The organism is Methylocystis sp. (genome assembly GCF_021731785.1).
In the GTDB taxonomy this organism is placed as follows: domain Bacteria; phylum Pseudomonadota; class Alphaproteobacteria; order Rhizobiales; family Beijerinckiaceae; genus Methylocystis.
Map to the genome: position 1 here is coordinate 1 of NZ_JAKFWS010000034.1, position 54572 is coordinate 54572.

Genomic DNA, 54572 nt, shown 5'->3' on the forward strand with positions numbered 1-54572 from the left:
CCTGATCGAGGCGCGGCGCTATCGCACGCAGTAGCGCAACCGTGCCGACGCGCTCGAACGCCTCATCGATCTCATCCGCGCGGCCGCCGCCCCGCCGCCCCCGCCCCGCAAGAAAACCCGGCCGACGCTCGGCTCCAAGCTGAGGCGGCTCGCCGGCAAGAAGCAGCGCGGCGACGTGAAGGCGCTGCGCGGCAAGCCGACGCACGATTTATGATACGCATTCGGCTGATCTGTTCGGCTGGGCCGTGTCATCTCCAGCAGGCCGAAGGCCTTAGCGGAGGAATCCAGAGCCAATCCAAGAGCTGGTTTTGCTCTGGATTCCCGATCGCGCGCTTTGCGCGCGTCGGGAATGACTGCCTGAGCCGTTCGAGGAGAATTGTATGAGATACGTAATTCAGATTTACGAGATACGTAATGGCTCAAGATACGATATACGTAAAAGCTAGCAGGCTGCTCGACGAGGCCCGCGCCAAGGGCCTGCGCCTAGCGACGGCCGAATCCTGCACCGGCGGACTGGTCGCCGCGGCGCTCACCGAAATCGCCGGCGCTTCCGACGTTTTCGATCGCGGCTTCGTCACCTATTCCAACGTCGCCAAGTCCGAGATGCTTGGCGTCCCCGACGAACTGATCGCAGCTTATGGCGCGGTCAGCGCCGAGGTCGCCCGCGCCATGGCGCTGGGCGCGGTCGATCGATCTCTCGCCGATGTCGCCGTGGCGGTCACAGGAGTCGCCGGACCTGGCGGCGGCTCGGCGGACAAGCCGGTGGGCGTCGTTCATTTCGCCTGCGCGCGCCGCGGCGGCGCGGTCGACCATATCGAGCGGCGCTTTGGACCGCTTACCCGCGACGAAATCCGCGCCGCCTCCGTCGCACAGGCGCTTGACATGATGATGCGTGCCGTCGCGTTCGCTCAGCGGCGGCCGTAAACCTCATCCGCGCGCTTGACGAAAGCGTCGGCGTATTTGTGAAACGCCCTGTCGAACATCGCGCCCATCAGCATCCCAAGCGCCGCGCTCCTGAATTCATAAGCGATGAAGAATTCGACCGTCGACCGGGGCGCGACCGCGCTCGCGCCCGGCTCGTCGCGAAAAGTCCAGCGATTATCGAGCGTTCGAAACGGTCCTTCGGCGCATTCGACCCTGATGTCGAGCTTATTGGAATCGCAGCTGACCCGGCTCACATAGCGTTCGCAGATCGCTTTGAAGCCGACCTGCATCTCTACGAATGACACGTCGATCCCCGGCGCAATTTCCGTACGGCGCCGGACGCGGACGGCTTCGCAAAGCGGCACGAACTGCGGATAGGACTCGACCTCGCGCACCAGCGCGAACATCTCCCGGGCGCTGTGCGGCACGTGGCGACGGTTGCGGAAACTCTTCATGAGGCCAAGCTTCTAATTCATCGACGCGGCAGCGGCAAAAGCCGGCGTTGGCCCGCCGGGAACAATCCCGGCGGAGCGCAGTTTTATAGACGCGTTCTCGCTGGCTCCAGATATGCGCAACATTACATGGGAGGAAACAATGGCGGACAAATCCAATTTTACGGCCGACGAGTGGAAGAAAATCCTGGAATCGCCGCTGCTTGCGGGCTTCGCGGTCAGCGCCGGCGATCCCAGCGGCTTTATCGGCACCTTGCAGGAGGGGTTTGCGAGCGCCAAGGCTTTGGCCACGGCGAAATCCGATCCGAATGCGGATGCGCTGATCAAGGCGGTCGTCAATGATCTGTTAACGCCAGACGGACGCGCCGCCGCGCGGGACGGCGTGAAGAATGTGGTGGACGGCGCGAAGCTGAACGAGTTCAAGGACCGAGCGCTCGGCGAATTGCGCCGCACCGCGTCGATCCTCGATTCAAAGGCGCCCAGTGAGTCGAAAGCCTTCAAGGACTGGCTCAACCAGATCGCCAATCTCGTGGCGGAGGCCGGCGTCGAAGGCGGATTTCTGGGCTTTGGCGGCGTGAAGGTCACTGACTCCGAACGCGCGACGCTCGCGGAAATCTCGACGGCGCTTGGCGCTCAATCGACCTAATAGGCGGCGCCGCGTCACGCGGTCTGCGTCCGAGGACGTCATACCCCACCCGACTCGCTTCGCGAACCACCCTCCCCGTCAAGGGGAGGGATTCGCTCCGCACGTTGCGAGACGCTGTTCACGGGCCGCGCGCATTTTGGCGAAATCGTCGCCCGCATGATGCGACGAGCGGGTGAGCGGCGACGACGCGACATAGAGAAAGCCCTTGGCGTAGGCGATCGCCTTATAGGAGTCGAACTCCTCCGGCGTCACGAAGCGCTCGATCGCATGGTGCTTGCGCGTCGGCTGCAGATATTGGCCGATAGTGATGAAGTCGACGTCGGCCGAACGCATGTCGTCCATCACCTGCATCACTTCGATGCGGCTTTCGCCGAGCCCCGCCATGATCCCGGATTTGGTGAAAAGCGACGGGTTCAGCTCCTTGGCGCGCTGCAGCAAACGCAGCGAGTGAAAATAACGCGCGCCCGGCCGCACCGTCACATAGAGCGACGGAACGGTTTCGAGATTGTGGTTGAACACGTCGGGACCGGCTGCGACCACAAGCTCCAGCGCGCCAGGTTTTCTCAGAAAATCAGGGGTCAGTACTTCGATCGTCGTCTCGGGACATGCCGACCTGATGGCGGCGATGGTTTCGGCGAAATGGGCCGCCCCGCCGTCGTCGAGATCGTCGCGATCGACCGACGTCACGACAACATGCGACAAGCTCAGAGCGCGGGTGGCTTTGGCCAACCTGCCCGGCTCGGTCGGATCGAGCGCCGCCGGCATTCCCGTCGCGACATTGCAGAACGCGCAGGCGCGCGTGCAAATGTCGCCCATGATCATGAAGGTCGCGTGCTTTTTCTCCCAGCATTCGCCGATGTTGGGACAGGCCGCCTCCTGGCATACGGTCGCGAGGCCGGCGTCTTTCAACAGGCCGCTGGTCTCCGCCCAGGCCTTGGAGCCGGGCGCCTTGACGCGGATCCACGGCGGCTTGCGCAGAATTGGTCCGTCCGGCCGGCCAGCCTTCTCCGGATGACGCAGGGGCGATGCGCCCCGCATTTTCCGGGGATCGTCGTTCAATAGGTCGATGACGGTCAAAAGCGGAGAGTCTCCTTCACCCTCCAAGCTAGGCGCGTCAATGGCGAACCGCAATGTCCTCCGGCGAGCCGTGCGGCGATCCGTGTGCGTGGTGCAGCGCGCGACATCCGGCGCAAAATAGCGCCGCGCCAATCGCGCCAGCGATCAGCACCGCATCGGCGCCGCGGGGGCCAACGCCGGCGCGTACGGCGAGTTCAGCCGCCAACCATCCTCCCGTCACCGCGGAAAGCAGCAACGCCCCGGCAGCAACGTTAGAATTCATCAGATGCGGAAGCTTCGTCGCGCACCAACCGATAGCGCCGCCGATGAGCAGCAGAGCGAGGAATTGCGCGTTGGGCGCGCCAACGAGGGCGGCGGCGGCGGAGAGCATCGCATCCATGGATATCTCCTGCGAGTCAGGAATGTCGCTACGCGGGGTGACGCTCAATCAACCATTGCGGCGGCTTTTTGTTCCCAAGCTCGCCACAGGAAAACCTAGAGTCTGTATCCGATATTCCAAGACGTATAGGCTTTTATGATCAATTTATTATAACTTAAACTTATAGTTTATGGTGAGGTTCGTCGTCTCATACATATTCGACCTCCAGCACGCCCGGTATGGCGCGCAGCGCGCCGGCGACGTCAGGATTGACCGGATAGGTTCCCGGCAGCCGAATCTCGATCTCCTCCTGTCCCTGCTCGCGCTTGAGCAGGACGGACACTTCGCCGTCACCGCGTCCGGTCAGTCGCGTCTTGATCCTGTCCAGCGGGCTCTCGTCGCCGACCACGACGCGCAGACCTTTCTGCGCCCTGGCCGCCGCGGCGGCCAAAGGTTCGACCGTGACAATGCGGGCGCGCACGTCCTCGCCCTCGACAGCCGCGGAGAGGGTGACGAGCACCGCCGCGCCCTTCTCCAGGAGATCGCGATATTGCGTCAGCCCTTCCTGAAAGAGGATCGCTTCATATTGGCCGCTCACGTCGGAAAGCTGCACGATTCCCATTTTCGAGCCGGACTTGGTGCGCCGCTCGGCGCGGTCCAGGACCACGGCGGCCAGTCGGCCGGCGGTCGCGCCGCGCTTGACCGAGGCGGCGAACTCGCTCCAGCGCGAGACGCGCAGCTTGGGCATCAGACTGGCGTAAGCGTCGAGCGGATGGCCCGAGAGGAAGAAGCCGGCCGCTTCATATTCGCGCCGCAGGGTTTCCGCGGCTGGCCAGGGCGGCGTTTTGGGAACGGCAAGGTCAGCCGGCTCCGCTTCGCCGAACAGCGCGTTTTGGCCGGCCTTGCGGTCTTCGACATGCCGGTTGGCGGCGGCGAGCATCGGCTCGATCGCGGCGAAGACCCGCGCGCGATTGGGCTCGATTTCGTCAAAGGCGCCGCAGGCCGCGAGACTTTCGAGCGTCTTCTTATTGACTTCGCGCGGGTTCAGCCGTTTCGCGACATCGGCGAGACTCGCGAATCCGCGCTCTCCCCGCGCGCGCACGAGGGACTCGGCCTGCCCCTCGCCGACGCCCTTGATCGCCGAAAAGGCGTAGCGGATGGCGAGCGTTCCGTCGGGGCCGACCGCCACGTCGAAATCCACTCCCGAATAATTGATCGAGGGCGGCCCAACGGCGACGCCCATCCGCCGCGCCTCGTCGCGAAACTCGGCGAGCTTGTCGGTCTGGCTCTTGTCGAAGGTCATCGAGGCGGCAAGAAATTCCGCAGGATAATGGGCCTTCAGATAGGCCGTTTGATAGGTGATGAAGGCGTAGGGCGCCGAGTGCGACTTGTTGAACCCATATTCGGCGAATTTGGCGCAGGCGTCGAAAATCGCGTCGGCGGTTGATTTCGCAATCCCGTGCGCGGTCGCGCCGGAGACGAAGCGTTCGCGCTGCGCGTCCATCTCCGCCTTGATCTTCTTGCCCATGGCTCGGCGCAGAATGTCGGCCTGTCCGAGACTGTAGCCGGCGAGGTCCTTGGCGATCTGCTGCACCTGCTCCTGATAGGTGATGACGCCGAAGGTCTCCTTCAGAATCGGCTCCAATTCGGGATGGTCGTATTCGATTGGTTCGTCGCCGAGCTTTCGCGCGCAATAGGTCGGGATATTGGCCATGGGGCCCGGCCGATAAAGCGCGACAAGCGCGATGAGGTCCTCGAAACGGTCGGGGCGCATGTCGACCAGCGCCTTTTTCATGCCGGCGCTTTCCACCTGAAACAGGCCGACCGTCTCGCCGCGCCGCAGAAGCTCGAACGTCGGTTCGTCGTCGAGCGGTATGGCGGTTGGATTGAGCGTAATCCGGCGCTTGGCGAGCAGCGCGACGCAGGTCGAGATGACCGTCAGCGTCTTCAGCCCGAGAAAGTCGAATTTGACGAGTCCCGCGGGCTCTACCCATTTCATATTGAACTGGGTCGCCGGCATGTCGGATTTCGGATCGCGGTAGAGCGGCGTCACCTCATGCAGCGGCCGGTCGCCGATCACGACGCCGGCGGCATGGGTGGAGGCGTTGGAATAGAGCCCCTCGAGCGACCCGGCGATCTTGAACAGGCGGCGCACGCGCTCGTCTTCTTCCACGGCCTCGCGCAATTTCTGCTCGCTTGCCAGCGCCTCGGCGAGGGTGACGGGTTTCGCGGGGTTTTGGGGAACCAGCTTGGCGAGCTTGTCGACCTGTCCGAGCGGCATTTCCAGCACGCGTCCGACGCTGCGCAGAACGCCGCGCGCGAGAAAGGAGCCGAAAGTGATGATCTGGGCGACGCGGTCGGCGCCATAACGCTCGCGCACATAGTCGATCACTTCGCCGCGCCGTGACTGGCAGAAGTCTATGTCGAAATCCGGCATCGACGTTCGTTCGGGATTGAGAAAACGCTCGAAGAAAAGCCCGAAGCGAATCGGATCGAGATCAGTGATGGTCAGCGCATAAGCGACCAGCGACCCGGCTCCTGAGCCGCGGCCGGGGCCAACCGGAATGCCTTGAGACTTCGCGAATTTGATGAAATCCGAGACGATCAGGAAATAACCCGGGAAGCGCATTTTCTCGATGACCGAGAGTTCGAAATCGAGCCGCGCGGCGTAATCCTCGCGCGTTCGCCCTGCCGCCGGACCGTGCGCCGCAAGACGCTGCTCAAGCCCTTCAGCCGCCTGTCGGCGCAACTCCCGCGCTTCGATCTCGTCGAGGGACGCGGCGTCGCGCGTTTCCTGCACGAAGCGCGGCATGATCGGCTTGCGGGTCTGCGGCCGGAAGCTGACGCGGCGGGCGACCTCCAGCGTATTGGCGGTCGCCTCTTCAAGGTCGGCGAAAAGCGCGCGCATCTGCACGCGGGTCTTGAAATAATGCTCCGGCGAAACGCGCCGTCGGTCGTCGGCGCTCGCCACCGCGCCTTCGGCGATGCACAGCAGCGCGTCGTGAGCTTCGAAATCGCCGGGCTGAGCAAAAAAGGGTTCGTTGGTCGCAATGAGCGGCAGCCCGCGACGATAGGCGAGGTCGAGCAGCTGCGGCTCGACCTCCCGTTCGGTCGGCGCATTGTGCCGCTGTATTTCGACATAGAGCCGGTCGCCATATAGTCGTTCGAGCGCGGCAAGGCGCAAGCGCGCCTGCTCCAGACTGCCGTTCGCGAGCGCGCGGTCCAATGCGCCATCCGGTCCGCCGGTCAGCGCGATCAGCTCCTGCGCGTCGGCGGCAAGGGCGTCGAGCGTCACATGCGGGTCCTCGCCCTGCGCCGTGTCGAGGAAGGCGCGCGAGGCGAGACGCATCAGATTGCGATACCCCGCCTCGGTCTTGGCGAGCAGCACGATATTGGCGAAGCGATCGTCTCGGGCTGAGCCGGTCCCGCCCTTCCCGTCGCCGAAATCGACGCGAAGCTGCGCCCCGGCAATCGGCTGAATTCCAGCCTTCGCCGCCTTTTCCGAAAATTCGAGGGCCGAGAAAAGATTATTGGTGTCGGTTACGGCGAGCGCCGGCTGCTCATCGCGCACCGCAAGGTCGATGAGCTTGCCGATCGCAAGCGCGCCTTCGCGCAGCGAATATGCGGTGTGGAGGTGCAGATGAACAAAGCCGGCTTCGGCGGCTGGCATATTCTGGAGCCTTGAGGGCGCGGGGCGGATTCGGAACGAATTCTACAGTGTCGCGCCCCGTATCGAAACTCCGCGCCCGCCGCTGTCCCCAGATCCACAAATCGCTGCGCCCTGCCGTCGACGCCAGCTCGGGCGAAGACGACGTCACGCCGCGTTTGGGCGCAAGAGCCCAAACGCAGACGAATTGGTCGGTTCCAGAAGCTTTGAGCGCGCTCTACGGGAAAAACGGCGTCCGCTTTTTCGCGAGCCGCGCCAGGCTATCGCTGAGAAACCGCGAAGTGGTGGACGTTCACGCCATATTCGGCGAGAAGCCGGTGCATCGCGGGAGACAGGCGAACCACGCGAGACGCGTTCTGATTCGAATTGCAGTCGTTCTTGAGGCCAATATATTTGGCGTGAAGGGCGTTCGCCTCGCTCTCGCCGACGCTCGAGCGAACCTGCTCGATCACGACGCTCACTTCCGCGCCGCCATATTGGTGGACGAGCGAACAGCCGATGCGCAAGTCCTGCGCAAACGCCGCAGAGATCGGAGCGGTCGACAGGACAGCGCCAAACAGCGCGCCGGCGACCATCGCCGGCTTTCGATGATTCATTACGCTTCTCCTTCGCTTAAGCCGGCCGTTCGCGCGCTGCTGGATTGACTCAGCTAAAGGGCGCGAACCGGCGGCCGGCGACGCCGGGCAGAAGCGTAAGCCCCATTCCCGGCCGAACGTCCTATCTGCGTTTCTGACGGACGTGTTTAGCCCCTATTACTCGGCAGGGCTATAGGCTTTTGTCGCAGACTCGATCGGCTTGAACGCTTCCTTGGCCATCGATGTGTAGAGCTCTCCGAGCTTGGTCGCCTCGGCGAGGAAATCCTCATAGGCGCTCTTAGCGAACTCGGACTGAAGCTGGAGAGCTTCGTCCAACTTCTTGACCGCAATCAGCTTTTCAGCCAGGACGCGGCTCTTCTCGAAGGACTTCTTGGAATAGTCGGTGGTTTCGGCGGCGATGCTCTGCCAGCCCTTTGTCACCGCAGCCGCGGCGGCGGAAACGGCTTCAAACTGCTCTTTGCCCAGTTTCTGAACGCTGTCTAAGGAAGCTACCATTGTTCGCCCTCATGATTTTGGCGCAAAGGCGCCCTATGCGGCCTAATGCGCCCGATTTATTTTATATGCATTGCACAAAATAAAGTCAATTAAAAATGTTGCGACGCAATAATCTGGGGCGCCTTTGTATGAGGCTTAACCCGCGGGTAACCGCTAGCCGTTAGTCTGACTAACCGTCACTTTGGCGCGGCTGGGCGATTGCGCGAACAACGGTGAAGTGAAGGGGCGCGTTTATGGTGAGATCGAGTTTGCCGGACAACCTGTCGCGGTCCCGCTCCCTTGCGGCAGGCGTCGCCACGATTCTCTTCCTTGGGGCGATGTCGGCGGTCCCGGCCGAGGCGCGCCGAAGCTGGCGTCACCACCATATCGACTTTAACGAGCGCGTCTCTGCCGCACGAACGCGCGCCAACGCCGCCGGCGACCCTGTCATCGGCGAGCATCGCGGCTTTTCAGCCATCGTCGTCGACGCCAACAGCGGTCGCACGCTTTATTCGCGCTCAGAGCACGAACTGCGCCATCCTGCGTCGGTCACAAAGGTGATGACGCTCTATCTCCTATTCGAGCAACTGGAGAAGGGCCGGTTACGCCTGGATTCGCCTCTCATGATTTCCCAACACGCGGCGGCGCAGGCGCCCACCAAGTTGGGCTTGCGCCCCGGCCAGACGATCAGCGTGGAAAACGCGATCAAGGCGGTCGTCACCAAATCCGCCAATGACATCGCCTGCGCGATCGCAGAGAACGTGTCAGGCGATGAGCATAGCTTCGCGCAAATGATGACGCACAAGGCTCACGCCCTCGGCATGCGCAACACCAATTATGAGAACGCGTCAGGTCTTCCCGATCCGAACCAGGTGACGACGGCGTATGATCTTGCAGTGCTCGGACGCGCGATCCAGGACCGCTTTCCCCGCTACTACCGATATTTCTCGACGCCGAGCTTCGCCTACAACGGCGCGGTGCATCGAAACCACAATCATCTGCTCGGCCAGGTCGAAGGCATGGACGGCATCAAGACCGGCTACACGCGCGCGTCCGGCTTCAATCTTCTGACTTCCGTGCGCCGACATGGACATCACATCGTCGCGGTGGTGATGGGCGGCAAGACCGCCTACACGCGGGACAGAATCATGGCGGGGCTGATCGAGGAAAATATCGGCGGCGGCGCCGCCATTAGAACAGCGGCGGCGCTAGCAGAAGACCAGCGGGCCGGCGAAGCGCAGGAGCGGCTGGTTGATGACCGGACGCCGCGCGCCAAGATCGCCTTGGAGCGCGTCCAACAGAACGCGGCTTCCCAGCAATTGGCCTACGCCGAACCTCAGGAAAACCTCGTCGAGGAGCCGGAGCCGTTCGGCCGACGGGTCGCCGCGCCGGTCCCGAGGGAGGACATTCCCTCGCAGGAAAACGCCGCGCGACCTGCCGTTCGTCCCGCCTTCGTTTCCGGCGGGCAAAAGCGCACGGCCGGCGCCTACGACCCAGAGCGCAAGGGAGCGTCTCCGGACTCCAAGCCGCGTGTCGGCGTCCCGCCGGTCGCTGCACGCGATGGTTCGACGACGAGCGGCGCGCACAATATTGACGTTACGCCCGTCTCCACGACGCCTTCCGCCATCCGCGGCGCGGCCGCCAAAATGCTCGTCGCCAAGGCCGACGCCAATCGTCCGGCGCGGCCAGGCTGGATGATCCAGGTCGGGGCGACCGAGGACCAGGAAAAGGCCAACCAATTGCTTGCGCGCGCGCGCAGCCAGCTTCAGGGCTTCCCCGCCACTGCAATGGCCTTCACCGAGAAGGTGCAGAAGGGAACCGGGACGCTCTATCGCGCGCGTTTTGCCGGTCTTGAGGAAGAGACGGCGCAATCCGCTTGCAAAGCGCTCAAGCGCTCCGGCTTCGCTTGCTTTACGACCAGGAACTGATTTGCGACATGTCCACGACCTGGGATCACAATTACGGCGAACGGCGGGCGTCAGTGCTGGTGACGCCGCATCAAGACATCCTTGGCTTCGTTTACCCGGGCCGCAAGATCCGTCGTCCCGCCAAGATCTGGATGAAGTTTCTTCATCAGATCGCGATGGGCGCGAGCAATGTCCGCGGCGGCGGCGCCGCGCTTGAGGCCAAGAATCTCGTAAGCCTCGTCTTCCGAAATCGCGCCCGCGCGACGCGCGCCGCCCTCGCCCGCGCGGAAGCCCCCCGAGTCCACGTGCGCATCGCTTGTCGAACGCCAGCCGGAAAATCGGCGGTCAAGATAAGCTTCTAGGAGCCTGGCGCCATCCGGGTCGTCGCGGCGGCAAACGCCGTAAAGTTCGAGGAGCGCCGGTCGCGCCAGGGAATCGAGATGCGCGCCCTCGTGTTGTCCGGCAAGGACGACGCCGCGAATCGCGCCCGTTGAATGGTCGAGCTCCATTTCGATCATCGCAGATCGCACCCGCGATACGCCGCCCGCGCCGCCGCCGGCGTTCCGAAAGCCGCGCAGCCCTCCGCTCAGCCCCGAGAGCCACACGCCAAAGCCAAGGAGAGCCATGCCGAGGTCTAGGCGACCGCGCGCGAGAAGCAGGCCGCCCAGCGCTAGCGCAAGAATGCCTCCGCCGCGCTTCAGAATGACAGCCAACAGAGCCGGCGACGTCTTCGTATAGGCATTGAGCGCCATAATCGTCAGGACCAGGGCGACAAGTCCGATCAGAATGGGCATGCGCTTATCCTCAACCGATCTGCGACAGGAGCAGACGGGCGGCGCGCTCGCCTTCGCCGGCGCGCCGCTCCAACTCCAATCTGCCGCCGACGGCGTAGGCGGCCACGGCGGCGAGCAATTCCGCCAATCGCCGCGGCGCGGCGACATCGAACGCCGCATAGGCGCCGCCGGTCAAACGCGCGATCTCGCGATAGGCGTGTTGTACGTTGGCGTCCTGGCCCTCCTGGAACATGAACGCCTTGACTCCAAGCAATCCCAATTCTCCCGCCGTCGGCGCCAAGGCGTCGATCCGCTCCTCTATGGCGTCGCCAATATAGACGAGCGCCCCAACGCGAGCGCCGCGCGACTCGTCGAGCGCGTGGCGCAAGACCTTGGCGATCTGCGTGCGTCCGCCTCGGCAGGCGATCCGCGACATCAACGCGCCGAGACCCTCCCCTCCGGAAACAAAGCGCGAGGCGCGGCATTCGCCCAAGCCGCGGAAGTAGACCAGTTGAACGTCAAGCCCGCCCTGAGCGGCGGTCGTGCGGAACATCTCGCCTTGAATCGACTGCGCCATGTCCCAGGTCGGCTGCCTGCTCATCGTCGCATCCAATGCGAATATCAGCCGGCCGCGCGAGGGGTTGACAGCGACGCTCCTCGCTTTGTCGAGGAAGGCGTCGACGGGCCCCGATTGAGCGGAACCTTGAGCGGTTGGCGGCTTAGGTGAATGATCGCCCACTGCGGTTCACGTCGTTTTCTTTTGACGCTCCATTTAAAATCGGTCCCGCGCTCTGATAAACAAGAGGCTTAGCGCGCGAGCTGAACATAAGCTCTTTCGACGCGCCGGGCGAGGATTCGATGTCGGTCCACAGCAAAGAATCTCATGATCTGAGCGGCGCCCTGCTGACGGCTACGGCCGGATGGACGCGCATTGCGGCCTTGCCTGCTGAGGACAGCGCCCGCGTCCAGTCATTGATGCAGGCGTTCGCCGAAGAGTTAATGCAGAGCGGCGTGCGGGTGGGCGGCGTGACGCAAACGCGGGTCGCCGGCCGATCAGGGATCATGCTGCGCGACGTCGCCACCGGCGACTCTTATTCGATCTCGCAGGATCTCGGCCCTGGTTCGGTCGCCTGCAATCTGGATACGAGCGAATTGGCGCTTGCCTGCGCCGCGATCGAGCGCGCCGCCCGCGGCGGCGCGCAACTCATCGTGATCAGCAAATTCTCCAAACAGGAGGCGGGGCGCGGCGGGCTCTGCGACGCCTTCCGGGCGGCGATGACGGCGCGCGTTCCGGTGATCGCAGCGGTGTCGCCCCACTACCGCGAGGAATGGCGCGCCTTCGCCGGGCCGCTGGCGGAAGACTTAGCGCCCGAGCGCCAGGCGCTCGCCGACTGGTGGGCGAAAAATCACGCGGCCGCCGCGGACCAGCCGTCTATCTGACCGGCGGCGCATACATCAGCCCGCCTTTGCTCCACAATGCGTTCAGTCTCCGCTCCATCGCGAAAGGCGCGCCCTGTCCGAGGTTGCGCTCAAAAACGTCAGCGTAATTGCCGACATGTTTGATGATGCGATAGGCCCAATCCTGCGAGAGACCGAGATCGTCGCCATGGGCGCCGTCGACGCCGAGCAACCGCCGGATCTGCGGCTTTTCTGACGATAACGCAGCGTCGGCGTTCGCTTTGGATACGTCCAGCTCCTCAGCGTCGATCATCGCAAACAGCGTCCAGCGGACGATGTTGAGCCACTGGTCGTCGCCCTGCCGCACCAGCGGCCCGCGCGGAGACTTTGACAGGACGTCGGCCAGAACGGCGTGGTCCGCCGGCGCCGTCAAGCCGATCCGGACGCCATGCAGCGTGGAGACGTCGGCCGTCAGCGCGTCGCACTTCCCGTCGTCATATGCCTTGGCCGCATCCTCAAGGCTCGCGAACAGCCTCGGCTCGTATTTCGCCTTGCGGGCCCGAAAATAGTCGGCGACGTCAAGCTCGTATGGCGTGCCCTGCTCGATGCAGACCGAAGCGCCGTCCAGTTCTTGAATGGAATCGAACCCGCGCTGTCGGCGGACGATAAACCCCTGTCCGTCATACAGAAACACGCCGGCGTAGATGAGCTTTTGTCCCGCATCGCGCGACTGGGTCCACGGCGATGCGCTGGCGCCCAGATCGACCGCGCCGGCCAGCAGCGCGCCAACCCGCGCTTTCGGCGAAAGTTCAACGAATCGCGCTTTGGCCGGATCATCGAGAACCGCGCTGGCAACGGCGCGGCAGAAATCTACGTCAAAGCCGCGCCACTCGCCCGCCCCGTCGCGCTGGGCGAACCCCGGGGCAGCCGTTACGCCACAGATGATGTAACCGCGCTTTACGACTTGGGCGAGCGTCGGACCGACATCAGTTTGCGCCCCTGCGCCGGGCGCGATAATCGCGCCGACGAAAGCCGCTGCGAAAACGAAAATGAGGCGGCGCATCATGGCGGGCTCGGCATCGGTCAGCGGATATATTACGGTCGCGCGGCGACGGCGTAATGTAGGTCCCCAGAGGCGGCATGTCCGAAGAAGAGAGAGCGACAAAGAATAAATTAAGGCCCGCCACGCTTGTGACGCAAGCCGGTCGCGCGCCCTTCGAACATTTCGGCTTCGTCAATCCGCCTGTTTATCGCGGCTCGACCGTGCTGTTTCCGACGATCGCCGCGCTTGAGGGGCTACGCCAGCCATATACATACGGCACCAAGGGCACGCCGACGACGCGCGCGCTTGAGCAGGCCTGGAGCGAAATCGCTGGCGGCGCCGACACCGTGCTGACGCCCTCGGGCCTCGCGGCGATCGGGTTGGCGCTTCTGACCGCGACGCACGCCGGCGCGCATGCGCTCATCGCCGACTCCGCCTATCAGCCGACGCGAAACTTCTGCGAGGGCCTGCTCACTCGTTTCGGGGTGACGGTCGAATATTACGACCCGCTGATCGGCGGCGCCATCGCCGCGATGATCAGGCCGGAGACCACCGCGGTCCTCGTCGAGTCGCCAGGCTCGCAGAGCATGGAGGTTCAGGACATTCCTGCAATCGCCGCCGCCGCCCACGCCCATGGCGCCTGCGTGATCGCCGACAACACCTGGGCGACCCCCCTCCTCTTCCCACCACACGAACGCGGCTGCGACCTCGCGGTCGAAGCCGGCACCAAATATCTCGCTGGTCACGCCGATCTTCTCATCGGCCTCGTTTCCGCCAACGCCAAATGGGCCAAGCGCCTGCGGGCGACGTTCAACGCCTTCGGCATGGGCTCCAGTCCCGACGACGCATCGCTCGCCTTGCGCGGGCTCCGCACGATGGCGCTGCGCCTGCGCGAACAGGAGCGCGCAGCGCTCGACATCGCGCAATGGCTGGCGGTCCGGCCGGAAGTTTCGCGCGTCCTGCACCCCGCCCTTCCGACGCATCCTGGCCATGAGCTTTGGAAAAGAGACTTCAGCGGCGCTTCCGGCGTATTTTCGGTCATCCTCAAAGATGCGCCGCAAAAAGCGGTCGCCGCTTTCGTCGACGGGCTGGAACTCTTCGGCATCGGCTTTTCCTGGGGCGGCTATGAGAGCCTTGTGCTGCCGTTCAACTGCGCCGCCTACAGGACCGCCACGCGCTGGACGTCGGAGGGACCTGCGCTGCGCTTCTCGATCGGACTAGAGGATGTCGCTGATCTAAAAGCGGATCTGGCGGCGGGGCTTGCCCGGCTCAACGTCTCCTAAAGGCGTCCCGCTTAGAATATGTTCCAAACTTCCTATTTCCTGTGCGACGAAGGTCTTTCGAAGGGAGAACTGATATGATGGCCGTTTCCCGGTTAGCCGCTTATGCGGGCGTCTGCGGCTGGTTGATTGCGGGCGTTGCGCCGGCGCTTGCGGCCAGCGGACAGGACTTCCCAAACCTCACATGCGCCTGCAAGGGCTGCGGTCAGAACAAGTCCGACGTCATCGGCAAATGCCCCGACGTTTGTAAGGATAAGACGATCTACAACAAAGGCGACAAGGTCGTCCCCGCCATCGCCGCCAGGCCTCGCCCGGCAAGAAGGGACAAGACCGCCAAAGCCGCCGAGCCGACGGAATTTTGCAAGGCGGCGCGCATGAAGTTGCCGAAGGGCTGGATGCGCGCCGATCCGCCGTCGCCCCAAATGCGGTAGAGCGGTTTCGTATTCTCAGGAGCGCGCCCCGCGCCTTCGTAAGCGCTCGGACGGTCGCGCTACGCCTTTTGCTGCGCTGGCGCGCTGCAGAACCCGAGAATCAGGTCGCGCAATTCAGGCTCTTCGACAAGGTCGGCGGCGACGGCGCAGTCGAACCAGCGCGTGGCGCGCTGCTTTTTCTCCGCCCATTTCTTGCGTTGCTTCTGCACGCGCAGAGAAAACACCTCGACGCGGCAGTCGACCGTCGCGCCGCTATTGAGGCGTTTTTCATAGCCGAAGTCGCCGAGCTTCGCTTTTTCCGTCCTGCCGATGAGTCCCGCTTCCTGCACCGCCTCGATCGCCGCGACGATGTGCGGTTTTCGGCCTTTCATCGGCCAGCCTTTCGGAATGACCCAGCGCTTGGTGTCGCGCGACGTGACCAGCATGACCTCGACGCGCCCATTTCTGATTCGCCAAGGCAAGGCTGCATATTGCGTGCGCGGGACAGGGCCGGCGCCCTCGCGTTTCTTCTTGGGTTTCGGCGTCTTCATGCCACAAACCTCGCGAGCATGTAGAACGCCGCAGCAACAAAAGCGGCCATGGGCATCGTGATGACCCAAGCGACGACGATGTCCTTGGCGACATTCCAGCGCACCGCCGCAACCCGCCGCGACGCGCCAACGCCAACGATCGCGCCGGTGATCGTATGCGTCGTCGACACCGGGATTCCCAAGCCCGTCGCCAGGAACAGGGTGATGGCGCCTCCGGTCTCGGCGCAGAACCCCTGCATCGGGGTCAACCGCGTGATCCGCGACCCCATCGTGTGCACGATTCGCCACCCGCCAAACAAGGTTCCAAGGCCCATGGCCGCCTGACAGGCGATGACGACCCAAAAGGGCACGTGGAACTCGCCGTCGAGCGCTCCGTGCGCATACAGCAGCACGGCGATCACGCCCATGGTTTTCTGCGCGTCATTGCCGCCGTGGCCCAGCGAGTAAAGGGAGGCGGAGGCGAATTGCAGCATGCGAAACAGCGCGTCGACGCCGCCGGGCGTCCGCCGTACGAAAAGCCAGGAAACCAGCAGGATCAGCGCGAGCGCCAGCACGAATCCCAGCGCCGGCGACAAAACGATCGCGACTGTGGTCTTGAGCAATCCGTTCCAGACGATCGCCGAGGCGCCGACCTTGGCGACGCCCGCGCCAACCAGCCCGCCGATGAGCGCGTGCGAGCTCGACGACGGAATGCCCAATCCCCAGGTGATCAGATTCCAGACGATCGCGCCCATCAGCGCGCCGAAAATGACGAAGTCGTCGACAATTTCCGGCGAGACGATGCCCGCGCCGACCGTTTGCGCCACATGAAGCCCAAAAAACAGGAAGGCGATGAAGTTGAAGAAGGCGGCCCAGAACACGGCAAATTGCGGACGCAGAACGCGCGTCGAGACAATCGTCGCGATGGAATTGGCGGCGTCGTGCAGACCGTTCAAGAAATCAAAAATCAGTGCGACTACGATGAGCCCCAGGAGAAAAGGCGAGAGGTTCTGCAAGCGGGCGCCCTAAGTATGCTCAATGACAATGCCGGCGACACGATCGGCGACGTCCTCAAAGCCGTCGACGACTCTTTCGAGATGGCCATAGATCTCCCCGCCGACAATGAACGCCATCGTGTCTTTATGACGGTGCGCCTGAAACAGCTCCTTCAATCCCTGATCGTGGATGGCGTCGGCCTCGTCCTCGATGCGCGTAATCTCCTCGCTGAAGGCGTTGAGCCTGCCGGCGTTCTGACGCATCGACCGCAGCAAGGGTATGGCGCCACGCGTTAATTCCGCCGACTGGACGATGATGTCGCCCATGCGGCGCATACCGGGTTCGAACTCGCGGGTCTCGTAGAGCAGCGTGGCCTTGGCCGTCTGATGCATTTGGTCGATGGCGTCGTCCATCGCCGTGATCAGGTCGCGGATGTCGCTGCGATCGAAAGGCGTGATGAATGTGCGGCGAACCGCCAGATGCGCCTCGCGGGTGATGGCGTCGGCCTCATGCTCCTGACGACGGATTTCCTGAGAGCACACAAGCACGCGATCGCCGCCGTTCAGCAATTCGCGCAAGGCGTGCGCTCCGGCGACAAGTGTCTCCGCATGCCGCTCGAAAAGATCGAAGAAGCGCTCCTCTCTCGGCAGGAGCGCATGGAACCAAGACAGCATGGCGCTCTCGCCTCCGAATCTTCGTCACCAAACTGTCACACGCCGCTTCGGGGCACATAACCGGGCAAACCCTAGCTGTAAAGCGCCGAAACGCGGCGGACGCGATTATCTGGGATGCCGTTGCGTTTTGTTCCAGGCGACGGCGTCTTCCTCGGAAAGAGACGCGCTTGCGTCCCTTGGCGCGAATTTGCGCGGCAGCAGCTCCCTGAGCCGCACCCGGATCTGGCGGGGCGCGCGGCTGACGCTCACCAGATCGGAGCCGCTAAAAACAAACGCGCCATTCTGTACAACGACGACGTCGCCGGTCCGCAACGTCGGGTCCTTCCGAGACAGCCGCAGGTAATAGTCATGAGACGCGGCCGGGTCGGTGCAAGAGCAACCCGCCGTCTGTTTGTCACGAAAGCTGAATGCGACCGGCAGCGCCGAATAGCGATCCCCTTTGGCGTTGCGCGCCTGCTCGATGCTTTCGCCCTCATAGAGCTGGACGCGCGCCGACGGACAGGCGAGTTCGCACGACTGCTGGCCGGAGATCAGCGAAGACTTGATCAATGGAAAATAATAGCCGTCGCAGGCCCGCACACAGTAGCCGCCGCCCGACATCGAATCCGCTTCTGCGAGGACCGCAGCCGGCTTGTCATAGCCAATCGAGGCTTTCGACGGCCGAGGCCTCGGACGCTGGCGCGGATGGATCACGCGCCAGGAGCGGCGCGACGGGTACGCCGAAGGCGTATCCGGTCCGAACAGAAAATCTAAAAAATCGCCCTGCGCCAAAGTGTCGAGCGGCGAAATGAAGGCGACTCCCAAAGCCAGCGCGCCGGCAAGTCGTTTCGCACCCTGGCGGTTGAGCCGCATCGGCCTGTCCTCGTCGACTTAACTTCGACTGGCGACCCCGGCAGGATTCGAACCTGCGACCTACTGCTTCGAAGGCAGTTGCTCTATCCGGCTGAGCTACGGAGCCGTCGACGGCGCAGCTTACGCCGCCCACCGTATCACCACGGTGAATGCGGCGCCAGACGACGCTCGACAGGAGAGTCATATATGGCGACCCCGGCAGGATTCGAACCTGCGACCTACTGCTTAGAAGGCAGTTGCTCTATCCGGCTGAGCTACGGGGCCGAAGGAACTCAATGCGTCCAGAGTCCGATGCGGCTGGTTTTGAAATTATCTGAATAGGATACGCCGCGCCGCGCGGCGAGATTGGGCCTCGGCTCTTCGACGCGATAGGCGAGGCCGTTGCGCTCCGCGTAGGCGATCGCTTCCTCCTTGGTCGCGAAATTGAGCCGCACCTGCTGGCGCATATCGCCCGAACTCGTCCAGCCCATCAGCGGCTCGATGCTGCGCGGGAGCTCCGGCTCAAAGTCGAGGCGCCACATGTCGGACCCGGGGCCGGACTGAGTGGCGCTCGGCGCGGGGAGATAGATTCGTGCGGTCATATGGCCTCGTTGTTGGAGCTGCGCGCGAAGGCGCTTTGTGACAGAGCGCGGCGGCGTTCGCGCTGGTCGGGGCAGCAGGACGGCAAACTAGTGCCGCATCTGCCTGAAAACACATTGAAACCGCCACCGCTAATTGCCGCCTGTCCGCCATTCCGTCCGCCATTCCGTAAAGAACGGTAACGGCCGGCTGCGAACACAGATAACACAAAAAATCCTCGCGCGAGGCATGTCGAGGATGCCGGACGGCCCGTTGCACAGTGAAACGAAAACGCCCCGCGCTTACATCCAGCGTCGGGGCGTCTCTTGGCGGCGGCAGGGTCCGGCGACTAATATGGAGGATCAAGCCGTCCCGAATCGCGCTCGCTTAGGCGCGCGCCACGCAATCCCTTGGGGTAACGATATGAAAAATAATTTTAAAATTCTGCGCCACGACGTCCCGGCTGGGGGATTTGGGCGCGCACTGACCTCTACTGAAGTTAAGGCGTTGCGCGCTTGCGGCGTGACAGTCCCGCGCGACGCGCGAGTGATCCAAAATCGCGCACCTCATTTGGGCGTCATGTATCGGCCGCTAGATGCGGGCTATTCCAACACAGGAATTTTACTTGAAACACGGGAATGATCCTTTCGGCAGGGGACTCGTCGACTAGGGGAACTCACGTCGGATCGGCGCCGAGGATGCCCATCCGTGGTCGGGGCGATCACTGGCGACGGCATGGATCGGCCTGTGCGCGCGCTTCAATTCATCGCCGCGCGGCGTTCTTCCTCGGCTTCTCTTTCGAGGATAGCAGTCAGCTTTTTCATAAAATCGAGCGCGAAGTCGTAACCCGCCGTCGAGACAAGCGCCGCGGCGCCGCCATGCACAAATTTCATCGCGAGGCCGCGCGTTTGATCGGCAGTCGCACATGCCGCGCACTGCGAGAGCACTAAGTCTACTATTCGCTTGGTTTCATCTTTTTCGGCGAGCGTCATTTGCCTTCGGCCTCCCCGCCGTCAGCCCCGAGAGCGTCGGCGGCTTCGTGGAGCGCGTCGCGGATCGCGGAATCGATCGCCAGGATGTCATGTTTCGACAGATGCGGGAGTAGCTGCGCAATGTCGGAGGCGAGCGCCAACATACGCGCCCTAATCGATGACAAAACGTCGCTCCATTCGGCCTCGACTTCTGTCGCAAGCAAATATTCGCCGCGCGTTATGGCGTTCTTTAGTTCAACGGCATCCTTTTGCGCATTCGCCAAATCGGTGCGAGCCTGCGTTAATGACGAACCGGCGCGGCCGGCGGCCTGCTCGCGATAATGCCCGAATAGGGACTGAATTGCCTGCGGATGGGGATAAAATCCACGGCGAGATTTTTTTATTATTTTTCGCTGCTCATGTTGCCCTAGAGCTTGCACGGTAATTCCGACCATTTTTGCCAGTTCGGCCGTCTTTATTTCGCCCGCTGCCAAGGATTTCACTCCTTATTGATGGGAATTAAACCCCATTACATAAATTCTGTGTAGGTCTCTCCCCCGGGCCCCGTGCCCCCTCGATGGCAAAAAAACCCCCAGAAGGACCCGGTCGCCCAAGGGCGGCTGGCGAGCGGCAGCGGTGACGCGGCTTACGAAGCGGCGCGCCGCAAGATGCGCAGCTTGCCCGAGCGCTCCGCCAGCGCGAAGGCGACGAAGTCCGTCTCCGATAGAAACTCTTGCTGCAGATCGCTGCGGTTCCGAAACTCTGCGGCGAGTTGCTCTCGCGTCGTCGCATAGCTTGGGATGCTTGGCGCGGCTGCCGTTGCGTGTTCTTTGCCTTCGGCGACGCGGCGGCAATGGCGTCCGCGTCCGTAGCTTTCGGTGAACGCCAATTGCGACTCAGTCGGCCATCGGTCGAAGCCTTGCGGCGCTCCCTCGCCTAGCAGTCCGGCACGCGCGCCGGCTCTACTCGCTTGTTCAACATTCATTTTGTCGTCTCCTTAGTTAGTGTGGGCGCGTCGCTCTGGATTGAAACGACGCGCCCGGCCGGCTGCGGTGTTGCGGAACCGCCGCCGGAACTTCACGACGCCTCGGCGTCGCCAGCGCGTAACTCCTGCGCGCGGCGTTTCAGCGGCTCGACGATGAGCGTTCGGGCTGTGTCGGCCCCCGAAAGAATGACGGCCTCTTCGCCGACGAGGCCAGCGCAGCGCGGCAGCAATAATTCGCCGATTTTCGTGTGGATGCTCAGCGCGCGCTCGACGCCAGCGCCATGAGCCATGAGCGCCGGGTTTTGCTTCCGCATTTCGAATGCGGCCGGAAGCGCATCGTGAATGGCGGCGGCTAGAATTATTCGCGCGAGAGATTCAGGGGTTGCCGGCTGCGGCAGCGTGCTCGCGTCGCAAAATACCTTCAAGCCGCTTTCCGGCGGGATCGATCTGGCGAGAGCGGCGAAGGCTTCCGCGACAGGCGCGAGCGCCGTTTCCAAGTTTTTCGTGGCCGGCCCGATCGCCGTGGCTGCGGCCTCAAGCTCGGCGGCCTTACGTGACCTATCGGCGGAGTCGCGCGCTGCCTCGATTCGCTCGATTAATTCGAGTTCGGCGAGCTCCAGCCTTTCCAGTCGAATTTGCGCGAGGTTTGCGGCGGCGTCGAGTTGCGCAATGTCGGCGTCGGCGGCGTCCGAGAGCAGCATTTCGGCGCGACGCTGGCCGTGATTTTCAACGATGCCGGCGACGGTTTTGTGCTCGGCGCGCAGACGGGCGAGGTTTGCTTCCATTTCCGCGATTGCCGCTGCGGGCGACGACTTCTTTGGCGGCTGGATAAAACTGAAAACGCCCATTTGTTCCCCGCTCGTTTCTGCCAGTGATTTTGAGAATCACATGCCGCGCGTTGAAATTGGAAGCGCGAAAAATTTCAATTTGGCGAGGTCGGAAATCCGGCGCGCGCCGATCGGCGCACCGCCGCGACTGCTGCGCAAAATTCGATGCCACGCGCGACGCTTCGAAGGCGCGCTATCCGCAAGGGAGGCGAGTGCATGTTCGCGCCGCCAGCCATTGCCCGCGTAAGAACGCAAGTCGACGGCGAGCGCCGACGCGCGCGTCCACAGCTCACCCTCATAAAGCGCCAATCCGGATTCGATCGCGTCCGTCCGCTCAGCAGCCTCAGCCGTGGCGAGCGCAGCGCGAAGCTCTTCGATCGCTAGCTCTTGCGCAGCTAGCTCGCGGCGAATTTCGTCGACGGGCGTCACGCGCGGCCTCGCGGCGGGGCGAGCGTGAGAAATGCCGGATTTCCGGCGGTTTCCGTGAAAACATGACGCAAATGACGCTGGATCGCATATCCACCGTCACGCGCGCGCGCGCGATACGCCCTAATCCCAGAGAGCGTCATTTGCGTCATGTTTCGACATCCCGATAGGTCGGGGTATTCAGGCGCAAGCCGAAAAAGCCTTGGCCAGTCATGCGTTTATGGCGAACAAAGCCCCTCGTTTCGAGATTATCGGCGAAGCGCTTTTGCGGCCCAACAAACTCCCCGGCGCGTTCCGCCCAGCCGCTCCAAGAGGCGAATAGATCGGCGAGCGACTCCCAAGCTCGCCCGTCCCGTTCGGCCTTGTCGTCAATCCATGCGGCGATGGCGTCTTCGGCTTCGAGATAGGCGGCCGTCGCATCGCGCACGGCCTGCGGTGGCTTCAGTCCTTCGCGCTGCCATTCGCGGCAACCTTCGATCATCCATTGCAGGATGGCCGGCCACTCGGCTTTGAGCTTTTCCTGTAGCTCTTCGTCGCGCCGTTCCGGCGGTATTGTTACGGTGAAGGGGATAAGGTGGAAGCGACGGCGGATTGCTTCGTCCACTGAACGCAAGCCCGGCTTGTGATTGCCGGCAATGAAAAGTTTGAACTGCGGGACAAACTCGAAAAAGTCTTGTCTCATGAAGCGCGCCGAAACCTTGTCGCCACCCGTCAGTGTTTTGATTTTCGACTCGGCCCAGCGTCTTCCCTCTTCGGTCTCGATAGCTGTGACGAGGCGCGCGCCGAGCAATCCGGCGAGGTCGGTCGGATGGCGGTCCGTGTTAGTCGCGGTGAAGGTCTCTATAGGCGCGGTTTTGTGATAGTGACCGCCAAGTATATCGGCGACGGTTTTAAGCAAAACTGACTTGCCATTGCCCCCAGTCCCATATCCGAAGAACAGCGCGTGCTCGCGGGTGACGCCGGTGAGCGCGTAGCCGCAGACGCGCCACAGATAGGCTTGAAGGTCGAGGTCGCCGGCGGTGATTTCGTCGAGGAACTGAAGCCAGCGCGGGCACTCGCCGCCTGGCGAGACGGCGGTGATTTTCGTGCAATAGTCTTCGGGCCGCGCCAGTCGCTGCTCGCCGTTGCGTAGGTCTATGACGCCGCGCGGCGCGTTCAAGAGCCAAGGGTTGGCGTCCCATTGATCTATGGTCGCCGCGATGCGCCTATCGGACTTTGCAAGCCGTTCGACTGCGGCAACGGTTTTCGCGCTTGCAATGACGCTGGCGATTTTTGGTTTGTTGCACTCGGTCGCGGCTCCGCGACATACGGCGCGCGCCATATCGAATGCGCGGAGTGTATCGTCGAATCGCCAATGCGTCCCGCGCCACGAAAGCCACTGTCCCCATTTGGCGACGTAACGAAGGTCGCCGGCGTGCTTGTCGACGAAGCGCAGCGCGAGCGCATCGTCGCTATATGCTGGCGGGCGCGGCTCAATGACTTCGACTGTCTCGATTTTGGCGTGCTGATTCACCAAGCGCACTCCTGAGTGAGCGCGCCGAGCGCGTCGTTAAAGTCTTGGCCGGGCGACAAAGGCCGATGGACGATGACGCGGCGTCGGCGGTGCGCCTCGATCGTTTTATTGACTGCGGTCGCGCCAGCTTCGTCAGCATCGGCGAAAATGTGCAGCTCGCGCACGTCGTCAGGAATGGTGACGCTGTGCATTCGCGCCGCGCCAAGGACGCACCACACGGGCACGCCGAAGAGTTCCATAGCGCTAAGGCCGGTTTCGATTCCTTCCGAAAGCCCGAGCGCCTCGCCGGCGGATCCGAGCCTCACGGCGCCGTCGTGCATGCGGCCAAAGGTCTTGCGCGGAAAGCGCACCTGCGCTTTGCGGTCGCCGCGCGGATCGATCATCGTGACTTGCACGGCGGTGATGCGTCTGTCGCCGGCCTGTAGCGCCGCGCAAATGGCGGGCAGATAGATGCGCCCCGCTATGTGCTCATAAGCCGGGAGGTAGCGCAGCGAAGGCGGCGGCTCTGTCGTGATACCGCGCGCCTGCAGATAGTGCTCGGCGACGGTCCCTATGATTGGCTCGGCGCTGCGCCAGAGCGCCAGCGCGTCGGGGTCTGGCTCGATTGGTGGCGGTTGCGGCGGGCGAAGCGGGCGAAGCGATCCACCTGTCGAGAACAGCGCCGTCATCGCCGGCCTCGCCGATATTCGCGAGCCGCTTGCGCGATCAATTCCGGCCCCGGCCCGGGCTGCGGCGCTAGGCTGCGATATGCGGCGACGCCTTCAATGACGGTCGCACGCGCCTGTCGCAGAGAAAGTTCGACAACGTGAAGGTTTTCGGCAGACGCGCCCGCAACAAGCGCCGCGCCGGCTATGACAAGGCCGTCGCCCAGCTCCGCGAGATAATCGAGGCGCAGCAAGCGCGCGTCGCGCTCGGGGCTTGGCAGTGAAGCTTGTGGGCTGCCTTGGCGCGCGGTAGTCTCGGGAACATTCGCCGCCACAGCGATGCATTCCCGAGCCCGGCCCGCGTCAGCCCGCGTGGCCGGGTTCGATGTTTGGGACATGGCGCGTCACGCGAACTCGGCTTCGCGGGCCGGCAGTGGCAGGCCGGCGATATACCTTTTCGCGATAGGTCCGCGGATGACTGTCTTTGCGCCTCTCTTTTCGACGAGCACGCGCCCGGCGGCCACGTCGGCATAGAACTTTGTGCGGCTGGTATTCGCCAACACAAGAAGCTCGGGAACCGAAAGGTTTCCGAATTCAAGACGGTCTTTCAGGCTAAGCTCGGTCACGTTTTTCGCTCCGGTTTCATTGAACCAGTGCGAACATGTGAGGAAAGCTTTCAGTAAACAATATAGATCAGGCGAATTAGCGTCAGCTCTTATAATAGCTGACAAAATAGCGTCAGCTCTTGTAATAGCTGACGCCTCCGTTCTTCCTAATACGCCCCGCAATCGCGCTATCCTTAAGCGGTTTACACTCGGCGGCCTCCATGTCCGCAGCGACGTTAGGTTCGATCTTTCGTGCGAGGGCGCGCGGGCTATATTTTTGGTCCGAACGGCGCAATTCCGCGTTCGCGTGCCTCTCGATCGATTCTTCGGCGACGGCGCTCGCTTTATCCCTCGCTGGAGCCCTCGCCTTCCGCATGATCGCGCCCTGCCGCTTGCCCTTTTCTTTTTTGTAGGCGTCGATTATCGAACTGCGCGCAGTTATCGAACTAATCGAACTAGAAATGCGCTCGGCCTGCTCTTCTTTGAGAGGTTCGCCATACTGTCCTACTAAACAGGCAGCCAAAAGCGCCCGCGCAATAATAAATCTGTCCCTAATGTGAAGATCGTCGAGCACGATCAAACATGACTTAATCGCATGCTTGGAGCGACGAAGCTCCTTTATCTCGTCGTCAGTCAAATCTCCCAGACGTAAAGCGTCATCAACTGTGGCGCTCAGCGAATTTGCAAGATGCCGTCCGTCTAAAAGTTCATAATAGGCGTCAATGTCTTGTCGGCGTTGCTTGTTTGCGGGCGATGATTTAGGCGTCACAAACTTTCCGCCAAAAATATCTCGCATCACGAAGAAGTCTCTTCGATTATTCATCGCTTTTCGCCCCGCAGGCTTGCCCGCAATAAATTGCCCACTGGTTCATGATGACACGGCGCTTGGCGATGGCCGTGCGCCGCCTATAGGCGAGCTCAACGTCATTTCCCGTTTTATGCGCCAGCGCCGCCTCCGTCAGATCACGAGCGTGTTCGGTTTCGTCTCCGCAAAAATCACGAAACGTCGAACGAAAGCCGTGAACGGTCGCGTCGCGTGCGCCGAGACGAGCGAGAACCTTGGCCATGGCGATATGGGAGAGCGGCTTTCCGCGGATTCGGCCTGGAAAGACAAATCCGCACTTGTCTCGACGCCGAGACATTTCGTCGAGAATTTCGACGCAGCGCGCGGGCAGCGGGACATAGTGAACGCGCCCACCCTTCATCCGCGACGCCGGAATCGTCCACAGCGCTTCTGACAGATCGAACTCGCTCCAGCGCGCGCCGATGACTTCGCCCGAGCGGGCGGCCGTTAAAATGCAAAATTCGAGCGCTCGGGCGGCGACACCGGGCGCAACCGCAAGGCGGCTGTAAAATTGCGGCGCGAGCTCATAGGCGAGCGCGGCGTGGTGGCCTGCCTTGGACTTGTCAGGCTTTGGGAGCAGGTGTTCGAGGTGCCCCTTCCAGCGCGCCGGATTTTCGCCATGGCGCAGCCCATGGGCTGAGGCGTAGTCGAGAACGGCCTCGATTTTCCCCCTGATTCTGTCCGCGGTTTTCCATTTGCTCAGCCAGAGCGGCTTAATGATCCCCAGCACGGCGGCCGTGTCGATGTCAGCTACCGCCCTACCGCGAATCGGCGCCATATCGCGCGTGAGCGCCAGCCGCGTCATTTCCCTGTATTTGGGATTGCCGTATTCGCCTTTTTTGGCCTCGAAGAAGGCGTCGGCGGCGTCACCGAACGACACGGCGTCGGCTCGGGCAGTCTTGCGCCGCTCGATCGGATTGAATCCCGACTTGACGAGTTGGCGCGCCTCTAGCGCCTTCTGGCGGGCTTCCGCGAGCGGAACGTCGACAAGGTTGCCAAGCCCCATCTCATGCCGCTTGCCGCGTGTCTGGAAACGAAAGAACCAATAGCGCGACAGCGCCGTCGAAACGCGAAGGTAGAGCCCGAGCCCGTCGCCATATTCGCCGGGGCCGGCGCGCGCCGCTTTCTGAGCGCTGAGCTTTTGCATCTGTCCGCCATTTTATCCGCCACTATGTTACGAACATACGTGAACAAAGGCGAACAAGCAAGAGCAGCGGCGGAAATGAAAAAGCCCCGGAAATACGGGGCTTTCTGTGCGTTTCTGTGGGATAAATCAGGGGCTTGCTAGAGGGCTTTGGTCGGGGCAGCAGGATTCGAACCTGCGACCTGAAGTACCCAAAACTTCCGCGCTACCAGGCTGCGCCATACCCCGCCGGACAGGCCGCCCTACGGCGGCCCTGCCCTCGCTCGAAATTCGCTACCACGCAAGCCCGCCCCTCACAAGGGAATGCGACTGGAGCGCACCTCGCGAATAAGCCGAACCTGGCTTCTCACGTAGAGCGCGCGCCAAATTTTTGGGATCGATCACGTTGTACGTCTCTCGGCGACCAACGCAGCGTGATCTATTGGTTAAACATGCGGTGCCGCACCTGGTCACCCGGCGCAAGCGAGATTTGCCGCGCCGCGCCGGCATTGAGCTCCAGCACCGCATAAGCTGGCGCGGGCGAGCTTATGATCCGCTCGGACAGCGGCTCCGCATCGGCCGCGACGCCCACCACCCGCCCGTCGCGCCCGATAAAAACCATGTCGAGCGCAAGGTAAGTGTTCTTCATCCACATCGAGACTGGCCGCTCGACCTTGAAGTCGAACAGCATCCCACGATCGGCCGCCATCGACTTGCGAAACATCAGCCCGCGTGCGCGCGTCTTGGGCGTGTCGGCGATTTCGACCTTGAACTCATGTTCGCCGGTCGCCGTCACGATGCGCGCGACGTCGCCCGGCGGCTCGGCCCACGCGACTGTCGCTGCAAACAGCGCCAGAAAAGCGATCAGTAAGGAGAAGGTATGCGCTTTCATTCGGAAGCGCTCCAAAGGGCGTTGCGCAGCATCGACGTCTTCAGTGCGACGGGGCGCTTTTTGCCTCAAGCGGACGCACCTCGGTCGCCATCAGTCCCTTCGGCCCGCCGCCATAACGCACAAGGACGCTCTCGCCGGGCTTAAGTTCGGTCATGCCGAAGCGGCGCACCGTTTCCATGTGCAGAAAAATGTCTTCAGTGCCTTCGCCTCGCGTAAGGAAGCCGAACCCCTTCACGCGGTTGAACCATTTAACGATAGCGATCTCATAGCCGCTCGTCGGCGTGACCTGAACATGCGTGCGCCCGGCGCACGACTGCGACGGATGGACGGCTGTCGTTTCGTCCATCGCAATGACGCGAAACACCTGCATGCCCTTGGCGCGCTTCTGCGCCTCGCAAACGACGCGCGCGCCTTCGAAAGCAGTTTGGAGGCCGCTGCGGCGGAGAATGGTGACATGGAGGAGAATGTCGGCCGAACCGTCGTCAGGCACCACGAAACCATAGCCCTTGGCGACATCGAACCATTTAATCTGTCCAGCGATTTCAACCAATTCAAGACCGGACTCATCCGATTCAGTCGCGCTCGTCGTCAAATCATCTTGAAAAGTCATTTTAGCGCCCACCGACCAACTCCCCAATGCTGATCCAGAGCATTGTCCTGACGCGCGCGTGGCGATCTTCCTAAGGCGCGCGAATCACCCCGCATCGCTCATGAATCACTTTTAACAAGATATCACCCGTGGCGCGCCATCCAACCGACAATTTTCATCCATGCCCCAATGTCTGTGGATATGCGCAGCGCTCTGACGCGAGTTTGCGAAGCCATTGGCGCACATGCTGAAACCTGCATGCGTGCGCTGCAAAGCGTGCAGCGATATTGCGCAATATAGGAAGCTCGGTCGCGGATACGGCCGGCGGCGGCGCGCAAAATCTTTGCGCCTGTGGCCCGAGCGCCACATCGACGCGATTTGACAAACGCCCCCGCGGCGCGCAATCGGAATGGGCGAGCGTCCGCGCCCTGTCGCCTGCCCCCATTTTTTCGGTTGGAGCGCCGCCAATGACCACTTCAACGACCGCCCCAGCGAGCGCGCCGAGGACTGTTCACGCTCCGGACGCCGCTTCTGGCCAGATCGATCCTCGCTACGACCTCGCCGCTCTCGTCGCCGCCCGCGAAGGCGAGCGCTTTTCGCTGCATGCGAAGCGCCTCAATGAAATGTGGGTCCGCGTTCTCAAGACGATTGGCTATGACGTAGGCTTCACGCGAGGGGTCGGCCCCTATCTGTGGGATCGCAAAGGCGACCGCTACCTCGATCTCCTGAGCGGCTGGGGAGTTTTCGCGCTTGGACGCAACCATCCGGCCGTGCGCGACGCGCTCGTGAGCGTGCTCGATGGCGAGTTCGCCAATCTCGTGCAACTTGACGTTTCGGTTCTGGCCGGCGTTCTCGCCGAAAAGCTGCTCGCCTATGCGCCTTGGCTGGACAAGGTCTTTTTCGCCAATTCCGGCGCCGAGTCGGTAGAAGCGGCGATCAAATTCGCGCGCGGCGCGACGGGTCGCTCCGGCATCTTGCATTGCGCGCATTCCTTTCACGGCCTGACTTACGGTTCGTTGTCGATGAACGGCGACGATATTTTCAAGAAAGGTTTTGGACCGCTGCTGCCGAACGCGCATGAAGTGCCGTTCGACGATCTCGACGCCCTCGAACGCGCATTGAGCAGACGCGACATCGCCGCCTTTTTCGTCGAGCCGATCCAGGGCAAGGGCGTCAACATTCCGCAAGAGGGTTATCTTCTCGGCGCGCAGGCGCTGTGCCGGAAATATGGAACGCTGTTCGTCGCAGACGAAATCCAGACCGGTTTGGGCCGCACGGGGCGCTTCTTCGCCATCGATCACTACCCGGGCGTCGAACCCGATATGATCGTCGTCGCAAAGGCGCTTTCCGGCGGTCATGTGCCGGTCGGAGCGGTGCTCACGCGCAAATGGATTTTCGACAAGGTCTTCGACCGCATGGATCGCGCCGTCGTGCACGGCTCGACTTTCAGCAAGAATGATCTCGCCATGGCGGCGGGGATCGCGACGCTGGACGCACTCGAGAACGAGCGGGTGATCGAGAATGCGGCGAAGACGGGCGACCGCCTTCTCGCGTCCTTTCAAAGAATGGCCGAAGGCTACGAGCTTGTCGCCGACGTGCGCGGCAAGGGTCTCATGATCGGCGTCGAATTCGGTCCGCCAAAGTCGCTCAAACTGAAGGCCGCCTGGAACCTGCTGGAAACTGTCAATTCGGGTCTGTTCTGCCAGCTCATCTCGATCCCGCTGTTTCGCGATCACAAAGTGCTGACGCAAGTTGCCGGACACGGCAATCACACGATCAAGCTGCTGCCGCCGCTGACGATTTCTAACGAAGATTGCGATTGGATCGAGCAGTCATTCGACGCCGTGATCGCAGACGCGCATAAGGCGCCTTCCGCAGTCTGGTCGCTCGGCAAAACTCTGGCGGAACACGCAATCAAGGCGCGAATGAGCGGCTGACCCGATTGTCGACGCGCGCCGATCCGGGGGCGCGCTTACGCGGCCGGCGACAGGGGCCTCTCCACCTCGCGCGAATAGTCTTCGATCAGCCCGCGCGAAAGCTCGCCGGGCGTAAAGCGATAGACGCCGATCTCGGACACCGGCGTCACTTCGGCCCCGGTGCCGCAGATGAAGCACTCCGAGAACGACGCCATCTCCTCCGGCATGATCCGGCGCTCGATGACGTCGATCCCGCGTCTTCTTGCCAGATCGATCACCGTCCGCCTGGTGATTCCGTCGAGGAAGCAGTCGGCGATCGGCGTATGCAGCGCGCCGTCACGGACGAAGAAGACGTTCGCGCCGGTGCATTCGGCGATGCGGCCGAGCCAATCATACATCAACGCGTCGGCGAAGCCGCGTCGTTCGGCGCGGTGCTTCGAAATTGTGCAGATCATATAAAGGCCGGCCGCCTTCGCCATTGACGGCGCCGTCAGCGGATCGGGCCGCCGGTATTCGGCGATATCCAGCTTGATGCCCTTCATCTTGGTCTCGACGTCGAACATGCTCGGCCAGTCCCAAACGGCGATCGCGACGTTGATCGTCGAATTCTGGGCTGCGACCGCCATCATTTCGCTGCCGCGCCACGCGACCGGGCGAACGTAGCAATTCGACAGGCCGTTGGCTTTGACCGTCTCGTGCTTTGCCGCGTCGAGCTGTTCCACGCTGTAGGGAATCTCGAAATCGAGAATTCGCGCGGAGTTCTGAAATCGTTCGGAATGCTCGCGCGATTTGAAGATCTCGCCGCCGTAGGCGCGTTCGCCTTCGAACACGCAAGAGGCGTAATGCAGACCATGCGACAGGACGTGAAGCTTTGCTTCACGCCAGGGAACAAGCGCGCCATTGTACCAGATAAATCCGTCGCGCTGATCGAAGGGCGGAAGCGGCATGGCAAACTCCGGGAAGACGCGATCGAAGAGGCTAAACAAGGCGCTGCAATGCGCGGTCAGCACTAGCCATCGGTCAGATTTATGTCAATATAGTTGACGTAAATAGCTCGCGCCAAACGTCAGGCAAGAACCAGCGTGAACGAACTCCTAGCGAGAAAAATGGTTGAGCCGGGCGCCGCCGCCGCTTGGCGGAACGCGGCCGCGGAAGTGGCGGCCACGAGCGACGAGAACGCTCTCGAGCTTGTCGAGCTATTTTTCTTCGCCTATCGCGATTTCGTCGGCGACGCTGACCGGCTGCTCGGAAATTACGGCTTCGGTCGGGCGCATCATCGCGTTCTCCATTTCGTCAACCGTCGCCCTGGCCTTACCATCGCGGCGCTGCTGGATATATTGAGGATCACCAAACAGAGCCTCAACCGCGTTTTGAAACAGCTTCTCGAGGCGGGCTTCGTCGAGGCGCGCGCCGGCGTTGTCGACCGCCGCCAGCGCCTGCTCTTTCCGACTCCCCTGGGAGGAACGCTCGCGCGCGATCTCGCTGCGCTGCAATCGGCGCGATTCCTGAAAGTCATGGAAGAGCTGCCGCCCGCGGCGCGCGGCGCGGCCTCCGAATTTTTGTTCGCGATGATCGACTCCGATGAGCGCGAACGCGTTCGAGCGCATCTTGCATGCGCGAAAGCGGCCGGCGACGCGCCATGACGCTCGTTCCGCATCATGCCGGCGCCCCGAACGCGAAGGCGGCGCATATACTGGTCGTGGACGACGATCAGCGCATTCGCACCCTGCTGTCGCGCTATCTGACAAAGCAAGGCTATCTGGTCAGCGCGGCGGCCGACACGAAAGAGGCGAGCGTCAGAATGCGCGATTTAGCCTTCGATCTTATCGTGTTGGACGTGATGATGCCGGGCGAAACCGGCACCGCCTTCGCGGCGCGGCTGCGCAAAAGCGCAGAACCTTTGCGTTCCGCGCCGATTCTCATGCTGACCGCCTTGACCGAGACGGCGGATCGCGTTGAGGGGCTTGAGGCCGGAGTGGACGATTACCTTGCGAAGCCCTTTGATCCGCGGGAATTGTCGCTCCGCATCGCCAGCATTCTGCGCCGCGCGCGGCGTATTGAATCGGCGGGCCCTAAGCGCTTCGGCGACTTTGTCTTCGACCCCTCGCGTGGCGAATTGCTGCGCGGCGGCGCAGCGGTTCGGCTCACCACGCGCGAGCGTGATCTGTTGCGGGCATTGGCTGAAAGCGACGGCGCTCTTGTATCGCGCCAGACCCTGGCGCAACGTGATCCAGAACGAAGCGCGAGCGAACGCAGCGTTGATGTCGAGATCGCCCGATTGCGGCGCAAGATCGAGACCGATCCGAATGCCCCACGCTATCTTCAAACCATACGCGGACACGGCTACCGTCTTCTCCTGGAGCCGCTGCGCGCCAGCCGCCAAAAATGATAGGGTCGTCCCGATGACCGTCGTCTTACCGGAAGTTCTCGCCGCGCCCCGCAATTTGTGGCGGCGTTTCGCCAATTGGCTGCACGACCGCATGCCGAAGGGGCTTTACGCCCGCGCGTTGCTCATCGTGATCCTGCCGGTCGTGCTGCTCCAGTCCGCCGTCGCCTATGTCTTCATGGAACGGCATTGGGAAGTGGTGACATATCGCCTATCCGCGGGGATGGCCCGACAGGTCGCGGCCCTTGTCGATGTCTATCAAACGTTCCCAGACCAAGACCACGCGCAACTACGCCGCATCGCCGCCTTCGATCTCAACATGGAGATCGAGGTTCTTCCCAAACAGGAGCTGCCGGCGCCGGCACCTAAATCAGCCCTGTTCTCGCTGCTCGACAAGGCGCTCTCGAAAGAGCTCGCACGCAGACTTAAACAGCCCTTCTGGATCAACACGGCGCTTCCCGGCAGCCTGATCGAAATCCGTGTCGCTCTCGACGACGCCACGCTGAGAATGTTCGCCACGCGCACGCACGCATACGCCTCGAATTCCTATATTTTCTTCATGTGGATGGCGATCGCTTCGATTATCATTCTCGCCATCGCCACGTCATTCTTGCGCAACCAGATCAGGCCGATCCTTCGTCTGGCTCGCGCCGCGGAGGAGTTCGGCAAAGGCCGCAATGTCGCGTTCAGCCCGCGCGGCGCGCGCGAAGTGCGCCAGGCGGGAGCAGCCTTTCTCGATATGAAGCGCCGGTTCGAACGCGCGATCGAGCAGCGAACGACCATGCTCAACGGCGTTTCGCACGATCTGCGAACCATCATCACCCGTTTTAAGCTTTCCCTCGCGCTGATGGGCGACTCGCATGAGGCCACGGACATGCGCAAGGATGTCGACGAGATGGAGCGCATGGTCGAGGCTTATCTCGCCTTCGCGCGCGGCGACGGCGACGAAAGCTCAGTGCCCACCGACATCGCCGCTATACTCAATGAGTTGAAGGCGGACACCGAGAAGCGCGGTCTCGCCGCCGCCGTCAAGATCAAGGGCGATCCGAACATCGTTGCCCGGCCGGCGGCGATCAAGCGGCTGCTCGCCAATCTCGTCGGCAATGCCCAGCGCTATGGCAAGCGCATCGAACTTTCGGCGATCAACGACGGCTCAATGATGACCGTGAATATTGACGATGACGGCCCGGGCATTCCTGTCGAGCGTCGCGAAGAGGCCTTCCGTCCCTTTTACCGACTTGACGAATCCCGCAATCAGAACGAGGGACATTCTGGTCTGGGCCTCGCCGTTGCGCGCGACATCGCGCGGGCGCATGGCGGCGACATCACGCTGGACCGCAGCCCGCTCGGCGGTTTGCGCGCGACCGCCAGTCTGCCGCTGTAACGCCCGCTGCGCCGATTCACGCGCCCGCGTGAGGATAGCCGCTGTCGTCGTCGTGATCGCGGACGCGCCGCGGACGCCAGCCAAACAGGCTTTGCGCAAAGGAATAGAAGGGCCTCGTCAGCCTTGCGAAATCCTCCGCGCGATCGACATAGCGCTCGCCGCGCGTGAGTTCGCGATCGAGCGTCGACAAGGCGTCATGGATGTCGCCGGCGAACCAATCTTCGAGCACGCGGCTCCAGGCCAAAGCTAGTCCCTGCAGCTTGAGCGAGCCGACCGGTCCCTCGCTGTCGACGTCCGCGGCCTCCAGCATAAATCGCATCGAGTTCACAGTTTCCCGGTTGAGCGCTGCGGCGGTGAGCGGGTCGCGCGCCGCCCAGCGCCCCACGCTCGCCAGCGCCTCGCGATCGGGTTCGAGCACATCGAGCCGACGGCGCAAGACGTCATAGAGCCGCTCGCGCGCCGGTTCGTGCGAGGCGTCCTTCGGCAGCGCGTCGAGAACTTCCCGGTCGACGCGCCGCGAGAACGCACCAATGATCGCGCCTTTCGACGGAAACAGTTCGCGCAGATCGGCGAGCGAGATGCCGGCCTCTTGGGCGATATCGGTGAGCGTCACGTCGCTGAATTCTCGCCGCGTCGCGAGCCTGAGCGTCGCGTCGATCACTCGGTCGCGGGGGCTGCCGCCGCTGTTCATGTCCGTCTCCAGGTCCGCAGGAATTCCCAGTCAGTAAACTATTGTCGCCAGGCGGCGGGACAAGGCGTGCCCGCTCTCAACCGGAGAGTTCCTCCGCCCGGCGCCTCGCCGCAGCTACGGCGCGGCGCATCAGCCCAGCGAGACCGTCAGCCGCTTCGAGAACCTCCAGCGCCGCCGCTGTGGTGCCGCCGGGAGAGGTCACGCGCCGGCGCAATTCGTCAGGAGGCGTCTCGGGCTGTCGATGCATTAGCTCGCCAGCGCCCTCGACGGTGACGCGCGCCAGTCGCGCCGCAAGCGCGGCGGGCAGTCCGGCCTCGGCTCCGGCGGCGGCAAGGCATTCGGCGAAATAAAAGACATAGGCGGGGCCCGACCCCGAAACAGCGGTCACCGCGTCGATCAGCGTCTCGTCGTCCACCCATTCGACGGCGCCGACGGCGCGCAGCAGCGCATCGGCGAGCGCGCGCTGAGCGGCGCTGGTCGCCGGACTCGAAAAGGCGCCGGCGATCCCGCGCCCGATCGCAGCCGGCGTATTGGGCATCGCGCGCACGATCGCCTGCGCCGGCACATGCGCGGCGATGTCGGAAATGCGCTTGCCGGCGAGGATCGACACCACGACGGTCGCGGGGCCAACGAAAGGCGCCGCCGCAACGGTGCCGGAGTCGAGCGCCTGCGGCTTAACGGCGAGAACGACGGCGTCGCGTGGCGCAGCGGCGCCATTGAGCGCGTAGCCATATTCGGCGCATAAGTCTTGAAGCCTTTGGGACGGCTGCGGCTCAATCACGGAAACCGGTCCGGTCACTTGTTGCGCCGTCCAGCCTTCGAGCAACGCAAGGCCCATGTTTCCGGCGCCGACCAGGGCGACCGATCCTCTCAGACCGACCCCGTCCGTCACGCCTCGCCTTTCGTCTCAAAATTGGCGGAGGCGAGCGCTTCCCTGGCGTTTTTTCCAGCCCACAGCACGAATTGGAAGGCTTGGTAATGCCGCTCACAGGCCTGAAGCGCATTATCGAGCAAGGCCGCGCACTGCGTCGCAGAGGGCTGCGCCCCGCCGGTGAGGATCAGCCCGTGACGGTGCATCGCCACCCCCTCTTTCGGCCAGAAGTCGAAATGCCCGATCCACATCTGCTCATTGATCGCGTTGACGAGCGCCATCAATTCGCTGCGCCTGCGCTCAGGCGCTTTAAGATCGAAGGCGCAACTGATGTGGAGCGTTTCGAGATGCGGCAGCCAAGTGAAGGCGACATGATACTCTGTCCAGGCTCCAGCGACGGAAATTGAAATCTCGTCTTCGTCGTCTCGATCGAAGGACCAGTCGTTGGTGGCTGCCAGTTGCTCCACGACATCCACGGGATGTTCAGCGCGTTCCGTTTCGTTTTCTCTTGCGATCAGCATGTGCCAACCTTTTTCCAATGTCAGCGTGACGCGGCGACTTAAAGACAGGCGACGATGCGTCGTGGAGCTTTCCGTGAGGGTGCCTCCTTTTCAAGCGATTGATTCGAAGTCGAATCATCTCTTGTAATCACTATACTCCACAGGAGAACTGTGACGCGAAAAAAGCGACGCTCCGACCTTGCTGGCGCGAAGACTTGCGGGATTCGCATGTCTGCGTCCATCGTGCAGCAGCCGTCTTCCACAGCGACTGGCTTAAAAAATAGTTCTGGATAAGCGATGGCGCCGGCGCACCGGCGCCGCGCGGTCAAAAAAAGCCTCGCCGGCGCACTGCGGGCGAGGCGGCTTGGCTTCGCGCGCTGCTTCTGCTAGCGCGTCATCATGACCGGCGATCCGACGCTTACCCGGTCGTAAAGATCGGAAACGTCCTCGTTCAGCATGCGAATGCAGCCATAGGAGGCGGCGGTGCCGACCGAGGCGCGCATCTTGTGGGTCGTGCCATGAATCGCCACCTCGCCGTTACTGAGGGTCAGCGCGCGAACGCCCATCGGGTTGCGCGGAGATCCGCCAGGAATGAAGTTCGGCAATTCGGGATGGTCGGCTTTCACCACCGCTGGCGGAACCCAGTCCGGATTCACATATTTTCCTTCGACGGACGTGGCGCCCGACCATTCCTTGCCGCGCTTGGGCACCGCCACGGGATAGCTGATGGCGACGCCGGTGTCGACGACATAGAACAGCCGGCGCTGACCGGCGCTGATCACGATCGTGCCGGGCGCGACGCTCGGCGAATAGGCGACGATGTTGCGCGCCGTGGCGCTCTGCGGAAGCGCGGCCATAGCCAATCCGCCGACCGTCGCGAGCAGGAGTAACTTTAAAGCTCCCGCCGGCTTGGCGCTGCGGGATCGACGCAAAAGTTCAAACAGGTTACGCATGACGCTCACACCCTATCTACTGACGCCTTGGCAGCGATTACTCGAATGGGCGCATTCTAACTTTCGCCATGATCTTGTCGAAACGTTCCGCGTCTTCAGGTTAGGGTTTAACGTTAAGATATGTCGTGAACTTCTGAACTTGCGACCCGTCCCATGGGAGCATTGCGTCGTGATTGCGCCATCCTTTCGTCGAAATTCATGCGCGTTTTGCGCATGCAGAGCTAACTGGCGCGGGCGCGGTCGTAAGGCATGAGCGAGACAGTCGGACCGCCAAAAATATTTGATCGCGTGCTGCAGCGGGGGCGCCTTGCGCGAGCGATGATGAAGGGCGCGCCCGATTTCCTGATGGCGCGCGCCGCCGACGATCTGCGCGATCGTCTGCTGACCGTGAAGCGCGAATTTCCGCGCTCGCTCGATCTCGGTTCGCCCGGCGCGCATTTCGCCCAAGCCGTCGTATCGAGCGGCCGCGCGCCACCGTTGCGCGCGAGCGGCTGTGGCGGCGCCGTCATCATCGATGAAGAAGCGCCGCCCTTCGCGCCGAACTGCTTCCATCTGATCGTCTCCGGCATGGCGCTGCAATGGGCCAACGATCTGCCGGGCGTGCTCGCGCAGGCGCGACGCATGCTTGCGCCGGACGGGCTGTTCATCGCCTGCCTCGTCGGCGGCGCCAGCCTCATCGAGCTTCGTTTCGCGCTAGCGCAGGCCGAAGAGGAAATCACCGGCGGCGCCAGTCCTCGCGTCTCGCCTTTCGTCGACGTGCGCGATATGGGCGCCCTGCTGCAGCGCGCCGGCTTCGCCCTGCCCGTCGCCGACGTCGACAGTTTCACGCTGCGCTATGAGTCGATGTTGGCGCTGATGGGCGATCTTCGCGCCATGGGCGCCGCGAATGTTCTTGTGAAGCGCGCGCGCAAACCGTTGCGGCGCGACATCGTGGCGCGCGCCGCGCAGATTTATGCCGAGCGCTTCTGCGACGCCGACGGACGCGTGCGCGCGAGTTTCGAGATCGTCTGGGCGTCTGGATGGGTGCCGCACGAGAGTCAACAGAAGCCGGCGCAGCGCGGCTCGGCGATGATGAGTCTCGAAGACGCGATGAAGGCCCCGCGCCAGAGCGACGCCTGAACCTAAGGCGCGACCTCCACCCCGACGCTGCGGGTTTGAACCGGCGCGGACTCCCACGGCCGCTGATAGATGAAAACGATCTCAGCGTGACCGGGTTTGAGCGCGCGGATTTTCCAATGGCGAACGCTAGGGCTGCCGACCATGCGCCGGCGACGGCCGCTGCGGCCGCGGTCCGATATCGACAGGATGTCGAGATTGCGGCTCGCGCCCTGATCAATGCGCCAGGAATAGCCTGTCGTCAGATTTTCCTGCAGCGAGAAGATCGCGTCGCCGCCCGGCGCGAGCCTTATGACGTCGCCGGCCTGCGCCGGGAGCGCCGCGAAAAGGGCGAATAGCAATAAGCGCGACAGCAGACGCTTCACGACGTGCATTCCTTTACCGCAGGCGCCAAGGCGCCGGCCGCTTCAAACACCGCAATTCAATACACGCCCGGAATGAGCCGGGCGGTATGCGCGCGATAGGCGTCATAGGCCGCGCCGAATTCTGACCTTAACAGGCGCTCCTCGGCGTTCATCCGGGCGATCAGCGGCGGGATGTTCGCCAACGCCAGAAGGACGCCGACAGCGGTGTTGAACGCCAGCCCCCAGCCGAGCGCGGAGATCAGCAGGCCAAGATAGCTCGGATGCCTGATGCGGCTGTAGAGCCCAGTGGTGACCAGTTCATGGCCGGGCTGAATGGCGACAAGGCCGCTGAAACGGTGCCCGAGCACGGCGACCGGCCACAGCCGCAACGCGCCGCCCACGGCAAGGAGCGCCACTCCCAGCCATCTCACGGCTTCGCCGTCCAATCTCCACAGTCCCTCTCAAACTGTTGAACAGTCAAATTCTGGTGACAGATCGTCGGATCCGAACAAGCGCGCGTGCAACGGAAACCGGGCGCCGGTTGATGGGCATACCCGGTGTCGGTCCACTTCTCGCCAGCGCGCTGGTAGCGACCATTCCAGATCCAAAGGCCTTCAAGTCCGGACGGAACCTAGCAGCATGGGTCGGGCTCGTGCCGAAGCAGAACTCAAGTGGCGGCAAAGAGCGAATGGGTGGGATCACCAAGCAAGGTGATCGATATCTTCGACAGTTGTTAGTTGTCGGCGCCCTGGCTGTCGTCCGTTATGCCGAACGACACGGCGCGCGACGGCCGTGGCTCGTGCAACTTTTGTCGAGGCGCACGACCAAGGTTGCAACCGTCGCGCTTGCGAACAAAACGGCCCGCATGGCTTGGGCCATCATGACCAGCGGCGAGAGCTATCGAGAGCCTGTGGTTCAGGCAGCCTAGTCAGGCGCGGCAGCGCCAAACGAGCTTGGGAAGGTCGAAAAGGGACTAATGCATCCAGCCGGTCGAAACCGGAAGACGAGAAAACCCACTTGCGCCAGAGCGCTTCAAAGCGCGTGCTTTTGGTCGGGACCCGTCTTCGCGGAAGGCATTATGGCCAGCGGACATGAGCGCCGCACCAACAGGTCGAACACATGGCCGCACCGACCAGCAATGCAGAAGTCCAAAAAAACCTTGCCAAGGGAGCGCCGTCCACACATGGCGCAAAGTACTGTCATCGAATAAGGCTTATGTGCTCGGTCGTTTTCACCGATCCGGCTGAGAAATTACCTCCCTCCTTTTTTCGTGTCATTGCACGCTAGAACCCTACGCCTCTAACTGACTTGTTGCCTCCCTCCCGTTCACACCTTTCTTAATCGACCCCGGCTTCGAACCGCCATCTCGCGGTTCCGAGACAACCGGGGACGGACGTGCGCTCTCAAAACGACAATGTTGAAGCACTATCGCGTAGCGCCCGCATGTTGCGCACCGCGCTGGGCGCAGAGATCGCCGGCTGGCTCGACGATGCGAGCATCGTCGAAATCATGCTCAATCCCGACGGCCGGCTCTGGCTGGACCGCTTGACGACCGGGCTCGAGGATACGGGCGCGCGACTGTCGGCGGAGGATGGCGAGCGGATCATCCGCCTCGTCGCACATCATGTCGGCGCCGAGGTGCATAGCGGCGCGCCACGCGTCTCGGCGGAGTTACCGGAAACAGGCGAACGCTTTGAAGGCGTTCTGCCGCCGGTCGTTTATGCGCCAGCCTTCGCCATCCGCAAGCCGGCCGTCGCAGTGTTCTCGCTCGACGATTACGTCGCGGCCGGCGTCATGGCGAAAGACCAGGCCGCCATCCTTCGCGCGTCGATCACTGAGCGCAAGAACATACTCGTCGCCGGCGGCACGTCCACGGGTAAGACAACGCTCGCCAATGCCTTGCTCGCCGAGATCGCCAAGACCGCCGACCGCGTCGTCCTGATCGAAGACACCCGCGAACTGCAATGCACCGCGCCCAACCGTGTCTCGCTGCGCACCAAGGACGGCGTCGCCTCGCTGTCCGATCTGGTTCGCTCGTCTTTGCGCCTTCGCCCTGATCGCATTCCAATAGGCGAAGTGCGCGGCGCCGAAGCGCTCGATCTCCTCAAGGCCTGGGGCACGGGGCATCCGGGGGGCGTCGGCACCATTCACGCTGGTTCGGCGCTTGGGGCGCTACGCCGTCTCGAACAGCTCATTCAGGAAGCCGTCGTGACGGTTCCGCGCGCGCTGATCGCGGAGACCATCCAAATCATCGCGGTTCTCGCGGGCCGAGGAACGGAACGCCGCCTGATCGAACTCGCCGCCGTTCAGGGCCTCGACTCATACGGCGACTATGCGCTCGCCGACCTCACCTCCATCACCTTTGGAGACACCCATGAATAGGCTTCCTACCCGCAATCGGTTGCGCGCTCGCATTTGTCCTGGGCTTTCCCTCATCGTCTCGGCTGCCGCACTTTCCACGCCAGCCTTCGCCGCCGGCTCCAACATGCCCTGGGAGCAGCCACTACAGCAGATCCTGCAATCGATCGAAGGCCCCGTCGCCAAGATCATCGCGGTGATCATCATCATCACGACCGGACTGACACTCGCCTTCGGCGACACCTCGGGCGGCTTCCGGCGGCTGGTGCAGATCGTCTTCGGGCTATCGATCGCCTTCGCCGCCTCGAGCTTCTTTCTGTCCTTCTTCTCCTTCGGTGGTGGAGCGCTGATCTGATGGAGAACGGCTCTCTTCCAATCGACGGCGCCGTCGCGGGCTTTCGCGTTCCCGTCCACCGGGCGCTGACCGAGCCCATCTTCCTCGGCGGCGCGCCGCGTTCGATCGCCATTCTGAACGGCACGCTCGCCGCCGCGCTCGGCCTTGGGCTGCGGCTCTGGCTCGCCGGCCTCGCTTTCTGGGCCGTCGCGCAATTCGCCGACGTCTGGGCGGCGAAACGCGATCCCGCCTTCGTCGAGGTCGTGCGCCGGCATTTACGCTACCCGGCGCATTTCGGGGTGTGAGTAGAAGCGACGATGCTGAACCTCGCCGAATATCGCAAAAAGTCGCAAAGCCTTGCCGACTTCCTGCCCTGGGCAGCGCTGGTCGCGCCGGGCGTCGTCCTCAACAAGGACGGCTCGTTTCAGCGAACGGCGCGCTTTCGCGGTCCCGACCTTGAAAGCGCGACACAAGCCGAACTCGTCGGCGTCACGGCGCGGCTCAACAATGCGCTGCGGCGCCTCGGATCCAGCTGGGCGATCTTCTTCGAAGCGCAGCGCAATCCCGCGCAGGATTATCCGGCCAGCGCCTTCCCCGACCCCGTCTCCGTCCTAGTCGACGAAGAGCGCCGCGCCCAATTCGAAGAGGAAGGGGCGCATTTCGAGAGCGGCTATTTTCTAACGCTCGTTTATCTGCCGCCCGAGGATGAGGCGGCGGGCGCCGAAAGCTGGCTTTACGAATGGCGATCGCCGGAAGGCGCGCCCACCGCCGTTCTCTCCGGTTTCATCGACCGCACCGACCGGCTGCTACAGCTCATTGAGGGCTTTGCGCCGGAAGCCGAATGGCTCTCGGACAGCGAGACCCTGACCTATCTCCATTCCTGCGTCTCGACCAAGCGGCACAAGGTCCGCGTTCCAGAGACGCCCATGCATCTCGACGCGATCCTTGCCGACGAGCAGCTGACCGGCGGCCTCGAGCCCCGGCTTGGAGGCAAGCATCTGCGCATTCTCACCGTCATGGGCTTCCCCTCGGCGACCCATCCTGGGATTCTCGACGAACTGAATCGCCTCGCCTTCCCCTATCGATGGTCGACAAGGGCGATCACGCTCGACAAGACCGACGCGACCAGAGTCGTCACCCGCATCCGCAGGCAATGGTTCGCCAAGCGCAAATCCATCCTGGCGATCCTGAAGGAGGTGATGACGAACGAGTCCTCCGTCCTTCTCGACACCGACGCGCATAACAAGGCGCTCGACGCCGACGCGGCGCTGCAGGATCTCGGCTCCGACCTGATCGGCGAAGCCTATGTGACGGCGACGATCACGGTCTGGGACGATGACCCGCGCCTTGCCGACGAGAAGCTGCGCCTCGCCGAGAAGGTCATCCAGGGCCGCGACTTCACCTCCATGACCGAGACGGTCAACGCCATCGAAGCCTGGCTGGGGTCGCTTCCGGGACATGTCTACGCCAATGTCCGGCAGCCGCCGATCTCGACGATCAATCTCGCCCATATGATCCCGCTCTCGGCGGTCTGGGCCGGCCCGATGACGGACGCGCATCTCGATGCGCCGCCCCTCTTCTTCGCGCGCACGGAAGGCTCGACGCCGTTTCGCTTCTCGCTGCATGTCGGCGACGTCGGCCATACGCTCGTCATCGGACCGACTGGCGCCGGCAAGAGCGTGCTGCTGGCTCTGATGGCGCTACAGTTTCGCCGCTACGCGCGCTCGCAAATCTTTGTCTTCGATTTCGGGGGATCGGCGCGGGCGGCGACGCTCGCCATGGGCGGCAGCTGGCACGATCTCGGCGGCGCGCTGTCAGCGGAGGCTGTCGATCCGGTCGCCCTGCAGCCCCTCGCCGCCGTAAACGATCCCGCCGAGCGCGCCTGGGCCGCCGATTGGATCGTCTCCATCCTCGCCCGCGAGAATGTCGCCGTCACGCCAGATGTCAAAGAGCATCTCTGGTCGGCGCTGTCGTCTCTCGCCTCCGCGCCGATTGAAGAGCGTACTCTCACCGGCCTCTCGGTGCTCCTTCAGTCCAATCCGCTCAAGCGCGCGCTCAAGCCGTTTTGCCTGGGCGGGCCGCACGGGCGGCTGCTCGATTCCGACGCGGAGGTTCTCGGCGGCGCCGACGTCCAATGTTTCGAGACGGAGGGACTGATCGGCTCGGCCGCCGCGCCCGCCGTCCTCTCCTATCTCTTTCACCGCATCGAAGGCCGGCTCGACGGCGCGCCCGCACTTCTCGTCATCGACGAAGGCTGGCTCGCCCTCGACGATCCCGGTTTCGCCGCCCAATTGCGCGAATGGCTCAAGACGCTGCGCAAGAAAAACGCTTCCGTCGTCTTCGCCACCCAGTCGCTCGCCGATATCGAGACGAGCCCGATCGCGCCCGCGATCGTCGAGAGCTGCCCGACCCGCATTTTTCTGCCCAACGAGTGCGCGATCGAACCGCAGATCCTGTCGATCTATCGCCGCTTCGGCCTTAATGACCGGCAAATCGAGATCATCGCCCGGGCGACGCCCAAGCGCGACTATTACTGCCAGTCACGGCGCGGCAACCGCCTCTTCGAATTGGGCCTCGGCCCCATAGCGCTCGCCCTTTGCGCCGCGTCTTCGAAGACCGACCAAAAACTCATTGCCGAGATTTTCGCAAATGCCGGGCGCGATGGCTTCGCCCGCGCCTGGCTGTCCGCGCGCGGCCTCGACTGGGCCGCCGAACTTCTGCCTACCCCCACCGATCTGGAGACATCGTCATGACCCGCATTCGTCGCCTCGCAGCCGCGAGCGCCTTCGCTTTGTCGCTAGCTTTCCTCAGTGCGCCCGCGGTGGCGCAATTTTTTGTGTTCGACCCAACCAATTACGCCCAAAACTTTCTGACTGCGGCGAACACGCTGCAGCAGATCAACAATCAGATCACCAGCCTCCAGAACGAGGCGCGGATGCTGCTCAATCAGGGAAGAAACCTTGCGAACCTTCCCTATTCCTCTCTGCAGACGATCCAGCAATCGATCTCCCAGACTCAGCAGCTGCTCCGCGAGGCTCAGCGCATCGCCTATGACGTGCAGCAGATTGATCAGGCCTTTTCGACGCACTACGGCCCCATCAACTCTTCGGTGAGTTCGGCGAGCCTTGTCGACGGCGCGAAACAGCGCTGGCAAAACTCCTTGTCAGCTTTGCAGAACGCTATGCGCGTTCAGGCCGGCATTGTTCAGTCCATCGACACCGCCCGTTCCGAAGCCGGCGCGCTCATCTCGTCGAGCCAGTCCGCGCTCGGCGTCCTTCAGGCGTCGCAAGCCGGCAATCAGCTTCTCGCGCTGCAAAGCAAGCAACTCGCCGACGTAACCGCGCTCCTCGCATCGCAAGGGCGCGCCCAGTCCCTTGAACTCGCGCGCAACGCCGAAGCCCAGGAACAGGCGCGCGAGCAGATGCGCCGCTTCGTTGCGCCGGGCCAAAGCTATCAGCCCGGCAATGTCGCCATGTTCCATTGAGTGGGGGGCGATGTCATGAATTGGAGAGACTGGCTCGCGCCCGAAAATATCGGCTTTGTGGCTGTCGGCATCGTGACCGGGGCGATCGCGCTCATTGGCGTCGAATCCGCCTGCGACGCCGATGTCGGGGCGCGAACGAAACCGGCGTCGCTCTTGCCGAGCGGCGCGCCTTCAAAAGAACCCGCGATCGACCCCGGGCTCCTGCGCTGCGCCCAGCTCCCGATCGAAGAGGCGGACGATCCCTCCTGCAAGGATCTCTGGGTGAAGGAGCGCAAGAGGTTTCTTGGGAATGGGGAGCCGGCGCAACCCGCCGAGCATCTCATCGATATGTTCCCGTCACATCGCTCGCCCGCCGCCGGTGCCTCGCCGAAGCCGAAAAGCGAGTAGCGCCATGGGCGGAACCGGCGTGATCGATCGCTTCCTCGAGACCTTCACCCGCTACATCGACTCCGGCTTCGGCCTGCTCGGCGGCGAGGTGGGGTTTCTGGCGGCGACGCTGGTCGTCATCGACATCACCCTCGCCGCGCTCTTCTGGAGCATGGGGCCCGACGAAGACATCATCGCCCGATTGGTGAAGAAAACCCTGTTCGTCGGCGTCTTCGCGTACCTCATCGGCAATTGGAACAGTCTCGCCCGCATCGTCTTCGAAAGCTTTTCGGGATTGGGTCTCAAGGCCGCCGGCGCCGGCCTCTCCGCCACGGACTTCCTGCGGCCCCGCCGCGTCGCCCAGGTCGGGATCGACGCCGGACGCCCGCTCCTCGATTCCCTTTCGCAGCTTCTCGGCTATGTTTCCTTCTTCGAGAACGTCATTCAGATCGCTATTCTCCTCATCGCCTGGCTCATCGTCCTCCTGAGCTTCTTCATTCTGGCGATCCAGCTCTTCGTCACGCTGATCGAATTCAAGCTGACGACGCTCGCCGGCTTCGTCCTCATTCCCTTCGGCCTTTTCGGCAAGACCGCCTTTCTCGCCGAACGCGTTCTCGGCAATGTCGTCTCGTCGGGCGTGAAGGTTCTGGTGCTCGCCGTCATCGTCGGCATCGGCTCGACGCTCTTCGCGCAATTCACGCAAGGTTTCTCTGGTCAGCCGACCGTCGACGACGCCATGGCGTTGGTGCTCGCCGCCCTCTCGCTTCTCGGTCTTGGAATCTTCGGCCCCGGCATCGCCAATGGCATCGTCTCGGGCGGGCCCCAGCTTGGCGCCGGCGCCGTCGTTGCGACCGGGCCTGTCGCGGGCGGCGCGGCCTCCGCTGGCTACGGCGCCGTAAGGCTTGCAGGCGGGACGGTCGCAGGGCTTGCCGGAAGGAGAGAGACGCAGGCCGCGGCGACATTGCCGCCTTCGCGCGGGCCGCAGCCGCCCGCTGGCAGCGCGCCGCCTTCCGCACCCCCCGGCGGTTCTGGCAGCGGGTCGGGAGGCTCAGCTGCGCAGCCATTCGCTTCAGCCGGCGCCGCGTCCGCCCCTCCGCCTGATGGCGGCGCTTCCTCAGGCGGCGGCGTCAATCCAGCGCCATCCGGCGAACCCGCTTGGGCCAAGCGCCTGAAGCGCTCCCAATCCGTCTCGCACGGCGTCTCGATCGCCGCCCATGCTCTTCGTGCCGGCGACGCCCATGGCGGCGGCGCCTCCGTCAATCTGTCCGAGGCCCGCTAATGTTCAAACGATCTTCCGTCCGCTACGGGCGCACGCCCGAGCCCGAAACGCCCTACCAGAAAGCCGCGCAGGTCTGGGACGAGCGCATCGGCTCCGCCCGCGTGCAGGCGAAGAACTGGCGCTTGATCGCTTTCGGCAATCTCTTCCTCGCGGGCGGTCTCGCCGTCGCCCTCGTTTGGCAGAATGCGCGCGGCTCGATCGTGCCCTGGGTCGTCCAGATCGATAAATTCGGCGAGGCGCAGGCCGTCGCCCCCGCCGTCGCGGATTATCGGCCGACCGATCCGCAAATCGCCTGGCATCTCGCGCGCTTCGTCGAACATGTCCGATCCATTCCCGCCGATCCGATCGTCGTGCGCCAGAACTGGCTCAAGGCCTACGACTTCGTTACCGACAAGGGCACCCTGGCCTTGAACGACTACGCCCGCGCGAACGATCCCTTCGCCAAGGTCGGGCAGGTCCAGATCGCGATCGACGTCGCCAGCGTCATTCGCGCTTCCGACGATTCCTTCCGCGTCGCCTGGACCGAGCGCCGCTACGAGAACGCCAGCCTCGCTTCCACCGAACGTTGGACCGCCATTCTCACCATCGCCCTTCAGCCGCCTCGCGACGCCGAGCGCCTGCGTAAGAACCCGCTCGGCCTTTTCATTCACGCCGTCAACTGGTCGAAGGAGCTTGGGCAATGACTCTATTCTCGTTTCGGGCTTTCACGAGCCTCATTCTCTCGTCGTCTTTGCTCACCGCCTGTTCGAGCTTCAAGCCGCCCGAGATCGCCTATGACGATCTGCCGGTTCCGGCGAGCCTGCAGAGCGATCCGCCTGGCCCGGTCAGGATCGTCGAAGTCCCGAAGATACTGCCGCTCCCCGGCCAGCTCAAATCCCTTGCGCGGGGCAAGGGAGAGCACCCCGAGCCAACCGACCCAAAAGCGCGCATCGAACAAGCCAACGCCGCCGCGCGCATTGAGCCGCGCCGCGCCGGCTACATCAACGCCGTCCAGATCTATCCCTTCACCGAAGGCGCGCTCTATCAGGTCTATGCCGCGCCGGGCGAGATCACCGACATCGCGCTTCAAGACGGCGAGCAGCTCGTCGGCTCCGGCCCCGTCGCCGCCGGCGATACGGTGCGCTGGATCATCGGCGATACGGAAAGCGGCGCGGGGAACGCCCGCAAGACCCACATCATGGTCAAGCCGACCCGCGCCGACTTGATGACCAATCTCGTCATCAATACTGACCGGCGCACCTATCATCTGGAGCTGCGTTCGACCGAGAAGACCTATATGGCCTCGGTCTCCTGGCAATATCCGCAGGACGAACTCATCGCGCTGCGCCGCCAGAACGTCGCCGCCGAGGCCGCCGCGCCGGTCGATGTCGGCCTCGATCTCGCCCGGCTCAATTTCCGCTACGCGATCGACGGGGACGCGACGCCCTGGCGGCCGCTGCGCGCCTTCGACGATGGTCGCAAGGTCTACATCGAATTCCCCCGCGGCGTCTCCCAGGGCGAGATGCCCCCGCTCTTCGTCACCGGCGCCTCGGGCGACAGCCAGCTCGTCAATTACCGGGTGCGCGGCAATCACATGATCGTCGACCGGCTCTTTGCCGCCGCCGAGCTGCGTTTCGGTTCTGACGACCAAAAAATCGTCCGCATCGTGCGCAGCGACGGGAGGTCCGCCATATGAGCGGGTCAGAGCACGAGAAGAAGCTTGCGGAGGAGCTGCGCCTGCGACCCGAGCGGCCGCCAGTGACACGTCTGTCGCGCCGCGTCCTGATCGCGCTCGCCGGCGTCTCTTCCGCGGCCCTTCTTGGCATGACCATCTGGGCCTTGCAGGGACGCACGCGCTCCGGCCCCGCGTCGGAGCTCATCAATACGGAAGCAAGGACCACCCCCGACGGCCTTGCGTCCCTGCCGCGTGATTACGCGGGCCTACCAAAGGACGTCCCAAAGCTCGGGCCGCCGCTCCCGGGCGACCTCGGACGGCCGATCCTCGCCGCCCAAGGGCAACTACCACCGACCGGTCCTGATCCCGAACAACAGCGCATTGGCCAGGAGCGCGAGGCGGCGCGGACGGCGAAACTCTTTGCGACGACGAACGTGCGCGAGCGGCCGTCGAGCAATGCCGAGGGCGCTCAAAGATCGACGGTTGATCCGAGCGTCCAAGCATCGGTGCTTCCAACCGAGCCGGCCCCAATCGATCCAGGCGACGTCCAGAACATGCAGGATCGCAAGCTCGCTTTCGTCAATGCGCCCACCGATCGCCGCACGGTCAGTCCGGATCACCTCGCCGCCCCGGCGTCGCGCTATGTCCTGCAGGCGGGCGCGGTCATTCCGGCCGCGCTCGTCACCGGCATTCACTCAGATCTTCCCGGACAGATCACCGCGCAAGTCACAGAGAACGTCTATGACAGCCCCACGGGGCGCTTTCTGCTTATCCCGCAGGGCACAAAGCTCATCGGCGTCTACGACTCGCAAATCGCCTTCGGGCAATCGCGCGTGCTCCTCGTCTGGAACCGTCTCATTCTCCCCAACGGGCGCTCAATCGTTCTCGAGCGCCAGCCCGGCGCCGATGCTGCCGGCTATTCGGGACTCGAAGACGGCGTCGATCATCATTGGTTTCGCCTCGCGGGCGCCGCTGCGCTCTCCACCATTCTCGGCGTCGGGACGCAGCTCGGTACAACCGGGACCGAAAACGCCCTCATTCAGGCGCTGCGCCGCGGCGGCGCGCAAAGCCTCAATCAGACCGGCCAGCAGATCATCGGGCGCAATCTCAACATCCAGCCGACGCTCACCATTCGGCCGGGCTTTCCGGTGCGGGTAATCATCACGCGCGATCTCGTCCTCGCGCCTTATCTGGAGCCCGGCGACCTCCTCGCGACGGGAGGCGATCGATGACGAAGTTGAAACTCTCAGCTGTCGAAGACGAGAAGCCGATCAAGGTCACCGTCATGCTGTCGGCGGCCCTGCATCGCAACCTCGTCGCTTATGCCGAAATCCTCGCGCGCGACTCTGGGAAGGCGATCGAGCCGGAAAAGCTCATCGCGCTGATGTTGGAGCGATTTATCGCCAGCGACCGAGCGTTCAAGAAAGCCCGTCGATTATAGGCGGATCCAGATCTAGCCCCACCGATTTGCACGCCAGAGCCCGAAATTTCCGCAAGCCATTCCGAAGGGGCTTCCGGCATCGACTCCTATCGTTCTCAATCGTCGGCAGCAGCTAAGAAGGAAATCGAGCATGGGCCAGATCGAGACTTTGGAGATCAGGAAGACCATCCGACGGCGCCAACTGCGTGAGATGGTCCCCCTGGCAGACAGCACGATTTATGAAATGGAGCAGCGCGGCGAGTTTCCTCGACGCTTTGCGCTGTCGCCGCGCTGTATCGTCTGGGATCTCGCCGAGGTTCACGCGTGGTTGTTGGCGCGGCGCGCAACTCCGATCCGTCGAGCGCAGCATCCCGACGTCTCCAAGCGCAAGTCCCGGCCTGTCAAAGCGCGGGATCGAGCGCAACAACGGGCATAGAGGGAGGCAGGAGCGTCGGAACGTGTTTCCGACCCTCTACCCAGGCTTCAACGATGTCAGCCCATTCCTGCATCATGTGCCGGCGCTGAACCTCATACTCAGCCTTGTTGTAGACGCCACGCGATGAACGCCCGTCTTCGTGCGCCAGGCACTTTTCGATCCAGTCGCGGTTGAAGCCCAATTCGATGAGCAGCGTCGAGCCCGTGCGCCGCAGATCGTGGACCGTGAACGGCTCCAGCGGCAGCCCCTCCTTCTTCGCCTGTTCGACGACGGCGTAGGTGACCCGGTTGAAGGTCGCACGCGACATCGGGGCGTCCGCATCATACCGTGAGGGCAGCAGATACCGTGAGTTACCGGCGCAAGTCTTGAGCGCGATCATGATGTCGAGGGTCTGCCGGCACAGGTAGACGTTATGCGGCTTCGATCGCTTCATGCGCTCCTTCGGGATAGTCCAGACGGCGTTGTCGAAATCGACCTCGTCCCAAACCGCGTCCTGCAGCTCGCTCTTCCGAACCATGGTGAGGAGGTAGAGCTTCATGCCGAGGCGGATCGTCGGCAGCGTCGCCACATGCTCGAGCTGCTTGAGCATGATGCGGATTTCGGTCGGCGAGAGCGCGCGATCCTTGGGTGTGAAGGTGGCGATCGAGGCCGGACCGACGTCATCGGCCGGGTTTGCGACCTTCTCGCCGTGGAGAATGGCGAAGCCGTAGATCTGCTTCAGGATATCGCGCACATGGATCGCCGTCGCGGGCGCGCCCCGTTCCACGATCTTCGCGCAGTGGGCACGAAGATCATCGGGAGTGATCTCGGTCAGCAAACGGTTCCGCCAGACCGGCATAAGCTCCCGCTCAAAGATCGAGCGGCGCATCGCGCGCGTGCTGTCGGCCATCGGCGCGTTGACCATCCACTTCTCGCCGAACGCGCCGAAGCTCTTGGCTTCCTTAATCCGGCGCTTCTCCCGCTGCTTCTCGATGGCGGGGGACCGCCCCTCTGCGATCGCTCGGCGCGCGTCCAGGCATAGTTCGCGAGCCCGGGCGAGCGAGATCCCGTCTCGGGCGTACTTGCCGAGATAGACGGTCTCCCGCCTGCCGTTCAGCCGATAGTCGAGCCTGAAGGAGATGGCACTCGACGGCGCGACACGCACATACATGCCGTCCCGGTCCGTCACCTTGTACATTTTCTCTCTAGGTTTCAGAGCCTTGAGTGCTGCATCCGTCAACATCCTGAGCCACCTCGCGAAAAGTACCGTCACGCGGTTTTGGGAGGCCATTGGCGTAAAAGACGCTTTTTTCTCAGCGCCTTATGTCGAAAAAAGCACCGTCACGAGCCTCATTTGCCGTGACGGTACTTTCGATTTTCCGGTTGATCAATGGGGGCGAGGTCCGTCAGCGAGGCCGTCAGACGCGATTCATGGCCACCGATAGCTCTCGATATGTATCTGTGCTATTATTTATGTTTTTCAGGTGGTTACGTCGCGCTGTAGCGTAGTTTCGGATACCCTCGGATGGGCAAAAATTATTCCCACTCAATCGTTCCCGGCGGCTTGCTCGTCACGTCATACACGACCCGGTTGACGCCCTTCACCTCATTGATGATCCGCGTCGCGGCCCGGCCGAGGAAACTCATGTCGAAAGGATAGAAATCCGCCGTCATGCCGTCGCTTGACGTCACGGCGCGCAGCGCGACGACATAATCATATGTGCGCCCGTCGCCCATCACGCCGACTGAACGCACCGGCAGCAGCGCCGCGAAGGCCTGCCAGATTTCGTCATACAATCCCGCCTTGCGGATTTCGTCGAGATAGACGGCGTCGGCCTTGCGCAGGATCGCAAGCTTCTCGCGGGTGATGACGCCCGGGCAGCGGATGGCGAGTCCGGGCCCAGGAAAGGGATGGCGCCCGACGAACGCTTCAGGCAGTCCGAGTTCGCGGCCCAAGGCGCGCACCTCGTCCTTGAAGAGTTCGCGCAAGGGCTCGACGAGCCGCATGTTCATGCGCTCCGGGAGGCCGCCGACATTGTGATGCGATTTGATCGTCACCGACGGCCCGCCGGTAAACGACACGCTCTCGATCACATCCGGATAGAGCGTGCCTTGCGCCAGAAATTGCGGCGCGCCGCGCCCGCCCTGCGCGATCTTCTTCGCCTCGGCCTCGAACGTCTCGATAAAGAGCCGTCCGATGGTCTTGCGCTTCACCTCCGGATCGTCGACGCCTTCAAGCGCGCCGAGGAACAAATCCGCGGCTTCGACGTGATGCAGCGGAATGTTGTAGTGATCGCGAAAGAGCCGTACGACTTCTTCCGCCTCGCCCTGTCTTAGCAGGCCGTGATCGACAAAAACGCAGGTGAGGCGCTCGCCGATCGCTTCGTGAATGAGCACCGCCGCGACGGCGCTGTCGACGCCGCCCGATAGGCCGCAGAGCACGCGCCCGTCGCCTACCTGGCGCCGGATCGCCGCGATCGCCTCACCGCGAAACGCCGCCATCGTCCAGTCGGACTTTAGACCCGCGACCTTGTGCACGAAATTCGAAAGCAGCCTGGCGCCGTCGGGCGTATGCACGACTTCAAGATGGAACTGCACCCCGAAATAACGGCGCGCTTCATCCGCGATCGCGGCGAAAGGCGCGTTCTCTGACGCGGCGATGACACGAAAGCCTTCCGGCAGCTTGGTCACGCGGTCGCCGTGGCTCATCCAGACGGGGAAGCTGCCGCCCTTCTCCCACACGCCATCGAGGAGTGCGCTTTGCTCCAACGCCGTCACCTCGGCGCGGCCGAACTCACGATGATGGCCGCCCTCGACCAAGCCGCCGAGTTGCGTCGCCATCGTCTGTTCGCCATAGCAGATGCCGAGCAACGGAACGCCGGAGTCGAAAATGCTCTGCGGCGCCCGCGGAGAGTCCTTCTCCGTAACCGAGCAAGGTCCGCCCGAGAGGATCACAGCCTTGGGGCGGATTTCGGCGAAGGCGCGCTCGGCGTTCTGGAATGGCGCGATCTCGCAATAGACGCCCGCTTCGCGCACCCGCCGCGCGATGAGCTGCGTCACCTGCGAGCCGAAATCGACGATCAGCACCTTGTCGTGGCGATCGGCGATGTCGTGATGGAAGGCGTCGGGCGCGGTGGTCATCGGCAAACCTGATTGAACCGCAGTGCACCGTCATGGCCGGGCTTGTCCCGGCCATCCCCGCCGGGCCGCTGCGGAATGTCGGCGCGGATGCCCGCGACAAGCGCGGGCATGACGCCGGTTGGAGCACTCGGACTGGTCTTACTCAGCGCTTCGCCAAGACACAAACATAAAACCCGTCCGTCCCGCTTGTCGCCGGCGAGAGGCGGATGCCGGGTCCGTGCGGCGAGGCGAAGCGGGCGAGGTCGGGAAGTCCCGCCTTTTCCGCTGTCTCCGCAGCCGAAAGCGCGGCGAAATCGGGATTGGCCGCGACGAAGGCCGCGACCTGGTCCTCGTTTTCCTCGCCTAGCACCGAGCAGGTAACGTAAGCGAGACGCCCGCCCGGCTTCACGAAGCGGGAAGCCTTCGTCAGAAGTTCGCGCTGCTCCTTCAATCTCAGGTCAAGCGCGCCGGGCGCAAGCCGCCATTTGGCGTCGGGATGGCGCCGCCAAGCGCCGGTTCCGGTGCAGGGCGCATCGATCAGAACGAGGTCGCAGCGCGCTTCGAGATCGGCGAGCACATCGGCCTGGCCGCGCGGCGCACGCACCTGAATGTTGCGCGCGCCCGCCCGCTCCAGACGCTCGTGGATCGGCATGAGTCTGCGGCCGTCCGAGTCGTAGGCGTAGATCTGGCCGCGGTTATGCATCTGCGCCGCGAGCGCCAGCGTCTTGCCGCCGCCGCCGGCGCAAAAATCGAGAACCTGTTCGCCAGGCTCGGCGGCGCCGAGCAGCGCGGCCAGCTGAGACGCTTCGTCCTGGGGCTCGACAAGACCCTTCACGTAAACGGTTTCGGCGGTGAGCGCCGGTCCCCGGCCCTGCCCTGCGTCGATGCGCAGACCGATCGGCGAAAGCGGCGTCGGCGCCGGCGACAAATGCGCGAGCTTGTCGAGCGCCTGATCGCGCGAGCCTTTCAGAATATTGACGCGCAGATCGACCGGCGCGCGGGCTGCGAGCGCTGCGCCTTCTTCCGCCGCGCGGGCGCCGAACGCCGCTTCGAAACGAGGCGCGAGCCACTCCGGATAGTCGCCGCGCACATGGTCCGGCGCGACGTCGAGCGAACTCGTCTCCAGACTGTCTTTCTCCTCGTCGGAGAGCGGCGCCGGCGCGTGGCCCGCGCCGGTGCAGAGCGAAGCGATCGTGGCGGCGTCGAGACCGCGCGCCTCGCGCAGCGCGCCGAGCATGATCGCGCGAGGCGTCTCGGCGCCCATGACATAGGCCGCGGACGCGCGCTTCCTCAGCGCGTCGTAAACGTGGCTCGCGATAGCGGCGCGATCCTTGGAGCCCGCGAAGCGATGCGCGACGCCCCAGTCCTTTAAGGCCTCGGCGGCCGGCCGACGGCGCCTTACAAGGTCGTCGAGCACTTCAATCGCGGCGGAGACATGAGCGGCGGGAGTCATTGACGCGACACCCTCTCCGTCCGCGTCGCGACGAATGTCGCCGACGCCATGCGCTCAAGTAATGGATGCAGCTCCGCCGTCGCCGGATTGCGGCGCACTTTACAGCGCGTGATCGACGACGGATTCAGCGTCAATCGAACTTTCCCACCGCCTGATGCATCGCGTGGATGCGGCGGATCGTGCCGGTCGCCGAGCGATAGACGATCGTCTCGGTGTCGATCGTCGTCCTGCCGAGCGATACGCCCCCGACGAGCGGCCCAGCGGTGACCCCGGTCACGCAGACGACGACATCGCCGGCCGCCATGTCGCCGACCGAGTATTTCCGGCGCGGATCGATCGGGCCGAGACGCTGGGCCTTGGCGATCTGATCGCGAGTCTCAAGCGCGAGCCGCCCCTGCATCTGACCGCCGGCGCAACGCAGCACGCAGGCGGCAAGCACCCCTTCCGAGGCGCCACCGCGGCCAAGATACATGTCGACGCCGGTTTCCGAAGGAT

At 63.3% G+C, this 54572-nt stretch carries 61 protein-coding genes, 3 tRNA genes and 2 pseudogenes (1 of these 66 running past the window's edge); 25 read left to right on the forward strand and 41 right to left on the reverse strand.

Annotated elements, in window-relative coordinates; genetic code table 11:
- Nucleotides 1-214, forward strand: a pseudogene (locus tag QZ964_RS06690) (aminoacyl-tRNA hydrolase); the annotation flags it as partial.
- Nucleotides 215-414: 200 nt separating this feature from the next.
- Nucleotides 415-924 carry a CinA family protein gene (locus tag QZ964_RS06695; RefSeq protein ID WP_292530192.1) on the forward strand — a complete coding sequence of 170 codons (510 nt, stop codon included), beginning with the start codon at nucleotides 415-417 and terminating at the stop codon, nucleotides 922-924.
- On the opposite strand, the gene QZ964_RS06700 is transcribed toward QZ964_RS06695, so the two are convergent.
- A complete protein-coding gene (locus QZ964_RS06700) occupies nucleotides 909-1379 on the reverse strand; it encodes an SRPBCC family protein (RefSeq protein ID WP_292530194.1) in 471 nt (156 codons plus the stop codon). The genes QZ964_RS06695 and QZ964_RS06700 overlap by 16 nt on opposite strands.
- A gap of 139 nt (nucleotides 1380-1518) precedes the next feature.
- Between QZ964_RS06700 and QZ964_RS06705 the strand changes: the two genes are divergently transcribed.
- Entirely contained in the window at nucleotides 1519-2022 is a 504-nt protein-coding gene (locus tag QZ964_RS06705; RefSeq protein ID WP_292530196.1) for a hypothetical protein, read from the forward strand.
- 78 nt (nucleotides 2023-2100) lie between these two features.
- Here QZ964_RS06705 and lipA read toward each other — a convergent pair whose 3' ends face one another.
- The 5 genes from lipA to QZ964_RS06730 form a co-directional block, all read right to left on the reverse strand.
- Complete coding sequence (lipA, locus tag QZ964_RS06710; RefSeq protein WP_292530371.1) at nucleotides 2101-3060, reverse strand: lipoyl synthase; 960 nt, start codon at nucleotides 3058-3060, stop codon at nucleotides 2101-2103.
- Between the two features lie 76 nt (nucleotides 3061-3136).
- Entirely contained in the window at nucleotides 3137-3478 is a 342-nt protein-coding gene (locus tag QZ964_RS06715; RefSeq protein ID WP_292530198.1) for a hypothetical protein, read from the reverse strand.
- 187 nt (nucleotides 3479-3665) lie between these two features.
- The gene (dnaE, locus tag QZ964_RS06720) at nucleotides 3666-7127 is read right to left on the reverse strand and encodes a DNA polymerase III subunit alpha (protein ID WP_292530200.1); all 3462 of its coding nucleotides are present in this window, start codon (nucleotides 7125-7127) and stop codon (nucleotides 3666-3668) included.
- 257 nt (nucleotides 7128-7384) lie between these two features.
- Nucleotides 7385-7720, reverse strand: coding sequence for a hypothetical protein (locus QZ964_RS06725; protein ID WP_292530202.1), 336 nt, complete (start codon nucleotides 7718-7720; stop codon nucleotides 7385-7387).
- 156 nt (nucleotides 7721-7876) lie between these two features.
- Nucleotides 7877-8215 (reverse strand): phasin family protein, encoded by a 339-nt coding sequence (locus tag QZ964_RS06730; RefSeq protein WP_292530204.1) that lies wholly within the window; start codon nucleotides 8213-8215, stop codon nucleotides 7877-7879.
- Nucleotides 8216-8448: 233 nt separating this feature from the next.
- Between QZ964_RS06730 and QZ964_RS06735 the strand changes: the two genes are divergently transcribed.
- Nucleotides 8449-10122 carry an SPOR domain-containing protein gene (locus QZ964_RS06735; RefSeq protein ID WP_292530206.1) on the forward strand — a complete coding sequence of 558 codons (1674 nt, stop codon included), beginning with the start codon at nucleotides 8449-8451 and terminating at the stop codon, nucleotides 10120-10122.
- Between the two features lie 50 nt (nucleotides 10123-10172).
- Here QZ964_RS06735 and QZ964_RS06740 read toward each other — a convergent pair whose 3' ends face one another.
- Entirely contained in the window at nucleotides 10173-10895 is a 723-nt protein-coding gene (locus tag QZ964_RS06740; protein ID WP_292530208.1) for a DnaJ domain-containing protein, read from the reverse strand.
- 10 nt (nucleotides 10896-10905) lie between these two features.
- The gene (locus tag QZ964_RS06745) at nucleotides 10906-11475 is read right to left on the reverse strand and encodes a VWA domain-containing protein (protein WP_292530210.1); all 570 of its coding nucleotides are present in this window, start codon (nucleotides 11473-11475) and stop codon (nucleotides 10906-10908) included.
- Nucleotides 11476-11732: 257 nt separating this feature from the next.
- Between QZ964_RS06745 and QZ964_RS06750 the strand changes: the two genes are divergently transcribed.
- Nucleotides 11733-12314: a DUF2478 domain-containing protein gene (locus QZ964_RS06750; RefSeq protein ID WP_292530212.1), complete on the forward strand. Its 582-nt coding sequence runs from the start codon at nucleotides 11733-11735 to the stop codon at nucleotides 12312-12314.
- Here the strand turns inward: QZ964_RS06750 and QZ964_RS06755 are convergent.
- Complete coding sequence (locus QZ964_RS06755; RefSeq protein ID WP_292530213.1) at nucleotides 12307-13338, reverse strand: amino acid ABC transporter substrate-binding protein; 1032 nt, start codon at nucleotides 13336-13338, stop codon at nucleotides 12307-12309. The two genes, QZ964_RS06750 and QZ964_RS06755, sit on opposite strands and share 8 nt — an antisense overlap.
- Nucleotides 13339-13412: 74 nt before the next feature.
- Here QZ964_RS06755 and metC point away from each other — a divergent pair, with 74 nt between their 5' ends.
- A complete protein-coding gene (gene metC / locus QZ964_RS06760; RefSeq protein ID WP_292530216.1) occupies nucleotides 13413-14597 on the forward strand; it encodes a cystathionine beta-lyase in 1185 nt (394 codons plus the stop codon).
- A 74-nt stretch (nucleotides 14598-14671) separates the two neighbouring features.
- The gene (locus tag QZ964_RS06765) at nucleotides 14672-15025 is read left to right on the forward strand and encodes a hypothetical protein (RefSeq protein WP_292530218.1); all 354 of its coding nucleotides are present in this window, start codon (nucleotides 14672-14674) and stop codon (nucleotides 15023-15025) included.
- Nucleotides 15026-15084: 59 nt separating this feature from the next.
- Here QZ964_RS06765 and QZ964_RS06770 read toward each other — a convergent pair whose 3' ends face one another.
- From QZ964_RS06770 to QZ964_RS06870, 21 genes are all read right to left on the reverse strand, one after another.
- Nucleotides 15085-15555 carry an NUDIX hydrolase gene (locus tag QZ964_RS06770; protein ID WP_292530221.1) on the reverse strand — a complete coding sequence of 157 codons (471 nt, stop codon included), beginning with the start codon at nucleotides 15553-15555 and terminating at the stop codon, nucleotides 15085-15087.
- Nucleotides 15552-16550 (reverse strand): inorganic phosphate transporter, encoded by a 999-nt coding sequence (locus QZ964_RS06775; RefSeq protein WP_292530224.1) that lies wholly within the window; start codon nucleotides 16548-16550, stop codon nucleotides 15552-15554. Before QZ964_RS06775 ends, QZ964_RS06770 begins: the two co-directional genes overlap by 4 nt.
- A gap of 9 nt (nucleotides 16551-16559) precedes the next feature.
- Entirely contained in the window at nucleotides 16560-17204 is a 645-nt protein-coding gene (locus tag QZ964_RS06780) for a DUF47 domain-containing protein (protein ID WP_292530225.1), read from the reverse strand.
- A 105-nt stretch (nucleotides 17205-17309) separates the two neighbouring features.
- Entirely contained in the window at nucleotides 17310-18056 is a 747-nt protein-coding gene (locus QZ964_RS06785) for a DUF2865 domain-containing protein (protein WP_292530227.1), read from the reverse strand.
- Nucleotides 18057-18085: 29 nt separating this feature from the next.
- A tRNA-Arg gene (locus QZ964_RS06790) sits at nucleotides 18086-18162 on the reverse strand.
- A gap of 81 nt (nucleotides 18163-18243) precedes the next feature.
- Nucleotides 18244-18320, reverse strand: a tRNA-Arg gene (locus QZ964_RS06795).
- 8 nt (nucleotides 18321-18328) lie between these two features.
- Nucleotides 18329-18637: an ETC complex I subunit gene (locus QZ964_RS06800; RefSeq protein ID WP_292530229.1), complete on the reverse strand. Its 309-nt coding sequence runs from the start codon at nucleotides 18635-18637 to the stop codon at nucleotides 18329-18331.
- Between the two features lie 735 nt (nucleotides 18638-19372).
- Nucleotides 19373-19606, reverse strand: coding sequence for a hypothetical protein (locus QZ964_RS06805; protein WP_292530232.1), 234 nt, complete (start codon nucleotides 19604-19606; stop codon nucleotides 19373-19375).
- Nucleotides 19603-19869 carry a hypothetical protein gene (locus QZ964_RS06810; RefSeq protein ID WP_292530235.1) on the reverse strand — a complete coding sequence of 89 codons (267 nt, stop codon included), beginning with the start codon at nucleotides 19867-19869 and terminating at the stop codon, nucleotides 19603-19605. The genes QZ964_RS06805 and QZ964_RS06810 overlap by 4 nt, the downstream gene beginning before the upstream one ends.
- A gap of 362 nt (nucleotides 19870-20231) precedes the next feature.
- Nucleotides 20232-20570 (reverse strand): hypothetical protein, encoded by a 339-nt coding sequence (locus QZ964_RS06815; RefSeq protein WP_292530237.1) that lies wholly within the window; start codon nucleotides 20568-20570, stop codon nucleotides 20232-20234.
- A gap of 92 nt (nucleotides 20571-20662) precedes the next feature.
- A complete protein-coding gene (locus tag QZ964_RS06820) occupies nucleotides 20663-21418 on the reverse strand; it encodes a hypothetical protein (RefSeq protein ID WP_292530239.1) in 756 nt (251 codons plus the stop codon).
- Between the two features lie 36 nt (nucleotides 21419-21454).
- Nucleotides 21455-21826, reverse strand: coding sequence for a hypothetical protein (locus QZ964_RS06825; protein WP_292530242.1), 372 nt, complete (start codon nucleotides 21824-21826; stop codon nucleotides 21455-21457).
- 145 nt (nucleotides 21827-21971) lie between these two features.
- Nucleotides 21972-23336, reverse strand: a complete 1365-nt coding sequence (locus QZ964_RS06830; RefSeq protein ID WP_292530245.1) for a phage/plasmid primase, P4 family — start codon at nucleotides 23334-23336, stop codon at nucleotides 21972-21974.
- A complete protein-coding gene (locus QZ964_RS06835) occupies nucleotides 23333-24004 on the reverse strand; it encodes a toprim domain-containing protein (protein ID WP_292530249.1) in 672 nt (223 codons plus the stop codon). The genes QZ964_RS06830 and QZ964_RS06835 overlap by 4 nt, the downstream gene beginning before the upstream one ends.
- Entirely contained in the window at nucleotides 24001-24234 is a 234-nt protein-coding gene (locus QZ964_RS06840; protein ID WP_292530251.1) for a hypothetical protein, read from the reverse strand. Before QZ964_RS06840 ends, QZ964_RS06835 begins: the two co-directional genes overlap by 4 nt.
- A gap of 150 nt (nucleotides 24235-24384) precedes the next feature.
- The gene (locus QZ964_RS06845; protein WP_292530254.1) at nucleotides 24385-24606 is read right to left on the reverse strand and encodes a hypothetical protein; all 222 of its coding nucleotides are present in this window, start codon (nucleotides 24604-24606) and stop codon (nucleotides 24385-24387) included.
- Nucleotides 24607-24718: 112 nt separating this feature from the next.
- Complete coding sequence (locus QZ964_RS06850; RefSeq protein ID WP_292530257.1) at nucleotides 24719-25408, reverse strand: hypothetical protein; 690 nt, start codon at nucleotides 25406-25408, stop codon at nucleotides 24719-24721.
- Entirely contained in the window at nucleotides 25401-26576 is a 1176-nt protein-coding gene (locus tag QZ964_RS06855; protein ID WP_292530259.1) for a site-specific integrase, read from the reverse strand. Before QZ964_RS06855 ends, QZ964_RS06850 begins: the two co-directional genes overlap by 8 nt.
- Before the next feature lie 148 nt (nucleotides 26577-26724).
- Nucleotides 26725-26801, reverse strand: a tRNA-Pro gene (locus QZ964_RS06860).
- Between the two features lie 190 nt (nucleotides 26802-26991).
- Entirely contained in the window at nucleotides 26992-27444 is a 453-nt protein-coding gene (locus QZ964_RS06865) for a DUF192 domain-containing protein (RefSeq protein ID WP_292530262.1), read from the reverse strand.
- 40 nt (nucleotides 27445-27484) lie between these two features.
- Nucleotides 27485-28054 carry a cold-shock protein gene (locus tag QZ964_RS06870; protein WP_292530265.1) on the reverse strand — a complete coding sequence of 190 codons (570 nt, stop codon included), beginning with the start codon at nucleotides 28052-28054 and terminating at the stop codon, nucleotides 27485-27487.
- Nucleotides 28055-28500: 446 nt separating this feature from the next.
- Between QZ964_RS06870 and QZ964_RS06875 the strand changes: the two genes are divergently transcribed.
- Nucleotides 28501-29970 carry an aspartate aminotransferase family protein gene (locus tag QZ964_RS06875; RefSeq protein ID WP_292530268.1) on the forward strand — a complete coding sequence of 490 codons (1470 nt, stop codon included), beginning with the start codon at nucleotides 28501-28503 and terminating at the stop codon, nucleotides 29968-29970.
- A 35-nt stretch (nucleotides 29971-30005) separates the two neighbouring features.
- Here QZ964_RS06875 and QZ964_RS06880 read toward each other — a convergent pair whose 3' ends face one another.
- Nucleotides 30006-30896 (reverse strand): branched-chain amino acid aminotransferase, encoded by an 891-nt coding sequence (locus QZ964_RS06880; RefSeq protein ID WP_292530270.1) that lies wholly within the window; start codon nucleotides 30894-30896, stop codon nucleotides 30006-30008.
- Nucleotides 30897-31031: 135 nt separating this feature from the next.
- Between QZ964_RS06880 and QZ964_RS06885 the strand changes: the two genes are divergently transcribed.
- From QZ964_RS06885 to QZ964_RS06895, 3 genes are read left to right on the forward strand one after another with little or no spacing between them, the layout of a single operon-like run.
- Nucleotides 31032-31592 (forward strand): MarR family transcriptional regulator, encoded by a 561-nt coding sequence (locus QZ964_RS06885; protein WP_292530273.1) that lies wholly within the window; start codon nucleotides 31032-31034, stop codon nucleotides 31590-31592.
- Nucleotides 31589-32338, forward strand: coding sequence for a response regulator transcription factor (locus QZ964_RS06890; protein WP_292530274.1), 750 nt, complete (start codon nucleotides 31589-31591; stop codon nucleotides 32336-32338). Before QZ964_RS06885 ends, QZ964_RS06890 begins: the two co-directional genes overlap by 4 nt.
- A 13-nt stretch (nucleotides 32339-32351) precedes the next feature.
- Entirely contained in the window at nucleotides 32352-33719 is a 1368-nt protein-coding gene (locus QZ964_RS06895; RefSeq protein ID WP_292530277.1) for an ATP-binding protein, read from the forward strand.
- A 16-nt stretch (nucleotides 33720-33735) separates the two neighbouring features.
- On the opposite strand, the gene QZ964_RS06900 is transcribed toward QZ964_RS06895, so the two are convergent.
- The 4 genes from QZ964_RS06900 to QZ964_RS06915 form a co-directional block, all read right to left on the reverse strand.
- Nucleotides 33736-34410, reverse strand: a complete 675-nt coding sequence (locus QZ964_RS06900; RefSeq protein WP_292530280.1) for a TetR family transcriptional regulator — start codon at nucleotides 34408-34410, stop codon at nucleotides 33736-33738.
- A 76-nt stretch (nucleotides 34411-34486) separates the two neighbouring features.
- The gene (gene proC / locus QZ964_RS06905) at nucleotides 34487-35302 is read right to left on the reverse strand and encodes a pyrroline-5-carboxylate reductase (protein ID WP_292530283.1); all 816 of its coding nucleotides are present in this window, start codon (nucleotides 35300-35302) and stop codon (nucleotides 34487-34489) included.
- Complete coding sequence (locus QZ964_RS06910) at nucleotides 35299-35802, reverse strand: YbjN domain-containing protein (protein ID WP_292530285.1); 504 nt, start codon at nucleotides 35800-35802, stop codon at nucleotides 35299-35301. The genes proC and QZ964_RS06910 overlap by 4 nt, the downstream gene beginning before the upstream one ends.
- Nucleotides 35803-36167: 365 nt before the next feature.
- Nucleotides 36168-36638, reverse strand: coding sequence for a L,D-transpeptidase (locus QZ964_RS06915; protein ID WP_292530288.1), 471 nt, complete (start codon nucleotides 36636-36638; stop codon nucleotides 36168-36170).
- A 345-nt stretch (nucleotides 36639-36983) separates the two neighbouring features.
- Between QZ964_RS06915 and QZ964_RS06920 the strand changes: the two genes are divergently transcribed.
- Nucleotides 36984-37853: a methyltransferase domain-containing protein gene (locus tag QZ964_RS06920; RefSeq protein WP_292530291.1), complete on the forward strand. Its 870-nt coding sequence runs from the start codon at nucleotides 36984-36986 to the stop codon at nucleotides 37851-37853.
- A 2-nt stretch (nucleotides 37854-37855) separates the two neighbouring features.
- Here QZ964_RS06920 and QZ964_RS06925 read toward each other — a convergent pair whose 3' ends face one another.
- A complete protein-coding gene (locus QZ964_RS06925; protein WP_292530293.1) occupies nucleotides 37856-38215 on the reverse strand; it encodes a protease inhibitor I42 family protein in 360 nt (119 codons plus the stop codon).
- A gap of 56 nt (nucleotides 38216-38271) precedes the next feature.
- Nucleotides 38272-38625 carry an isoprenylcysteine carboxylmethyltransferase family protein gene (locus tag QZ964_RS06930; protein WP_367119240.1) on the reverse strand — a complete coding sequence of 118 codons (354 nt, stop codon included), beginning with the start codon at nucleotides 38623-38625 and terminating at the stop codon, nucleotides 38272-38274.
- Nucleotides 38626-38654: 29 nt separating this feature from the next.
- Here QZ964_RS06930 and QZ964_RS06935 point away from each other — a divergent pair.
- The 13 genes and pseudogenes from QZ964_RS06935 to QZ964_RS06995 all read left to right on the forward strand — a co-directional run.
- A pseudogene (locus QZ964_RS06935) lies at nucleotides 38655-39122 on the forward strand (IS110 family transposase); the annotation flags it as partial.
- Nucleotides 39123-39637: 515 nt separating this feature from the next.
- A complete protein-coding gene (trbB, locus tag QZ964_RS06940; protein ID WP_292530297.1) occupies nucleotides 39638-40576 on the forward strand; it encodes a P-type conjugative transfer ATPase TrbB in 939 nt (312 codons plus the stop codon).
- A complete protein-coding gene (locus QZ964_RS06945; RefSeq protein ID WP_292530300.1) occupies nucleotides 40569-40907 on the forward strand; it encodes a TrbC/VirB2 family protein in 339 nt (112 codons plus the stop codon). The genes trbB and QZ964_RS06945 overlap by 8 nt, the downstream gene beginning before the upstream one ends.
- Nucleotides 40907-41191, forward strand: coding sequence for a VirB3 family type IV secretion system protein (locus QZ964_RS06950; protein ID WP_292530303.1), 285 nt, complete (start codon nucleotides 40907-40909; stop codon nucleotides 41189-41191). The genes QZ964_RS06945 and QZ964_RS06950 overlap by 1 nt, the downstream gene beginning before the upstream one ends.
- A gap of 12 nt (nucleotides 41192-41203) precedes the next feature.
- Entirely contained in the window at nucleotides 41204-43639 is a 2436-nt protein-coding gene (gene trbE, locus QZ964_RS06955) for a conjugal transfer protein TrbE (protein ID WP_292530306.1), read from the forward strand.
- Nucleotides 43636-44370 (forward strand): P-type conjugative transfer protein TrbJ, encoded by a 735-nt coding sequence (gene trbJ / locus QZ964_RS06960; protein ID WP_292530308.1) that lies wholly within the window; start codon nucleotides 43636-43638, stop codon nucleotides 44368-44370. The genes trbE and trbJ overlap by 4 nt, the downstream gene beginning before the upstream one ends.
- 15 nt (nucleotides 44371-44385) lie before the next feature.
- On the forward strand, nucleotides 44386-44757 hold the full coding sequence (trbK-alt, locus tag QZ964_RS06965; protein ID WP_292530311.1) for a putative entry exclusion protein TrbK-alt: 372 nt from the start codon (nucleotides 44386-44388) through the stop codon (nucleotides 44755-44757).
- Nucleotides 44758-44761: 4 nt separating this feature from the next.
- Nucleotides 44762-46015 (forward strand): P-type conjugative transfer protein TrbL, encoded by a 1254-nt coding sequence (trbL, locus tag QZ964_RS06970; RefSeq protein WP_292530315.1) that lies wholly within the window; start codon nucleotides 44762-44764, stop codon nucleotides 46013-46015.
- Entirely contained in the window at nucleotides 46015-46698 is a 684-nt protein-coding gene (gene trbF / locus QZ964_RS06975) for a conjugal transfer protein TrbF (RefSeq protein ID WP_292530318.1), read from the forward strand. The genes trbL and trbF overlap by 1 nt, the downstream gene beginning before the upstream one ends.
- Complete coding sequence (gene trbG, locus QZ964_RS06980) at nucleotides 46695-47690, forward strand: P-type conjugative transfer protein TrbG (RefSeq protein ID WP_292530321.1); 996 nt, start codon at nucleotides 46695-46697, stop codon at nucleotides 47688-47690. The genes trbF and trbG overlap by 4 nt, the downstream gene beginning before the upstream one ends.
- The gene (locus tag QZ964_RS06985; RefSeq protein ID WP_292530324.1) at nucleotides 47687-48901 is read left to right on the forward strand and encodes a TrbI/VirB10 family protein; all 1215 of its coding nucleotides are present in this window, start codon (nucleotides 47687-47689) and stop codon (nucleotides 48899-48901) included. The genes trbG and QZ964_RS06985 overlap by 4 nt, the downstream gene beginning before the upstream one ends.
- Nucleotides 48898-49110, forward strand: a complete 213-nt coding sequence (locus QZ964_RS06990; RefSeq protein WP_292530328.1) for a DUF2274 domain-containing protein — start codon at nucleotides 48898-48900, stop codon at nucleotides 49108-49110. Before QZ964_RS06985 ends, QZ964_RS06990 begins: the two co-directional genes overlap by 4 nt.
- Before the next feature lie 130 nt (nucleotides 49111-49240).
- Nucleotides 49241-49525: an AlpA family transcriptional regulator gene (locus QZ964_RS06995; protein ID WP_292530331.1), complete on the forward strand. Its 285-nt coding sequence runs from the start codon at nucleotides 49241-49243 to the stop codon at nucleotides 49523-49525.
- On the opposite strand, the gene QZ964_RS07000 is transcribed toward QZ964_RS06995, so the two are convergent.
- From QZ964_RS07000 to glpX, 4 genes are all read right to left on the reverse strand, one after another.
- Nucleotides 49491-50747, reverse strand: coding sequence for a site-specific integrase (locus QZ964_RS07000; RefSeq protein ID WP_292530334.1), 1257 nt, complete (start codon nucleotides 50745-50747; stop codon nucleotides 49491-49493). The two genes, QZ964_RS06995 and QZ964_RS07000, sit on opposite strands and share 35 nt — an antisense overlap.
- A 293-nt stretch (nucleotides 50748-51040) precedes the next feature.
- On the reverse strand, nucleotides 51041-52645 hold the full coding sequence (guaA, locus tag QZ964_RS07005) for a glutamine-hydrolyzing GMP synthase (RefSeq protein WP_292530336.1): 1605 nt from the start codon (nucleotides 52643-52645) through the stop codon (nucleotides 51041-51043).
- 142 nt (nucleotides 52646-52787) lie between these two features.
- The gene (locus tag QZ964_RS07010) at nucleotides 52788-54077 is read right to left on the reverse strand and encodes an RsmB/NOP family class I SAM-dependent RNA methyltransferase (RefSeq protein WP_292530339.1); all 1290 of its coding nucleotides are present in this window, start codon (nucleotides 54075-54077) and stop codon (nucleotides 52788-52790) included.
- A 130-nt stretch (nucleotides 54078-54207) separates the two neighbouring features.
- Nucleotides 54208-54572: the 3' end of a class II fructose-bisphosphatase gene (glpX, locus tag QZ964_RS07015; protein WP_292530342.1), read on the reverse strand. It continues 625 nt past the right edge of the window; 365 of the gene's 990 nt are visible here — the last part of the coding sequence; the start codon falls outside the window, past its right edge; its stop codon occupies nucleotides 54208-54210.

Bases quoted from the DNA above. Each gene is read 5' to 3' on its own strand.
- guaA (WP_292530336.1), bottom strand. From the start codon at position 52,645: ATGACCACCGCGCCCGACGCCTTCCATCACGACATCGCCGATCGCCAC.
- lipA (WP_292530371.1), bottom strand. From the start codon at position 3,060: ATGCGGGGCGCATCGCCCCTGCGTCATCCGGAGAAGGCTGGCCGGCCG.
- QZ964_RS06850 (WP_292530257.1), bottom strand. From the start codon at position 25,408: ATGAATAATCGAAGAGACTTCTTCGTGATGCGAGATATTTTTGGCGGA.
- QZ964_RS06870 (WP_292530265.1), bottom strand. From the start codon at position 28,054: ATGACTTTTCAAGATGATTTGACGACGAGCGCGACTGAATCGGATGAG.
- QZ964_RS06780 (WP_292530225.1), bottom strand. From the start codon at position 17,204: ATGCTGTCTTGGTTCCATGCGCTCCTGCCGAGAGAGGAGCGCTTCTTC.
- QZ964_RS06995 (WP_292530331.1), top strand. From the start codon at position 49,241: ATGGGCCAGATCGAGACTTTGGAGATCAGGAAGACCATCCGACGGCGC.
- QZ964_RS06765 (WP_292530218.1), top strand. From the start codon at position 14,672: ATGATGGCCGTTTCCCGGTTAGCCGCTTATGCGGGCGTCTGCGGCTGG.
- QZ964_RS06895 (WP_292530277.1), top strand. From the start codon at position 32,352: ATGACCGTCGTCTTACCGGAAGTTCTCGCCGCGCCCCGCAATTTGTGG.
- QZ964_RS06785 (WP_292530227.1), bottom strand. From the start codon at position 18,056: ATGCGGCTCAACCGCCAGGGTGCGAAACGACTTGCCGGCGCGCTGGCT.
- QZ964_RS06920 (WP_292530291.1), top strand. From the start codon at position 36,984: ATGAGCGAGACAGTCGGACCGCCAAAAATATTTGATCGCGTGCTGCAG.
- QZ964_RS06755 (WP_292530213.1), bottom strand. From the start codon at position 13,338: ATGATGCGCCGCCTCATTTTCGTTTTCGCAGCGGCTTTCGTCGGCGCG.
- QZ964_RS06715 (WP_292530198.1), bottom strand. From the start codon at position 3,478: ATGGATGCGATGCTCTCCGCCGCCGCCGCCCTCGTTGGCGCGCCCAAC.
- trbJ (WP_292530308.1), top strand. From the start codon at position 43,636: ATGACCCGCATTCGTCGCCTCGCAGCCGCGAGCGCCTTCGCTTTGTCG.
- QZ964_RS06950 (WP_292530303.1), top strand. From the start codon at position 40,907: ATGGAGAACGGCTCTCTTCCAATCGACGGCGCCGTCGCGGGCTTTCGC.
- QZ964_RS06880 (WP_292530270.1), bottom strand. From the start codon at position 30,896: ATGCCGCTTCCGCCCTTCGATCAGCGCGACGGATTTATCTGGTACAAT.
- QZ964_RS06815 (WP_292530237.1), bottom strand. From the start codon at position 20,570: ATGAATGTTGAACAAGCGAGTAGAGCCGGCGCGCGTGCCGGACTGCTA.
- QZ964_RS06800 (WP_292530229.1), bottom strand. From the start codon at position 18,637: ATGACCGCACGAATCTATCTCCCCGCGCCGAGCGCCACTCAGTCCGGC.
- metC (WP_292530216.1), top strand. From the start codon at position 13,413: ATGTCCGAAGAAGAGAGAGCGACAAAGAATAAATTAAGGCCCGCCACG.
- QZ964_RS06855 (WP_292530259.1), bottom strand. From the start codon at position 26,576: ATGCAAAAGCTCAGCGCTCAGAAAGCGGCGCGCGCCGGCCCCGGCGAA.
- QZ964_RS07000 (WP_292530334.1), bottom strand. From the start codon at position 50,747: ATGTTGACGGATGCAGCACTCAAGGCTCTGAAACCTAGAGAGAAAATG.
- QZ964_RS07010 (WP_292530339.1), bottom strand. From the start codon at position 54,077: ATGACTCCCGCCGCTCATGTCTCCGCCGCGATTGAAGTGCTCGACGAC.
- QZ964_RS06900 (WP_292530280.1), bottom strand. From the start codon at position 34,410: ATGAACAGCGGCGGCAGCCCCCGCGACCGAGTGATCGACGCGACGCTC.
- QZ964_RS06890 (WP_292530274.1), top strand. From the start codon at position 31,589: ATGACGCTCGTTCCGCATCATGCCGGCGCCCCGAACGCGAAGGCGGCG.
- QZ964_RS06740 (WP_292530208.1), bottom strand. From the start codon at position 10,895: ATGCCCATTCTGATCGGACTTGTCGCCCTGGTCCTGACGATTATGGCG.
- trbB (WP_292530297.1), top strand. From the start codon at position 39,638: ATGTTGCGCACCGCGCTGGGCGCAGAGATCGCCGGCTGGCTCGACGAT.
- QZ964_RS06835 (WP_292530249.1), bottom strand. From the start codon at position 24,004: ATGACGGCGCTGTTCTCGACAGGTGGATCGCTTCGCCCGCTTCGCCCG.
- QZ964_RS06770 (WP_292530221.1), bottom strand. From the start codon at position 15,555: ATGAAGACGCCGAAACCCAAGAAGAAACGCGAGGGCGCCGGCCCTGTC.
- QZ964_RS06700 (WP_292530194.1), bottom strand. From the start codon at position 1,379: ATGAAGAGTTTCCGCAACCGTCGCCACGTGCCGCACAGCGCCCGGGAG.
- QZ964_RS06915 (WP_292530288.1), bottom strand. From the start codon at position 36,638: ATGGCCGCGCTTCCGCAGAGCGCCACGGCGCGCAACATCGTCGCCTAT.
- trbE (WP_292530306.1), top strand. From the start codon at position 41,204: ATGCTGAACCTCGCCGAATATCGCAAAAAGTCGCAAAGCCTTGCCGAC.
- QZ964_RS06705 (WP_292530196.1), top strand. From the start codon at position 1,519: ATGGCGGACAAATCCAATTTTACGGCCGACGAGTGGAAGAAAATCCTG.
- QZ964_RS06805 (WP_292530232.1), bottom strand. From the start codon at position 19,606: ATGACGCTCGCCGAAAAAGATGAAACCAAGCGAATAGTAGACTTAGTG.
- QZ964_RS06725 (WP_292530202.1), bottom strand. From the start codon at position 7,720: ATGAATCATCGAAAGCCGGCGATGGTCGCCGGCGCGCTGTTTGGCGCT.
- QZ964_RS06865 (WP_292530262.1), bottom strand. From the start codon at position 27,444: ATGAAAGCGCATACCTTCTCCTTACTGATCGCTTTTCTGGCGCTGTTT.
- trbG (WP_292530321.1), top strand. From the start codon at position 46,695: ATGACTCTATTCTCGTTTCGGGCTTTCACGAGCCTCATTCTCTCGTCG.
- QZ964_RS06875 (WP_292530268.1), top strand. From the start codon at position 28,501: ATGACCACTTCAACGACCGCCCCAGCGAGCGCGCCGAGGACTGTTCAC.
- trbF (WP_292530318.1), top strand. From the start codon at position 46,015: ATGTTCAAACGATCTTCCGTCCGCTACGGGCGCACGCCCGAGCCCGAA.
- QZ964_RS06750 (WP_292530212.1), top strand. From the start codon at position 11,733: ATGTCGGTCCACAGCAAAGAATCTCATGATCTGAGCGGCGCCCTGCTG.
- QZ964_RS06990 (WP_292530328.1), top strand. From the start codon at position 48,898: ATGACGAAGTTGAAACTCTCAGCTGTCGAAGACGAGAAGCCGATCAAG.
- QZ964_RS06745 (WP_292530210.1), bottom strand. From the start codon at position 11,475: ATGAGCAGGCAGCCGACCTGGGACATGGCGCAGTCGATTCAAGGCGAG.
- trbK-alt (WP_292530311.1), top strand. From the start codon at position 44,386: ATGAATTGGAGAGACTGGCTCGCGCCCGAAAATATCGGCTTTGTGGCT.
- QZ964_RS06820 (WP_292530239.1), bottom strand. From the start codon at position 21,418: ATGGGCGTTTTCAGTTTTATCCAGCCGCCAAAGAAGTCGTCGCCCGCA.
- QZ964_RS06910 (WP_292530285.1), bottom strand. From the start codon at position 35,802: ATGCTGATCGCAAGAGAAAACGAAACGGAACGCGCTGAACATCCCGTG.
- QZ964_RS06985 (WP_292530324.1), top strand. From the start codon at position 47,687: ATGAGCGGGTCAGAGCACGAGAAGAAGCTTGCGGAGGAGCTGCGCCTG.
- dnaE (WP_292530200.1), bottom strand. From the start codon at position 7,127: ATGCCAGCCGCCGAAGCCGGCTTTGTTCATCTGCACCTCCACACCGCA.
- QZ964_RS06730 (WP_292530204.1), bottom strand. From the start codon at position 8,215: ATGGTAGCTTCCTTAGACAGCGTTCAGAAACTGGGCAAAGAGCAGTTT.
- trbL (WP_292530315.1), top strand. From the start codon at position 44,762: ATGGGCGGAACCGGCGTGATCGATCGCTTCCTCGAGACCTTCACCCGC.
- QZ964_RS06735 (WP_292530206.1), top strand. From the start codon at position 8,449: ATGGTGAGATCGAGTTTGCCGGACAACCTGTCGCGGTCCCGCTCCCTT.
- QZ964_RS06945 (WP_292530300.1), top strand. From the start codon at position 40,569: ATGAATAGGCTTCCTACCCGCAATCGGTTGCGCGCTCGCATTTGTCCT.
- QZ964_RS06695 (WP_292530192.1), top strand. From the start codon at position 415: ATGGCTCAAGATACGATATACGTAAAAGCTAGCAGGCTGCTCGACGAG.